Annotated in this window: 38 protein-coding genes and 1 tRNA gene; 22 read left to right on the forward strand and 17 right to left on the reverse strand. The window is 38.8% G+C overall.

The genetic code is table 11. The features are described from left to right. Positions 1-1,035: hypothetical protein (locus B2X72_RS25605; RefSeq protein ID WP_286852030.1), on the forward strand; the 1,035-nt coding region annotated here is incomplete at its 5' end. An 11-nt stretch (positions 1,036-1,046) separates the two neighbouring features. Here the strand turns inward: B2X72_RS25605 and B2X72_RS25610 are convergent. Both B2X72_RS25610 and B2X72_RS25615 read right to left on the reverse strand, forming a co-directional pair. After that, positions 1,047-2,972: an LTA synthase family protein gene (locus B2X72_RS25610; RefSeq protein ID WP_145328333.1), complete on the reverse strand. Its 1,926-nt coding sequence runs from the start codon at positions 2,970-2,972 to the stop codon at positions 1,047-1,049. Between the two features lie 4 nt (positions 2,973-2,976). Beyond that, positions 2,977-4,641: an LTA synthase family protein gene (locus B2X72_RS25615; RefSeq protein WP_286736839.1), complete on the reverse strand. Its 1,665-nt coding sequence runs from the start codon at positions 4,639-4,641 to the stop codon at positions 2,977-2,979. Between the two features lie 503 nt (positions 4,642-5,144). On the opposite strand from B2X72_RS25615, the gene B2X72_RS25620 reads away from it, so the two are divergent. The 7 genes from B2X72_RS25620 to B2X72_RS25650 all read left to right on the forward strand — a co-directional run bounded on the left by B2X72_RS25620 (position 5,145) and on the right by B2X72_RS25650 (position 18,818). Beyond that, complete coding sequence (locus B2X72_RS25620; protein ID WP_145328334.1) at positions 5,145-7,781, forward strand: valine--tRNA ligase; 2,637 nt, start codon at positions 5,145-5,147, stop codon at positions 7,779-7,781. 441 nt (positions 7,782-8,222) lie between these two features. Beyond that, on the forward strand, positions 8,223-8,564 hold the full coding sequence (locus B2X72_RS25625; protein WP_232475613.1) for a DUF4342 domain-containing protein: 342 nt from the start codon (positions 8,223-8,225) through the stop codon (positions 8,562-8,564). A gap of 20 nt (positions 8,565-8,584) precedes the next feature. Further along, positions 8,585-8,959: a DoxX family protein gene (locus B2X72_RS25630; RefSeq protein ID WP_075994106.1), complete on the forward strand. Its 375-nt coding sequence runs from the start codon at positions 8,585-8,587 to the stop codon at positions 8,957-8,959. Between the two features lie 379 nt (positions 8,960-9,338). Then, positions 9,339-14,624, forward strand: coding sequence for a translocation/assembly module TamB domain-containing protein (locus B2X72_RS25635; RefSeq protein WP_286852033.1), 5,286 nt, complete (start codon positions 9,339-9,341; stop codon positions 14,622-14,624). Continuing rightward, on the forward strand, positions 14,596-16,920 hold the full coding sequence (locus B2X72_RS25640; RefSeq protein WP_244294493.1) for a BamA/TamA family outer membrane protein: 2,325 nt from the start codon (positions 14,596-14,598) through the stop codon (positions 16,918-16,920). The genes B2X72_RS25635 and B2X72_RS25640 overlap by 29 nt, the downstream gene beginning before the upstream one ends. A gap of 360 nt (positions 16,921-17,280) precedes the next feature. Further along, the gene (locus B2X72_RS25645; RefSeq protein WP_088162889.1) at positions 17,281-18,219 is read left to right on the forward strand and encodes a malate dehydrogenase; all 939 of its coding nucleotides are present in this window, start codon (positions 17,281-17,283) and stop codon (positions 18,217-18,219) included. A gap of 155 nt (positions 18,220-18,374) precedes the next feature. After that, positions 18,375-18,818 (forward strand): retropepsin-like aspartic protease, encoded by a 444-nt coding sequence (locus tag B2X72_RS25650; protein ID WP_088163761.1) that lies wholly within the window; start codon positions 18,375-18,377, stop codon positions 18,816-18,818. Here B2X72_RS25650 and B2X72_RS25655 read toward each other — a convergent pair. Beyond that, complete coding sequence (locus B2X72_RS25655; RefSeq protein WP_088162890.1) at positions 18,804-20,024, reverse strand: MFS transporter; 1,221 nt, start codon at positions 20,022-20,024, stop codon at positions 18,804-18,806. The genes B2X72_RS25650 and B2X72_RS25655 overlap by 15 nt on opposite strands. A gap of 181 nt (positions 20,025-20,205) precedes the next feature. On the opposite strand from B2X72_RS25655, the gene fsa reads away from it, so the two are divergent. The 3 genes from fsa (at position 20,206) to rnr (ending at position 23,957) form a co-directional block, all read left to right on the forward strand. Then, positions 20,206-20,865: a fructose-6-phosphate aldolase gene (fsa, locus tag B2X72_RS25660; protein WP_075994110.1), complete on the forward strand. Its 660-nt coding sequence runs from the start codon at positions 20,206-20,208 to the stop codon at positions 20,863-20,865. Between the two features lie 271 nt (positions 20,866-21,136). Then, the gene (locus B2X72_RS25665) at positions 21,137-21,565 is read left to right on the forward strand and encodes a Fur family transcriptional regulator (RefSeq protein WP_075994111.1); all 429 of its coding nucleotides are present in this window, start codon (positions 21,137-21,139) and stop codon (positions 21,563-21,565) included. 259 nt (positions 21,566-21,824) lie between these two features. Further along, complete coding sequence (gene rnr / locus B2X72_RS25670; RefSeq protein ID WP_088162891.1) at positions 21,825-23,957, forward strand: ribonuclease R; 2,133 nt, start codon at positions 21,825-21,827, stop codon at positions 23,955-23,957. 133 nt (positions 23,958-24,090) lie between these two features. Here the strand turns inward: rnr and B2X72_RS25675 are convergent, their stop codons facing one another. Beyond that, complete coding sequence (locus B2X72_RS25675; protein WP_088162892.1) at positions 24,091-24,561, reverse strand: hypothetical protein; 471 nt, start codon at positions 24,559-24,561, stop codon at positions 24,091-24,093. A 593-nt stretch (positions 24,562-25,154) separates the two neighbouring features. On the opposite strand from B2X72_RS25675, the gene rpsL reads away from it, so the two are divergent. The 4 genes from rpsL to rpsJ all read left to right on the forward strand — a co-directional run bounded on the left by rpsL (position 25,155) and on the right by rpsJ (position 28,694). Continuing rightward, a complete protein-coding gene (rpsL, locus tag B2X72_RS25680) occupies positions 25,155-25,568 on the forward strand; it encodes a 30S ribosomal protein S12 (RefSeq protein ID WP_002993550.1) in 414 nt (137 codons plus the stop codon). A 19-nt stretch (positions 25,569-25,587) separates the two neighbouring features. Beyond that, positions 25,588-26,055: a 30S ribosomal protein S7 gene (rpsG, locus tag B2X72_RS25685; protein WP_046671863.1), complete on the forward strand. Its 468-nt coding sequence runs from the start codon at positions 25,588-25,590 to the stop codon at positions 26,053-26,055. A gap of 131 nt (positions 26,056-26,186) precedes the next feature. Further along, the gene (fusA, locus tag B2X72_RS25690) at positions 26,187-28,310 is read left to right on the forward strand and encodes an elongation factor G (RefSeq protein ID WP_286852034.1); all 2,124 of its coding nucleotides are present in this window, start codon (positions 26,187-26,189) and stop codon (positions 28,308-28,310) included. A gap of 78 nt (positions 28,311-28,388) precedes the next feature. Continuing rightward, a complete protein-coding gene (rpsJ, locus tag B2X72_RS25695) occupies positions 28,389-28,694 on the forward strand; it encodes a 30S ribosomal protein S10 (RefSeq protein WP_028070501.1) in 306 nt (101 codons plus the stop codon). A 213-nt stretch (positions 28,695-28,907) separates the two neighbouring features. Here rpsJ and B2X72_RS25700 read toward each other — a convergent pair whose 3' ends face one another. From B2X72_RS25700 to B2X72_RS25710, 3 genes are all read right to left on the reverse strand, one after another. Further along, entirely contained in the window at positions 28,908-29,534 is a 627-nt protein-coding gene (locus tag B2X72_RS25700; protein ID WP_070562975.1) for an outer membrane beta-barrel protein, read from the reverse strand. 53 nt (positions 29,535-29,587) lie between these two features. After that, entirely contained in the window at positions 29,588-30,724 is a 1,137-nt protein-coding gene (locus B2X72_RS25705; RefSeq protein ID WP_083295825.1) for an AI-2E family transporter, read from the reverse strand. 116 nt (positions 30,725-30,840) lie between these two features. Continuing rightward, complete coding sequence (locus tag B2X72_RS25710; protein WP_070562978.1) at positions 30,841-31,473, reverse strand: porin family protein; 633 nt, start codon at positions 31,471-31,473, stop codon at positions 30,841-30,843. A 449-nt stretch (positions 31,474-31,922) separates the two neighbouring features. Here B2X72_RS25710 and B2X72_RS25715 point away from each other — a divergent pair. Together B2X72_RS25715 and B2X72_RS25720 are read left to right on the forward strand one after the other, a co-directional pair. Beyond that, positions 31,923-31,993, forward strand: a tRNA-Cys gene (locus B2X72_RS25715). Positions 31,994-32,026: 33 nt separating this feature from the next. Next, on the forward strand, positions 32,027-32,206 hold the full coding sequence (locus tag B2X72_RS25720; protein WP_046671880.1) for a hypothetical protein: 180 nt from the start codon (positions 32,027-32,029) through the stop codon (positions 32,204-32,206). A 33-nt stretch (positions 32,207-32,239) separates the two neighbouring features. Here the strand turns inward: B2X72_RS25720 and B2X72_RS25725 are convergent, their stop codons facing one another. Together B2X72_RS25725 and B2X72_RS25730 are read right to left on the reverse strand one after the other, a co-directional pair. Further along, on the reverse strand, positions 32,240-32,986 hold the full coding sequence (locus B2X72_RS25725) for a copper homeostasis protein CutC (RefSeq protein WP_286852036.1): 747 nt from the start codon (positions 32,984-32,986) through the stop codon (positions 32,240-32,242). Positions 32,987-33,146: 160 nt separating this feature from the next. After that, entirely contained in the window at positions 33,147-34,130 is a 984-nt protein-coding gene (locus B2X72_RS25730) for a hypothetical protein (RefSeq protein WP_286852038.1), read from the reverse strand. A 285-nt stretch (positions 34,131-34,415) separates the two neighbouring features. Between B2X72_RS25730 and B2X72_RS25735 the strand changes: the two genes are divergently transcribed. Beyond that, positions 34,416-34,835 (forward strand): hypothetical protein, encoded by a 420-nt coding sequence (locus tag B2X72_RS25735; RefSeq protein WP_070562989.1) that lies wholly within the window; start codon positions 34,416-34,418, stop codon positions 34,833-34,835. A gap of 45 nt (positions 34,836-34,880) precedes the next feature. Continuing rightward, on the forward strand, positions 34,881-35,174 hold the full coding sequence (locus B2X72_RS25740; protein WP_070562992.1) for a Smr/MutS family protein: 294 nt from the start codon (positions 34,881-34,883) through the stop codon (positions 35,172-35,174). Positions 35,175-35,213: 39 nt separating this feature from the next. Here the strand turns inward: B2X72_RS25740 and B2X72_RS25745 are convergent, their stop codons facing one another. The 5 genes from B2X72_RS25745 to B2X72_RS25765 form a co-directional block, all read right to left on the reverse strand. Further along, positions 35,214-36,194 carry a 3-keto-disaccharide hydrolase gene (locus tag B2X72_RS25745; protein WP_070562993.1) on the reverse strand — a complete coding sequence of 327 codons (981 nt, stop codon included), beginning with the start codon at positions 36,192-36,194 and terminating at the stop codon, positions 35,214-35,216. Positions 36,195-36,258: 64 nt separating this feature from the next. Then, entirely contained in the window at positions 36,259-38,028 is a 1,770-nt protein-coding gene (locus B2X72_RS25750) for a hypothetical protein (protein WP_070562996.1), read from the reverse strand. A 45-nt stretch (positions 38,029-38,073) separates the two neighbouring features. Continuing rightward, complete coding sequence (locus tag B2X72_RS25755; RefSeq protein WP_201638562.1) at positions 38,074-39,102, reverse strand: hypothetical protein; 1,029 nt, start codon at positions 39,100-39,102, stop codon at positions 38,074-38,076. A gap of 425 nt (positions 39,103-39,527) precedes the next feature. Continuing rightward, complete coding sequence (locus B2X72_RS25760) at positions 39,528-39,962, reverse strand: GIN domain-containing protein (protein WP_286852039.1); 435 nt, start codon at positions 39,960-39,962, stop codon at positions 39,528-39,530. Between the two features lie 10 nt (positions 39,963-39,972). Beyond that, positions 39,973-40,443, reverse strand: a complete 471-nt coding sequence (locus B2X72_RS25765; protein WP_286852040.1) for a hypothetical protein — start codon at positions 40,441-40,443, stop codon at positions 39,973-39,975. Positions 40,444-40,609: 166 nt separating this feature from the next. Between B2X72_RS25765 and B2X72_RS25770 the strand changes: the two genes are divergently transcribed. Then, positions 40,610-41,023, forward strand: a complete 414-nt coding sequence (locus B2X72_RS25770; protein WP_070563006.1) for a helix-turn-helix domain-containing protein — start codon at positions 40,610-40,612, stop codon at positions 41,021-41,023. A gap of 6 nt (positions 41,024-41,029) precedes the next feature. Continuing rightward, entirely contained in the window at positions 41,030-41,866 is an 837-nt protein-coding gene (locus B2X72_RS25775) for a DUF1835 domain-containing protein (RefSeq protein ID WP_070563009.1), read from the forward strand. A gap of 271 nt (positions 41,867-42,137) precedes the next feature. On the opposite strand, the gene B2X72_RS25780 is transcribed toward B2X72_RS25775, so the two are convergent. The 3 genes from B2X72_RS25780 to B2X72_RS25790 all read right to left on the reverse strand — a co-directional run bounded on the left by B2X72_RS25780 (position 42,138) and on the right by B2X72_RS25790 (position 44,379). Then, positions 42,138-42,770, reverse strand: coding sequence for an ATP-binding protein (locus B2X72_RS25780; protein ID WP_312352361.1), 633 nt, complete (start codon positions 42,768-42,770; stop codon positions 42,138-42,140). Positions 42,771-42,812: 42 nt separating this feature from the next. Continuing rightward, entirely contained in the window at positions 42,813-43,457 is a 645-nt protein-coding gene (locus B2X72_RS25785) for a helix-turn-helix domain-containing protein (RefSeq protein ID WP_286852041.1), read from the reverse strand. A 121-nt stretch (positions 43,458-43,578) separates the two neighbouring features. Continuing rightward, a complete protein-coding gene (locus B2X72_RS25790) occupies positions 43,579-44,379 on the reverse strand; it encodes a type IV toxin-antitoxin system AbiEi family antitoxin domain-containing protein (RefSeq protein ID WP_070563017.1) in 801 nt (266 codons plus the stop codon). Between the two features lie 201 nt (positions 44,380-44,580). On the opposite strand from B2X72_RS25790, the gene B2X72_RS25795 reads away from it, so the two are divergent. Then, positions 44,581-47,550, forward strand: a complete 2,970-nt coding sequence (locus tag B2X72_RS25795) for a DEAD/DEAH box helicase (RefSeq protein WP_070563020.1) — start codon at positions 44,581-44,583, stop codon at positions 47,548-47,550. Positions 47,551-47,854: the final 304 nt, after the last annotated feature.

Raw genomic sequence — 47,854 nt, forward strand, 5'->3', positions numbered from 1 at the left:
TTACTCGCTGTAATGACATTGTTTGCCAACATGGCAAATCCAATGAGCCCCCATAGTATAACAGGACAGCTTGTTCCTGCCGCAAAGCTGAAAGTCACCAATGAGCGTATTGACATTCATCTTTTGGCAGACACTGCTGATTATAATTCGGACTATCGCAGTCACTTCAGCATTGTCTATAACATCCATGCAGAAGAGGCTATCGAATTGCCACTGGTATTTCTCGCTTTAAATATGGACGGATTAGATCGCATCCTTGTCAATCAGAAAGAAATTGAAGGAAAAAAAATGGATCAGCCCGGTTCAAAATTTCCCTTTTTACGTTTAAAGGATGGCTATTATGAAATCAGCTACGACAGCGATGAATGGAAAAGTATTTCGCTGAATGATGCATTTCATTTTACCGCTAAGCTTCACAAAGGTGATAACAGCATTCAGGTTCAATACAGCGCTTATATGGGCTATGACCGACGGGATATTCGGACCAGATACCAAATTGACTACCTCCTATTCCCTTCCAGGTACTGGTCGTCTTTTGGCCCGATTGAACTGTATCTGCACCTCGACGGGAAGATGGATGTACTTACACAGGATCTGGGAACAGCCAAATTACAAACAGATTCCATTGTTCACTGGAGAATTGATCAGGTAGAAAAGAAAGAGAGTTTTCATATTGAAGTTGGCTTAAAAACCTCCATGTTAGCACAAGCAATTCTTTGGGTACATCCCGAGCTGCTCGCCCTGATCGGGTCAATATGCCTGCTATGCCTGCATATCCGCTGTATTTATCTAAAATACAAAACTGGCCGATACCGCTATGCACTCCTACTTGGAAATCTAATCATTCCAAGCTCTTTCTACTTCTTCATCTGGTTTTGGTCCAGTCTGGCCAACTATCTTGTCAATGGAGTCTTTGACGAAAAGTCCCGCGGTTTTATCCTGTTGGTCATCTTTACCTTACCCCTGATCTACCTCGTCTATGATTTGGTTTTGTTTATTATCGATAGAAGCATTCGCGCTAAATTGAACAGGTAGAAAACCGGCTGCTATTTTTTATAGGTCAGCTTGTTTTCAATCATACGGTTGTTATATTGCTGGATAAAAGCTTTCATCTTGGTCTCCATCGTATCCAATACCGCTGGATGTTGTTTTAACAGATCCTGTTTCATCAAGCGGTCCTTCTTAAGATCATAAAATGAAGTCACTTTCAGTCCATCATAAGACATCATATAATCTTTATAGTAGAGATTATAGCTCCCTGAGTTATTATTAAGCACAAAATTATCCTTACCCGGTTTGAAGGCATCTGAACCAAATGCGAAATAAGGCTCATCATAGTGCAGATAATTCAAAATAGTAGGCATAATATCTATTTGCTGTACCAGTTTATCCGCTTTGCCAACTAGATTATCACCGGGTGCATAAAATATTATAGGGATTTGGAAGCCCCCTGCTGCCGTTTGATATTCCGGCAGGTAGCTTACAGTAGCGTGGTCTGCACAGATAACAAATACGGTATTCTTGTACCAGGGCATTTTCGATGCTGTTGCAAAAAATTCACGCAGCGCATTATCGGTATATCCAATGGGTTCCTGTACCGGCAAAGGTCCTTTAGGAAATTTCCCCTGATACTTTTCAGGTACCTTAAATGGGTGATGCGAAGATAAAGAGAAGAAACTAGCGAAAAATGGCTGATGAAATGTGTTGACCTTATTCGCTACAAATTGCAAAAACGGTTCATCCCAGATTCCCCATATACCATCAAAGTCAGCGTCATTGTTATATTCGTTTTTACCAAAATAATGCTGGATACCCGCCAGTTTCATATAAGCGGAGAAGCCCATGCTGCCATTGGGTGCTCCGTGGAAAAAAGCCGTCTCATATCCCTTTTCCCCTAAAAGCTTCGCTAAGCTTGTGGTTTCATTTCCAGAATATATCGAAAGCACAAAAGGCTCACCAATGGAAGGAATGCCGGTAATGACTGATGGTAAAGCATCAATTGATTTACGGCCATTGGCATAAGTATCTGTAAATGTGTAAGCATTGCGGATTAATGAATCCAAAAAAGGCGTATAACCTTTGTATTTTCCACCTTGGATATCTTTATTCAACTCACCAAAATGTTCTTTTGCAAAACTCTCTAAAATCAGAACGACGACATTTTTCTTCGCAAAGGGCTGGTCTGATTGCGGTACATGAATAGGATTGTATAACTGTTCAAGCTCTTGTTCGGAATAATAATGGACAGGTTTAAGATTAACAGCCTTCAATGTTTTCAATATACTAAATGGCGTATTCAGCACAATATTCATTTCTTCCGGTGTCTCCACATAATCACCCGCATTGCTCAATGTAATGGGACGGGTACTATGGGCCCAACCGCCACGCACACCACCTATGAAAAGAAAAGCAGTCAGTAAAAATAAAGGCAATTGGATCAAAAATGACTTCCAGCTATATTTCGTAGTCCTTTCAATCTGAATAAGCTTATACGATTTAATCAAACCATACACAACCAGTACCAACACTATAATGAGATACCAATAATCCAAACAGAAATCAAAAGCCAGCTTCATCAGGTTGGATTCATTGGAAAATTGGTCAATTACCGTTCCTGTCGTCCTTTTTAGGGTAAATGGATAGTAGGCAAAATCAATCAGATTTAACGCTATACCAATTGAATTGGTCACGACAAAGATCCATTTTGCAACTTTTTGATAGATTTTATTCGATTTAAACGGACCTGGAACAGTCAGCATCACAATATAAAGAATATTAAAATACAGTAGGGCTACAATGTCGAATCGTATACCACCCGCAAACATCACCAAGAGCTTACCTGCATCGACATGAGGAAATAAGGAAGCATTGACGCCATAAAACCCCAATCGCAATAACGCATAGATGACTAAAAGAAAGATAAAACGAATTGCGACAGCAAAATAAGGTGCAAATACTCCTCTTAATTTCATAGCTCTAATATTTTAAAAATTCACGATATACGTCTTGATAATACGCTTTGCCAATATTCAATAAGCTGTCTGTTTTGCCAGCAGGATATTCCTTGTTGGATCTGTAATTGATAATTCTGCCTACATTATCGAAAGAAACCGCCTGTTGTGGGGTAATCACACCAAAGGCATCCTTCGAATTGTAAAATGCAATTTGAGGCGTCGTCGGATTAAAAAGATCCCGGCTCCAATGATAACGATCTGTAGGGAGTTTCAGTTGTGTCAATAAGGTAGTCGCCAAATCCGTTTGATTGCCGATTCTATTGAATATTTTCCCACGATATTCAGGTTTGATCACATCACCGAAAAAGATCAGCGGAATATGAAAGCGATTGGGGTGAAATAGCTCCCATTTTTCTGAAGGAAGGCGATGTCCATGATCAGCCACAATTACGAAAAGGGTATTTTTATACCAAGCTTCCTTTTTAGCTTTATTGATAAAATCAAAAACAGCTGAATCCGTATAGTTTGCCGTACTTCGGAATTTATCCGCATTGGTAGCATTGCCAAATTTATAGCCGTGTTTTAACTCAAATGGTTCGTGATTAATTAAGGTAAAGATCGTCGAAAAGAAAGGTTGTTTTTCTTTTTTAAAATCCTTGATCATCTGATTAAAGACCACATGGTCATATACACCCCATGAGGCACGTTCTGCATCCAATCCAAAATTGGCGTTATCCACCACCCTAGACATCCCATGCGTCAGCATATACGATTTAAAATTGTAAAACTCGCTCTGACCACCATGATAAAATGATGTTTCATAGCCGGCATGATCGAACTCCTGTCCAATGGCAGGCATATTTTCATGTTTGTCGATATACTTGATAATACTCTCGGGTCCTTGTGCCGGAAAACCGCTCAAAACCGCTACCATGCCCTTATCGGATCGATCAGCAGCAGAATAAATATGGTCAAACAAAATACCGCCTTTAATCAATTCTTCCATGTGTGGCGTAATTCCCTTTTCCCCGCCAAGAGACTGAATGAGATCGCCGACAAAACTTTCCAACATAATAATAACGACATTCGGACGAGTCGTTGACAATACCTCAACGGCAGAATCAGGTTGGCTTTGAAAGGCAGGTCGTAGCTTGTCCTGAATATCCTTCTGATCCGCGTAATAATTATAGGGGTTTTTTAGCTTGGTACTTTCGGCAAAGAAATCCCGTAAAAAAGACCATTGGGTATTAACCGCTGCATGATTATAAAACGTTTCCTCGGAATAATAGGCTTTACTAGGGTTTAGTGTCGCTCTCCCATAACCACCGCGAATAAACGTGAAAAGTACAAAGACTCCGATTGCCAGTTTGAAAAAATTACCTACAGGAGATTTGATATTGAAAAAAGAGACTTTTTTAAACATCCAGCGGTACAGAAAATAACCACAGAATATACCGATCAACATCCCAACGATGGGGAGAAACACCGGCGTGGACTCAGCCGAAGCTACGGCTCCCGAAGGTGAGGCAAAAAATGCATCGATGGCACGTTTAGAAATTTTGTCACCCCATTCCCGGTAGATGTTAACATTGATAAAGCTTGTCACAAAGAACAATACCAGGACAATAATGGTATAGATATCCAGGATCAGCCGTTTGGGTTTCAGTTTTGGGAAAAAACTTAACATGCAATACACAAGAAACGGCAGCGCACATATATAGGAAACAGCAGAAAAATCCAGGTTCAAACCGTGGTAATAAATTCTGAAAATCTCCGTAAAATTCGAAAAACCTATTTTCTCAAAAAAAGCAGTAACAAAAATCAATCTATCTATAAAACAGATAATTAACCAGAACAGAAAATACTGTGTTAAAGCTCTAAGCTCATTAGCAAATCGTTGCATCCCTTCGTGTAAAAATAAAACAGGCAAATTTACATTAATTTACATGAAATACGGGCTAATTACTTAGTAATATGAAGAAAAGATTAAAAAAGTATAAATCCTGCGTTATGCTTTACACCACTTCAATAACCACCTCTTCTGCTTAGGAGGATCTTCAATAAACTTATTGCTTAGCCTTTATTCATAACTTCTTTTTGTTTGAGAACAAGATCAATGGATTACTAAGGAAAATAACATAGAATTCCTTACTTTTGTGTTCCTTAAAAGTTTGAATACAAAAATTTAAAATGAGCATAGCGAAAACTTACAATCCAAAAGAAGCTGAAGAAAAATGGTACAGCTATTGGAAAGCGAATGGATTTTTCCGTTCCACCCCGGACGAACGTGAACCTTACACGATTGTGATGCCTCCTCCGAATGTCACGGGAGTATTGCACATGGGGCATATGCTGAATAATACCATTCAAGACGTTTTGATTCGCCGCGCACGTATGCAGGGAAAAAACGCTTGTTGGGTACCGGGGACCGATCACGCCTCCATTGCCACTGAAGCTAAGGTCGTCGCTATGTTGAAAGAACAGGGAATTGACAAACGATCTTTATCGCGTGAAGATTTCTTAAAACATGCTTGGGAATGGAAGGAAAAATACGGTGGTATTATTCTAAAACAACTCGAAAAACTTGGCGCTTCCTGTGACTGGGATCGTACACGTTTTACCATGGATCCGGAGCTATATCAATCTGTTATCCGCGTATTCGTCGATCTTTATCATAAAGGATTGATTTATCGTGGTTACCGCATGGTCAACTGGGATCCTGAAGCAAAAACAAATATCTCAGACGAAGAGGTTATTTATAAAGAGAAAAACGGCAAATTATACCACCTGAAATATCAGGTTGAGGGAACAGATCAATATATTGTTGTGGCGACTACCCGTCCTGAAACCATCTTTGGTGACACAGCCGTGTGTATCAATCCCAATGATGAGCGCTACACCTGGTTAAAAGGAAAGCAAGTCATTGTGCCGATCGTTGGTAGAAAAGTGAACATCATTGAAGATGAATATGTCGATTTGGAGTTTGGTACAGGATGCCTTAAAGTTACTCCAGCGCATGATGTGAATGACTACGCACTAGGTAAAAAGCACAACCTGGAATTTGTCGACATCTTTACCGACGAAGCAAAACTAAACGACAATGGCCTGCATTACGCCGGTATGGATCGTTTTAAAGTCCGCAAGGAAATCGAGAAAGAGCTGGAGGAAAAAGGATTATTGGAGCAAGTTGAAAACTATACCAATAATGTTGGAACTTCAGAGCGAACAGGTGCTGTTATTGAGCCTAAAATCTCTAATCAGTGGTTCCTTAAAATGGAAGACTTGGCAAAACCTGCATTAGATAACGTCATGGACGATACCATTAAATTTCATCCGACGAAATTCAAAAATATTTACCGCAATTGGATGGAGAATGTTACCGACTGGAATATCTCAAGACAATTGTGGTGGGGGCACCAAATACCGGCTTATTTCTATGGCGATGGAAACGAAGACTTTGTGGTTGCACAAACGGTTGAAGAAGCCCTTGTTTTAGCGCAGGAAAAATCAGGTAATACAACGCTTCAATTGACCGATCTACGTCAAGATGAGGATGTGCTTGATACCTGGTTTTCAGCTTGGCTATGGCCAATTTCGGTTTTCAATGGCATCAACGAACCGGAAAATGCAGAAATCAACTACTATTACCCTACGCAAGATTTAGTCACTGCCCCAGACATCATTTTCTTTTGGGTAGCACGTATGATCGTTTCAGGATATGAATTCCGCGGACAATTGCCTTTTGAAAATGTTTATTTCACGGGTATTGTACGCGACAAACTGGGCCGTAAAATGTCTAAATCACTGGGCAACTCTCCTGATCCGATTGATTTAATGAATGAATATGGTGCAGATGCTACGCGGATGGGAATGTTATTGACTGCTCCAGCAGGTAATGACCTTCCTTTTGATGTAGAACTTTGTGTACAGGGCCGTAATTTTGCCAATAAGATCTGGAATGCATTCCGCTTGGTTAAAGGCTGGGAAATTACAGCTACTCCAGCTTCGGATTCAGATAAGATTTCGGCATCTTGGTTTGAAGCAAGGTTAAATCAAGCCTTGGTCGATATCGAAGAAAACTTCAAACACTATCGTTTATCAGATGCATTGATGACAACCTACAAATTGGTATGGGATGACTTCTGTGCCTGGTACCTTGAATTAGTGAAACCGGCTTATGGCTCCCCTATTTCTAGCGAAACCTTAGCAACAGTAAAATCTTTTTTCCAACGTATACTCACTTTAGTACATCCTTTCATGCCTTTCCTAACAGAAGAATTGTGGCATGACGAACTGTTCGGTGTGAAAGACGAGAAAGATTGCATTATCGTAGCCCCTTATCCTACAGCGAATGATTTTGATGAGCAGCTTATAAAAGATTTCGCTATCGCTCAACAGATTATTTCGGAAGTTCGGAATATTCGCAATTCTAAAGGTATCTCCCCTAAAGTTGCTTTACCATTAGCGATCAATCAACAATCGGACGTCAACCTGGAGCAATATATTGATATCATCACCAAGATTGCAAACTTGGAAGGCGTAACTTTTGTTTCTGAGAAAGTAGCTGGTGCCGCAAGTTTCCTTGCTGGCAAAGACGAATGTTATGTTACGTTGGAAAATAATATTGATGCGGATGCTGAACGTGAGCGTATCGAGAAAGAATTGGAATACCTAAAAGGCTTCCTTGTATCTGTAGACAAAAAGCTTTCCAATGAACGGTTTGTGCAAAATGCTAAACCTGAAATTGTTGAAAACGAAAAAAGTAAAAAGGCTGATGCCGAAGCGAAGATTAAAATTCTTCAAGAAAGCTTAACAGCATTAGGTTAACAGTTACGCTATAAATCTCGAAAAGTCCCGTGCAATGCACGGGACTTTTTTATGTTTAACGAGCGATCAAATTCGGTGATCATTCGGTGCTTGTTCGGTACTTCTTCGGAGCTCGTTCGGTGCTTCTTCGGTGCTTCTTCGGTTGCCAGCGAATAAGCTCCGTTAAATATCCGAAGTATATCCGATAAAAAAACGTATTAAGAGCGAATTTGATTGACAATTGTACCCCACGAAGAGCACGAGCTTTCACGAAAGAGCCCAACAGACGACTCAAGTAAATTTTGATCCGTCATGCACAGGCAATATATAGGACAAGGATATACGATAAAAACTTTTGAAACAAGAAGCAAAGCGCTTTGCCCTATTCCAAAATAACCCTACAGTTTATAATTAACCAAAGATCAACCATGCTGATAACTTTATATAAATTCCTGTAAAAAAATGAATAACTTTATAGGAGCGAACTTAAATTATATCATTATGGGATTCAAAGAGACATTTCAGATTAACGGTGAAAACCTTTTACAAAAGATCAAAGAAATCATTGCTGAGGGCAATGTGAGCAAAATCAGCATTTCGGACAAACATGGCAAAGAAATCATGAGCTTTCCAGTAACTGTTGGTGCCATAGGCTTGATCTTAGCACCTGTTTTTGCTGCAATCGGTGCTGTAGCCGCATTGCTTACAGAATGTACGATCACCGTAGAACGAAATACAAACAAGGAAGAAAAAGACAAAGAAGATAACAGCACTGATCCCCCTACAACGATAACCGTAAAATAATCAATTTAAAATTGACCGTTATGAAGATCTTTAAAAATATACTTTGTATTTTATTTGCCTTGCTATTCATCAATGCAGGGCTGGATAAACTTTTTCATTATATGCCTACGCCACCAATGGATATGGACATGAAAAAAGTATTTGAGGCTTTTGCCACGATCAAATGGCTAATGCCACTGGTTGGAATCATCGAACTCTTGGGCGGTTTATTGTTTATTTTCCCAAAAACGAGAACACTGGGTGCACTGGTCATCTTCCCCATACTCATTGGTATTTTTACCCACAACATGATTTTTTACAGCCAAATGGGACTAATTATTTGGGCTGTACTTTTCATTATTTGGCTATGGGTGGTATTCGAAAACTGGGGCAAGTATAAAAAACTGATGGAATAATTGCTTATATTCTTCTCCAAACGAATATCGAGCAGGATAATGCATCTATTAAATACCTATTACTTTGACAAATTGATAGGTATTTAATGTTTTTATTAACATAAAATTAAAAAACAAAAAACTTTGTACGACTAGAATGGTTTGGTCAATTATTTGATGTGTTTTTAGAACATTCCCACGATAAAATGATTTTATACAAGGGAAATGAAGAGCTGTCTAATATTTGCTAGCAAGTATAGTACATAAATTAAACTTGCATTTACACGCAAATTTACCTTAGTTTGCTGAAATCGTGGCGATATACGTTATATATCTGAAAACTTAGCAAACTTTTTTCCGTTTTAATTTTTATTAATAGATACTTAAATCAAATTATACGTTGAACAGATTTACCCGAATTGCTTTCAAAACAATATTGTGGATTATTGGAGTAATAATTGCGCTGGCTATTTTAATCGTATTTTTAATCAGAATACCCTCCGTTCAGAATTATATTGCTGGAAAAGTAACACACTATGTGGAAGGTAAGATCGGTACCCCCGTTAAAATTGGCTACATTAATATTGATTTCCCTAAAAAACTGGTTTTAGAGGACATCTATTTAGCTGACCAAAGCAAGGATACCTTAGTAGCAGGAAAAAGCATAGCTGTCGATATCAACATGCTAAAACTTCTGAAAAATACCGTTGAAATTCAAAGCATTGAAGCAGAAGGAATCACCGCAAAAATCCGCCGTACATTGCCGGACAGTTCATTCAACTTTGATTATATTGTTAAAGCTTTCGCTTCTCAAAAGGAAAGCAAACCGACTGCAGACAGCAGTTCAGCCCTTCTATTTAACCTTGATAAGGTCAAATTTGATAAATTTCATATTGTCTATGCCGATGATGTTATTGGAACGAGTGCTGATGTTTACCTGAACAGCCTAAATACCAACGTCAAGAAGTTCGACCTCACAAAAAACATGGCTTTCAATCTGCCCAAAGTGAAGATAGATGGTCTGAGTGCCACAGTGAAACAATGGCGACCAGTTGTTGATGGCACGGCACCCACGGTCAAAGATTTTGGCATTACAGATAAAACGGCACAAGTAACCACCTTGCTTCCCGATGTCGGTATACAGATTGCTGACCTGACCAATATCTTAGTGCGCTATGAGGATCAATCCAGTCTGCTGAATACAAAATTTTATATCAAAAATCTTCATGCAGACATTAACAAGATCGACCTTAACAAAGAACTTGTCGATATTCAAACGATCAATCTTGACGGTTCAGACAATAATGTGCTCTTTGGAAAGATCCAGAAAAAAGTAAACACAGAAGCGAAAAACACCGCGGATACCACCAAAATAAACTGGGTTGTCTCAGCCAAAGAAATCCAAATCAACAATACAAGCTTAGCGTATAGAGACAACAATCAGGCCCGTATGAAAGGCTTTGATTACTTCAATATTAAGATCCCTGGAATGAAAACCAGTTTAAATGATCTTTACTATAGCGCCGATTCGATCAGCGGATCATTAAAAGAGCTTGTAGCCTCTGATCATTCCGGGTTTGTGATCAAGCAATTGAAAGGGGATTTTAAGTATACAAATACCGGCGCGGAGATCAAAAACCTGTACGCAGAAACACCACGTACCCTACTGCGTGATTACTTAAAAGTAACCTATCCATCTTTGGATATTATTGCCCAAAAGCCAGAGCTGATCTATGTCAATGCAACGATCAAAAAGAGCCACGTAGATATGCGCGACATCTACTATTTTGCTCCTTTTTTGGATACCATGCAGGTGATGAAACCATTGATGGACAAAAAGTTTAATATTGATGGTCGCGTTGTGGGTAAGGTAAATGATTTAAATATTCCGGCAATTGATTTCCAAACCCTGTCCAATACACGTGTCATTGCAAGTCTGCATTTAAAGGGTCTACCCAACGTCGATAAAATGTCAATGGATCTTAATTTAAAGAAATTGACCACAGGACGTTCGGATATCGAAAAGCTGGTTTCAAAAAAAATGCTTCCTAGCGGAATAGAGTTGCCCAATACGATCGGCCTTACCGGAACTTTTAATGGTGGGATGAATGCCTTTAACACCAATCTTTCGCTGGTAACAGAGAAAGGAACAGCCAAGTTCAATGGTAAAGTAGGCATGATAGGTCGCGATACAACCTATGATGCATTTGTGAGTATTCGTGATTTTGACATTGGTAAGATCATGAAAATGGACAGTACATTAGGCATACTTTCATTTGAGGGAAAAATCAAAGGTCATGGAACAGATCCGAAGAAACTTGTCGCCAATTTTGATGGCAAAGTAAATCGAATGGATGCGATGGGTTATCGTTATCAGAATATCGATATGAATCTCACTGCCGATAAAGGTGATATCAAAGCCTCTGTGGTTAGTCCCGACCCTAATATTCAATTGAAGTTAAATGCAACGGCCAACATGAAGTCCAAATATCCGCAGGTGGATTTTGAGCTTATGGTAGATACCATTAATCTTAAAAACTTAAAATTAATGGACGACGATCTCAAATACCACGGTAAACTTGTGGGCAATTTCAGTTCAGCCGATCCGAATTTTTTAAATGGGGAGGCACATATCACCAATTCATCCATTCTTTACAACGACGCATATTATACTTTAGACAGCATTTCACTTGTTGCAAAAGCCGATACCAGCCGCAATTTGCTGCTACTCAAATCAGACTTTTTGAATGCCCATTTGGTCGGAAAATACAAAATTTTAGAGTTGCAGAATGCCATTCAAGACATTTTACAGGTATACTACCAGCCGGGAAAAGGTGTTAAAGTTCCCAAATATGAGCCTCAGAATATTGAGTTTTCCGCCCAATTGACCAGGACTAAATTTGTAAAGGATTTTCTTCCAGAACTAACGGAAATGTCTGATATTACGTTGGATGGTATGTTCAATAGTCAGTCAAAAACTATTCTTGCGAAATTGGATGCCCCTAAAATCACCTATAGTGGCACCGAAATCAATAACATCACCTTGGATATTAATACCTTGGACAGTACACTTTACTACTCGGCCTTGATCAATAAAATCAAGGTGAGCAATATCGAACTGGTGAATACAGTCTTCAGTGGTAAAGTCATTCAAAACAATTTGGATTTTGGCCTTTGGATTAAAGACAAGAAAGAGAAAGAGCAGTATCATTTGGGCGCCAATATGCGCGTTGATAATGGAGCGTTTGTTTTTAGCCTACTTCAGGATGGCCTTATGCTGAACTACGACAAGTGGACGATAAATCCAAACAACGTGCTCAAATTTGGAAGCACGGGTATTCAGGCCAATGACTTTATCTTAAGTAATAAAGGACAAGAGCTGAGTATATCATCGCAGGATAGTGTGCTCAATTCGCCACTCAACATTGCCTTTAAAAATTTCCGCATTGAGACATTAAGTAAAATGCTTGAAAGTGAAACAGTCGATCTTGGCGGCGGGATTAATGGTCAGGCAACCATATCACGTTTGGAAAGTAGCCCTGTCTTTGTATCCGATCTGGTGATCGACAAATTCTATATTGGACAAGATACTGTCGGGAATGTCAACATAAAAGTTAACAATGAAAAGGAAAACACCTATAATGCGAATATCAGTATCAGTGAAAATGGCAACAATGTCGTATTAAGTGGTGATTTTATCAATCCTCCAAAGGGAGAAGCAACCCTGGATTTCACCTTGGATATTGCGCCACTCTCCATGCAGACAGTTCAGGCATTCAGTTTGGGTTATCTAAAAGACTCGAAAGGAAATCTTGAAGGCCAGTTAAAAATAACGGGATCACCATCCAAACCACTCATTAACGGCGATGTGAAGTTTAAAGATGCACAATTCAATATTGCTATGTTGAATGCACTTTTCAAAGCTAAAGATGAAACCATTCATCTGGATGAAAGGGGTATTACTTTCCCTAAATTTGCATTAGAAGACAAGAAAGGAAATATTGCCAAGGTAACAGGATCCATAGAAACCAAAACGTATACTGATTTTGATTTTAATCTCAATATCAATACGGACAATTTTGAGGTGCTCAATTCAACACAAAGCGACAACGATATGTTCTATGGTAAAATGTATCTTACCTCGAACCTTCGCATTCGGGGAAATCTTGATAAGCCTATCGTTGATGGTACAATCAAGGTATTAGATGATACCGATTTCACCTTTGTTATGCCAAACGAAGATCCCGGGATGGCCGATCGTAAAGGTGTTGTCGAATTTGTTGATAAGAGTGATACCACAAGAGCCAACGTATTTGCAAAATTAGATTCGATGACCGTAACCCGTCTGACGGGAATCGACGTAGATCTGAATCTTCAAACGGATAAAGATGCCAAATTTAAGATCCTCTTGGATGCCGGTTCACAGGATGCACTGAATATCCAAGGAGAAGCGGAACTGAACGCAGGCATTGATGCGAGCAGCAAAATTACCTTGTCAGGTACATTTACCGTAGACAAAGGGAGCTATTCATTCAGTTTTGGTCCCGTAAAAAAAGATTTTACATTCCGAAAAGGAAGTACGATCACCTGGAACGGAGATCCCTTGGATGCGCAGCTTAATATCACAGCGGCATACACAACCAAAGCTCCAACGCTGGAGCTTGTAGCGACGCAACTGGGATCAGAAAACGCTAATTTATACAAGCAACGTATTCCTTTCAATGTCTTGTTGAAGATTACAGACAAATTGTTCCAACCGCAACTGAATTTTGATATCGACTTGGACGAAAACAACTCCGTTGTTTCCCAAGATGTGATCAGCAAAGTAAATAACGCATTGACCACCTTGCGTGAAAATCCATCTGAACTTAACAAACAGGTCTTTTCACTCATCGTTTTAGGACGCTTTATGTCGACCAATCCATTTGAAAGTTTATCCGGTGGGGGCGGCACAGAAGCCATTGTCAGAAATAGCATCAGTTCATTCCTGAGCGGTCAATTGAACCGCCTTGCCTCCGAGCTTATCACCGGAGTAGAACTGGATTTCAACTTAACTTCGGAGGAAGATTATGCTACTGGAGCGGGCCAAACCCGAACAGATCTGAATATCGGTGTATCTAAAATGCTTTTAAATGATCGTCTAAAAATTACCGTTGGTTCTAATTTTGAGGTTGAAGGAAATACACGTCCGGGAGAAACCGCCAACAATATTGCTGGGGATATCCAATTGGATTATCAACTTTCGCAAGATGGCCGTTATTTTGCACGGGTATATCGTAAAAATCAATATCAGGTTACGCTCCAAGGCCAATATGTAGAAACAGGTATCGGATTTATCATCAATATGGATTACAACAGGTTCCGGGAAATCTGGATGAGTTCGAAAAAACTCAAAGCGTACTATGACACGAATAGCAAAGGTTTCAGAAAACGTTTTGATGTGGAACGTATGGAAACCGATTCAGTGTATCGTGATAGCGTACGCACAGTCATCAGAGATAGTTTGATGACCCATAGCCCTGAGTACAGAAAACGTATGGAGGAAAGAGAACAAGAGAAACGTAAACAACAGTTGGACTCCAGTAAAAACACGCCGAAAAGCGATAGTCCAAAATCAACTATAGATACCATCAGAACGACAGCTATAAAAAATGAAGATGAGGAAAGGAGTTATCATGCAAGCTAAACTAAAGTATATTGTTGGAATAGTTTCATGCGCTGCATTTCTAGCATCCTGTTCTTCAACCAAGAATCTGAAAGAAGGAGAAAGCTTATATGTTAAAGGCAACGTGATAATCGATTCGGACACCATCTCCAAGGAAAACAAGGAAAAGATTGCGACGCATTTAGAAGCGGCATTGATGCCCAAACCCAATAAACGTCTAGCTGGCGTACCATTCAAGTTGTACTTCAACAATATGGCCGGCGATTCTGTAGGGAATAATATCATTAAAAAATTTTTCAAGAAAATTGGTGAGAAACCGGTATTGTTGAGCGATGTCAATCGCGAGTACAATGAAAATCTACTGCGTAATCGTCTGGAGAATTTTGGTTTCTTTAATGCTGAAGTAAAATCCGACACTTTAGTTGAAAACAAAAAAGCAACGGTTAATTATACGGCCAAGCCAAATTTTATCTACCGAATAAGATCTGTTCAATTTGATATTGACAGCACCACACAGCTGGGTAAAGATATTCGTTCGAGCTCCGATCAAAGTCTCTTACAGGTGGGCAAAAATTATAGCCTTGATGTTATCCTAAATGAGCGTGACCGCATCGACAATGACCTCAAAAATAAAGGGTATTATTATTTCAGCCCTGATTACATCCTGGTTCAGGTAGACAGTTCACACCGGAACAACAAGGTCGACATGTATGTTACTGTAAAGAAGGAAACACCGGCACAGGCGAGGGTACCGTCAAAGATCAATAAAATCTACGTTTACCCGAACTACACGGAAACAAGCACCGGTTATCAGCGATCCACCCGTAACGCGGAACTATATGATAGCAGCTACTATTTTATAGACCGCCAGCATCTTTATAGAAAGCCTGTTATCGCGAATCATATCTTCTTCCACCCCGGCGACGTCTACAACCGTAATGCCCACAACCAAACCATCAGCCATCTGGTGAATCTCAATAGCTGGAAATTTGTCAAAAATAACTTTGTTGACAGCAAAGAAGTTCCCAATGCACTAGACGTCTACTACTACTTAACCCCATTGCCAAAAAAATCACTCCGTGTGGAACTTTTGGGAAAAATGGCTTCGGTATACAATGGTACAGAAGTTAATGTCAACTGGACTTTACGCAACGCATTTAAAGGCGCAGAGCAGTTAAGTTTTAATGTATTCGGTGGTTATGAAACCCAGACCGGTGGATCAGCTGACCTCAATTCGAGTTATTACCGTTACGGGATGGAGGCTACACTGACTTTCCCGCGGATATTGTCCCCTTTTGGAAGGATTTCTCCTACGCGACGTTTTATTCCGAAGACTTATGTCAAAGGCCGCTATGAATTTTTAAATCGCCGCAAAGCATATACCTTAAATTCCATCGCATTGGATTACGGTTATATCTGGCAGGAGTCTGAAGAGAAGCAGCACGATCTTGCGTTAATGGAGATTACCTATGTTCAGCCTAAAGGTATTTCTGAAAACTACCAAAAACAAATGGATACTATTCCGGCGTTAAGGCACGCAATAGATCCACAATTTACGATTGGCCCAAATTATAACTTCACGTTTCAAAATACGATGAAGCAGCATTTGAAAAATACATTTTATTTCAAAGGCAACCTGGACCTCTCGGGGAATATACTCGGTTTGATAAAAGGAGCTGATTTCAATAAAGGGAAAACGTTCAAATTGTTCGATGCTTATTTCTCCCAATATATCAAGATCAGTGGCGATGGCAGACACTATCTCAAATTGTCGGAGAATTCGCAGCTTGCTTCTCGGGTCAGTTTAGGATTAAGCTATTCCTATGGTAACTCTCGGTCACTTCCCTATTTAAAACAATATTATGTGGGTGGACCTAACAGTATCCGTGCATTTGGTGCTCGTGCAATTGGACCAGGAACAGTTGCCCCTGAAAAATTAAGCAACGGCCTCTTCTATGCCGACCAGACCGGTGATATCAAATTGGAACTTAACACAGAATACAGAGCTAAATTAGCAGGCTTTGTTCATTGGGCAGCATTCATTGATGCCGGGAACGTGTGGTTGCAACGGGATGATGTCAACAAGCCGGGTGGTAAGTTCAGCAAGAACTTTTTAAATGAATTAGCCGTCGGCGGTGGAGCTGGATTACGCTTCGACTTTACGTTTTTGATCATTCGTACAGATATGTCCATACCTTTCCGCATTCCCTATCTTCCAAAAGGAGAACGTTGGGTATTTAAGGATATCGACTTTGGAAGTTCAAAATGGAGAAAGGATAATTTGATGTTCAACCTAGCCATCGGCTATCCGTTCTAGGATTTCAAATTTGATTTTACACGATAGAAATAACAGGCTTGAACGAATTTCAGGCCTGTTATTTTTTTTTGCTATTTTATAAAAGTCATCGATTTTGGAGGGGTCTATTTCTTATGTCAAAAAACAAGTTATTCCCGCTAAATACATTGATTTACTGACAATAATTGATTAAATTCAAGAATTATTTAATAATCCACATAAATGCTCATGAAATATCCATATAAAAAAGTACAAGCATTCGTGAAGATGGACCGGGTATGCGATGTGGCATAAAAACCGCCGAAGGCAGCTATATAATTAAAAGGCAGATGTATATACTTAAGCGGACAATTAGCTCATGAATAAACAAATAATTTACATATGAAAGTAACTATTGTTGGTGCTGGAGCTGTAGGCGCAACTACAGCGGACAATTTAATCCGTCGAAATGTCGCAGAGGAGATTGTATTATTGGATATTAAAGAAGGTTTTGCAGAAGGCAAAGCGCAAGATATGGCACAAACTGCCGCATTATTGGGTTTTGAATCAAAAATCAAGGGGGTAACCAATGATTATCTGTCAACTGCAGGTTCAACTGTTGCCGTTATTACGTCGGGGATTCCACGTAAACCTGGAATGACACGCGAAGAATTGATTGGGACAAATGCCAATATTGTCAAGTCGGTTGTCGAAAACTTAGTAAAACATTCTCCGGATATTATCATTGTTATCGTATCTAATCCCATGGATACCATGACCTATCTAGCACTTAAATCAAGTGGATTGCCTAAGAATAGAATTATTGGAATGGGCGGTACATTGGATTCAGCACGATTCAAATATCAACTGAGTGAAAAACTGAATGCTTCTGCGGCCGATCTCAATGCCATTGTCATTGGCGGTCATGGAGATACAACAATGATACCACTCATCAAGCACTCCACGTGGAACAGTATTCCAGTCACTGATTTCCTTACCCCGGAAGAGCAAGGCGAAATTGTACACAAAACTATGGTTGGTGGAGCAACATTAACCAGCCTAATCGGCACCTCAGCCTGGTATGCTCCGGGAGCCGCAACAGCTGCAGTCGTCGAAAGTATCGTACGTGATCAAGGAAAATTATTTACAGCATCCGTTTATTTGGAAGGTGAATTTGGTCAAGAAGATATCAATCTGGGCGTACCGGTTATCATCAATAAAAAAGGATGGGATCGCATCGTCCCCATTCAACTCGATGACGAGGACAAAGAAAAATTCAATAAAAGTGCAGAAGCAGTACGTACAATGAATAATGTACTGAAAGAAATAAAAGCGCTGTAGCTCATAAACAATAAAAAGATAAGCTGTAGCTTATAAACTATCAAGAGATAAAAAGCTGTTATTCTATCAATAACAGCTTTTTTTATGAACGTTCAACACGCACTGCGGGTTTTAAAATTTCTTTTTTAAGGGAATTTTTGGGTATGTTTGGCTATATGACAACAGTACCATTTCAATTATTGGATTTACAAGGCCAGGGCACACACATTTTAGTCGATGTAGAAATATATAATCGTTCGTTCAAGATGGTAGTTGATACTGGCGCATCTAAAACTGTATTTGATAAAACGCAATTGGGGCATCTTTTGGATGACCAATTGCAGCTTGAACCTTCAGAAACATTATCAACAGGACTTGGCACCAATTCAATGGAGAGTTTCAATATAAAAATTCCGAGTCTGACATTAGGTGAATGGCAGATAAAAAACTTAAATACTGCGGTATTGGATTTAAGCTCGATCAATTATGCCTATCAGCAGATGGATCTCGAACCAGTGATCGGCGTATTGGGTGGAGATATTTTTGCAGACTATGGCGCTGTCATTGATTATGCAAAGCGCACCTTAAAATTAAGAACCCGGAAATTAAAACTTAAATAGACGTTTGTGGATATGGAGCCGGAGATAGCTATAGTACACAATTGCAATCAATATCCCCAGTCCCCCCATGACGTATAATGTCGTTCGAAGCCCACAGTAACTGGCTAAGGAACCTATCATCAATGTACCAATGGGAAATATCCCCTGAAAAGCCATGACGTAATACGAGATTGCCCGAGCACGATAGATCGGTATGGCATGCGTCTGAATATATGTATTGATACTTGAGTTTTGCATCATCATGGCAAAGGATACCAACATCACATAGACGAGTGCCATCTGCAGCATACTCGAATGCGCCAAAAACAATAATGCAACTCCCATAAGCGCAGCAGCCCCCATCACCTGATAGCGCAAATTGGTACCCGATTTTAAACGGGCCATATTAAAAGCACCAATCATGGCACCCAGGCCGGCCGCACTTTCAAACCAGGAGAACGTACGTTCATCACCATGAAACATTTCTTTTGCTATGGCAGGCAGCAACGAGGTATACGGAATAACGATCAAGCTGGAGAATGTCATGATAATAATCAGCGAGGAGATGTGCGGTGAACGTTTGAGGTAACGAAAGCCTTCGACCAAGCCTTCCCAATTGCTTCCCTTGCTCAGTTGAACATGTGTTTCATCGACCTTCATCATCAATAATGTAATAATAACCGGAACAAAACTGATAAAATTCAGGGCAAAACAAACGAGTTCACCGTATGTACTCAGTAAAATACCGCCTATAGCAGGGCCCAACATTCGTGCGCCATTGAAAATTGTTGAATTCAGCGCTATGGCATTCGGCAGATCTTTACGGTCCCCAACCAAATACATCATGAGCGACTGACGCCCCAAAACATCGAAGGAATTAATAACTCCTTGTATAAGACCTAAGATGGAAAGCCATAAGACACTCTCCCATTTCAGATAAACGACCAAGGTCAAGATCCCAGCCTGTATCATCAAACCAATTTGGGTTATCAGAACCAATTTATACTTTTTATGCTTATCGACAAAACTGCCGATAAATGGAGACAGGACCAAAGAAGGCAATAGGGAGATAAACTGCACAAAACCAAGCCAAAACACAGATCCGGTCAATTCATAGACTAACCAACTGATGGCTATCCGCTGCATCCAAGTTCCCATAAGGGAAATTGCTTGACCTATAACATGTAACCGGAAATTTCTATAATGGAGCGAACGAAAAACCTGCATATGTAAAGATAATACTATATTAAAAGTATAACAAAAAATTAGGAGAAGAGATTCCTTTTTGCTAAAATAAAGATACAATAGGTGAAAATCAATGCTTCAATACTGGAATATAATCAATAACTTTGCATCATTATTTCGAACTTTAGAATAATCAAATAATTATCATTCAATAACATATACAATGAAATTTTTTATTGACACAGCGAACCTAGAGCAAATCAAAGAAGCCCAAGACTTAGGCGTATTAGACGGGGTAACAACCAATCCAAGTTTAATGGCTAAAGAAGGTATTAGCGGTGATGAAAACGTAATCAACCATTATAAAGCGATCTGTGCAATCGTTGATGGCGATGTCAGTGCTGAAGTTATTTCTACAAATTATGAAGAAATGATCAAAGAAGGAGAAGCGTTAGCAGCTCTTGACAGCAAGATAGTTGTTAAAGTCCCTATGATCAAAGATGGCGTAAAAGCAATTAAATATTTCAGCAAAAAAGGTATTAAAACAAATTGTACATTGGTATTTACAGCTGGTCAGGCACTATTGGCTGCTAAAGCTGGGGCAACCTATGTATCTCCTTTTATCGGTCGTTTGGATGATATCTCTACAGATGGATTAGCGTTGATCGAAGATATTCGTTTAATCTATGATAACTACAACTATCCTACACAAATTTTAGCTGCTTCTGTACGTCACAGTGCACACATTTTAGGATGTGCTAAAATCGGTGCTGATGTTATGACAGGTCCTTTATCAGCGATCCTAGCGTTATTGAAACACCCATTGACAGACAGCGGTCTAGCGACATTCTTAGCTGATCACGCTAAAGCTGCAGGCAAATAAGATTCCTATATTTCGATATAGTAACGAAAACCGATAAGTAAGATGACACGAATCTTAAACTTATCGGTTTTCTTATTTTTTTTTATTAGATTCCGTATTTTTGTACTGTCAAAAGCATCTTTGAGAAAGGAAATGGCCCATTTCTGTTCGTTAATGGTCTATGCAAAGGGAAAAAATACGATGAATAAATTCGTCGGATAGTTTTTAAACTTGCAAATAAAAGTAAATTTCTCTTAGTTTGTATTTGATCTAAGGCTTAACGAAGAAATCCATGGAAGATTCCAACACTGTATATCCAGAAATTCTCAAACGAAATAGTTTAAAAGTTACCCAACCCCGGTTGAAGGTACTTGAAATTATTTCGAGGAAAGAGTCTGCAATTTCGCAGCCGGAACTGGAAAAATTACTGGGCAAGGATATTGACCGTGTCACATTATACCGGGTATTGGCCAGCTTTGAAGAGAAAGGGATTATCCATAAAATCTTTGATCTACACGGTACAGCTACTTACGCCATGTGTTCGACAAACTGTTCAGAACATGATCATCATGACCAACACGTACATTTTATTTGCCGGGTATGCAATTCTGTGTACTGTCTGGAAGATATGATCTTACCAAAAGTATCGATCCCAGAAGGCTTCAGTCTCGAAGCGATAGCCGTAAATGCACTTGGTGTGTGCAATCATTGCAAAAAGTAAATCAGGCTGTACGAATCCAAAACTATTTTTCGGCTGAACTGTCTATACATTGGCTATCGGAAGATGCTCCGTTTAGCTCGTTATTGTCGTTTCAAATGCTGTTTTTTTCGTACATTGTAGTGGCATCGATCTTGATGTACGGCTCGCTCATGATCTATTGTATCGGCTGAATTTACAAATTCGCTATCACAGCCATTTCGCTGCAATAGGAAGACTGCCGCAAATCGATGCAAATGAATAATTAACAAATAATAATTGGATGAAAACAAGAAAAGAAAATCCATATAAAGAGGTCTTAACACAACTGATTATCGATATCTTCGAAAAATCGGGTAATAAGCCGCTCAACTATAAACAAGTTTCGTCAAAATTGAATCTTACCGATAATGACTCAAAAGTTGCTATAGCCGATATTTTACATGATAATGTAAGAAATGGGCTTTTTATTGAGGTCGAGCGCGGCAAATTTAATCTGAAACAACTTAAAGTTTATGTCACAGGAAAAGTAGATATGACTGCAGACGGTTCTGCCTATGTAATTCCTGATGACGAATTTGAAAATGACATCTATATCGCTCCACGGAAACTTAGACAGGCACTCCATGGCGATATTGTGAAGGTCCATACCTTCGAAAAAAGAAAAGGTGGCCGCAAAAAAGAAGGTGAAGTCGTTGAAATCCTGCAAAGGGCCAAGACTGATTTCACGGGAACGATCAGTATCTCCAACAATTTTGCTTTTTTTATTGCGGATGACCGCAAGATGTTACACGACATTTTTATCCCTTTGGACAATCTGAATGGAGCCAAGGACAAGGAAAAAGTGGTTGTTTCGATTATCGACTGGCCAAGCGGGAGCAAAAATCCTGTCGGAACGGTAAAACATGTTTTGGGTACCAAGGGGGAAAATAACACCGAGATGAACGCTATTTTGGCCGACTATGGTTTCCCATTGGAGTTCCCTAAAAAAGTTGAAGCTGAAGCCAATCAGATTTCGGAAAAAATAAGCGCGGAAGAAATTGCAAAGCGGCGTGATTTTAGAAACGTTACGACCTTTACCATTGACCCAGCGGATGCAAAAGATTTCGATGACGCCATCTCCTTTCAAAAATTAGAGAATGGCAATTATGAAATCGGTGTTCATATTGCGGATGTTTCGCATTTTGTCATACCCGACACAGAATTGGACAAAGAAGCATTCAACCGCGGCACATCCGTCTATCTGGTTGACCGCGTTATTCCGATGCTTCCGGAGCGTCTTTCCAATGGTGTCTGTTCGCTACGTCCGCATGAAGATAAACTTTGTTTTTCGGCTGTTTTTGAATTGGACGAAAAAGCCAATGTGCATGATCAATGGTTCGGCCGTACGATTATCCATTCGGACCGACGTTTCAGTTATGAAGAAGCACAGGAGGTGATCGAAACGAAATCGGGTGATTTCAGTGAAGAGATCCTGAAATTAAATGAACTGGCTTATATTCTGCGGGAGCGTAAGTTCAAAAATGGTGCAATAGCCTTTGAAAGTGAAGAGGTAAAATTCACCTTGGATGAAAATGGCAAACCTACAGGGGTATATACCAAAGTCCGTAAAGATGCGCACAAGCTGATTGAAGATTTTATGTTATTGGCGAATCGTAAGGTTGCCGAGTTTATTGGCAAACAAGGCCGTGGAAAAAACAAGCTTACTTTTGTATACCGGTTCCACGATGTACCTAATCCGGAGACGCTGACAACTTTCTCTCAATTTGCAGCGCGGTTTGGTCATAAATTGACCATCAAAACGGATAAGGAAACAGCGAAATCTTTAAATGCGCTGATGACGAAGATAGAAGGTAGCAAAGAGCAAAATATGCTGACTTCACTTGCGGTACGTTCGATGGCCAAAGCGATCTATACGACAAAGAAGACAAGTCACTATGGACTCGCATTTGATTATTACACCCATTTCACCTCTCCTATCCGTCGTTATCCCGATGTGATGGTACACCGTCTTTTACAATTCTATCTGGAGGGCGGTACCAAGATCAATGCGGAGCATTACGAGAAAATGGCCGAACATTCTTCACAAATGGAGAAAAAAGCGGCTGAAGCCGAACGTGCATCGATTAAGTACAAACAGGCAGAATACTTGCAGGATCAAATTGGTACCGAATATACGGGTATTGTCTCGGGTGTTACTGAATGGGGTATGTATGTGGAGATTGAAGAGAACAAATGCGAGGGTATGGTCAGGCTGCGGGATATCACCGATGACTTTTACGTACTTGACGAGAAGAACTATGCGATTATTGGCCAAAGGAAGAAAAAGAAATTCCAGTTGGGTGATGAGGTTCAAATCCGCGTGAAGAAAGTGGATCTTGATAAAAGGCAGATTGATTTTACGTTGTTGAGTTAAGAATAAAAAAAGAGCGTTATTATTCAAAATTAACGCTCTTTTTCTTAAAAAATTGATTGTAAAAAACCTGAGTTTGTATTAAAAAAATAAAACAACTTAGTTTCTACAGACACATCTCGAAAATACTAACATACTAATATGTTAATGAGACTGATATAGGAGTTACTCCAGATTTAATTTCCTGAGATTTCTCAACAATTACTTTCCCTCCCTGCTCAACCTTGTATGTAAGTGTAAATGGTTGCTTAATTGTAAATGCAGAAATATTTACACTAGCAGTCAAATAATTAGCCGGTGATTCCAAAACAGCAGTTTTACCTCCTTGAAAATACTCTTTTTCAACTGAATATAACACTTGACCTGTTGTCCCTGCAGCTCCATTAACAGTCCACGTTTGTGGCTTAGCATCGCCTCCCGCAGACCCACAAGATACAGACACATCTCCACCGTCAACAGTGAAAGATGAAGAAGTTGTAACTGTAACCTTAAGAGCCCCTTTGTTCTCTGATGGTACAGTATTATCGTCGTCCTTTGAGCATCCAACAAAAGCGAAGGTTACCAAGGCCAGTACCACTGCATACATTAATTTCATTTTGATTTTCATAACTTGAATACATTAATTTGTTTCTACTAAATATTTACACGTGTTTATCAAACACTTTGCCAAACAGAACGCAAAAACATGCAGGAGGTGCAATATACCTGAAAACCAGTAGAAGAATATTTTCGAAAGAATACCATTATTTAAAGGGTACTGCACAGCGAAAGAACAACTTAGAGTGCTTACAAGAAGAAACCTATATTACATAGCTTTTTGCCGTTTTGCTACCCTATAATCGTCCATATTCGTGTACAACAAACCATCAGGAGTTGAATAGTTATTGTCGAAAAGGATATAGAATCTACCCATCGTTGCCTAAACGAGGATATTCAGCTTGCTTGCAGATAGTTTCCTGAATCAAAGCTACAAATGACTAAAAATACTAAACGGTTCGCTTAACACACTGCAATAGGAAAAAAGGGATAGTCAGGATCAGAGAATACGAAAGAAGCCAATTGATAATAAAGAAAAGAGCAGCGCCAATTCAAAAAATAATCTAAATTTTATACACTAACTATTTCATATTCAAAAGAGAATCAGTATCTTTGCGAACTTAAAATATTTAAGGTACAAAATTTATAAACAAAAACAGGTAAATGCCTACTATTCAACAATTAGTTAGAAAAGGTAGAGTAGCTCTGGTTGATAAGAGTAAGTCACCAGCGTTGGACTCATGTCCACAGCGAAGAGGTGTATGTACACGTGTATATACTACTACCCCTAAAAAACCAAACTCAGCAATGCGTAAAGTAGCTCGTGTACGTTTAACAAACGGTAAAGAGGTCAACGCTTACATCCCTGGAGAAGGTCACAACTTACAAGAGCACTCGATCGTATTGATCCGTGGTGGTCGTGTTAAGGATTTACCAGGTGTACGTTACCACATCATCCGCGGTGCATTAGATACTTCAGGTGTAGCAGGTCGTAACCAACGTCGTTCTAAATATGGAACTAAGCGTCCTAAACCAGGACAAGCAGCTGCAGCTCCAGCAAAAGGTAAAAAGAAATAATTAAACGGAGGAAAGAAAAATGAGAAAATCAAAACCGAAAAAGAGAATCATTTTACCTGATCCAAAGTTTAATGACGTTCAGGTAACACGTTTCGTAAACAATATGATGGTAGATGGTAAAAAATCTATCGCTTATTCTATTTTTTACGACGCAGTAGAATTAGTAGAACAAAAAACACAAGAAAGCGGTTTAGAAGCTTGGAAAAAAGCTTTGAACAACGTTATGCCTGCTGTTGAAGTTAAATCACGCCGTGTTGGTGGTGCTAACTTCCAAGTTCCTATGGAAGTTCGTCCAGATCGTAAAATCGCTTTGGGTATGAAATGGTTAATTTCATACGCTCGTAAACGTGGTGAAAAAACAATGTTCGAAAAATTAGCAGGAGAAATCATTTCAGCTTCTAAAGGTGAAGGTGCTGCTGTTAAGAAGAAAGAAGATACGCACAAAATGGCGGAAGCTAACAAAGCGTTCTCACACTTCAGATTCTAATTTTGAAGACATTCAAAAAAATATGATTACACCGACCTCCGATAAAAACAATCTTTTATCAAGGTCGGTGTACTTATTTAACATTACATTTAAACACATAAGACCATTAAGGTCCGCTGCTTAAAAATATTATGGCAAGAGATTTAAAATTCACTAGAAATATCGGTATCGCTGCCCACATTGATGCTGGTAAAACTACAACAACTGAGCGTATCCTTTACTACTCAGGTGTAAACCACAAAATTGGTGAAGTTCACGAAGGTGCTTCTACAATGGACTGGATGGAGCAAGAAGCTGAGCGTGGTATCACGATTACTTCTGCTGCTACAACAGTATTCTGGAACTACCGTAACAACAAATACCAAGTAAACGTAATCGATACTCCTGGACACGTGGATTTCACGGTTGAGGTAAACCGTTCATTACGTGTACTAGACGGATTAGTATTCTTGTTTTCAGCTGTTGATGGTGTTGAGCCTCAATCTGAAACAAACTGGCGTTTAGCTGATGGGTATAAAGTACCTCGTATCGGTTTCGTTAACAAAATGGACCGTTCAGGAGCTGACTTCTTGAAAGTTGTAAAACAAGTTAAAGATATGTTAGGTTCTGATGCAGTTGCTTTGCAATTGCCTATCGGTGCTGAAGATAGTTTTAAAGGTGTAGTTGACTTGATCAACAACCGTGGTATCGTTTGGAACGAACACGACAAAGGAATGACTTTCACTGAAGTTCCTATTCCTGATGATATGTTGGACGAAGTTGCTGAATACCGTGAGAAATTATTGGAAGCAGTAGCTGGTTATGATGAGACTTTGATGGAGAAATTCTTCGAAGATCCAGATTCATTGACTGAGCGCGAGATCTTAAATGCATTACGCGCAGCTGTATTGGATAACTCTATCGTTCCTATGGTTTGTGGTTCATCTTTCAAAAACAAAGGTGTTCAAACTATGTTGGATTTGGTCATGGAATTATTGCCTTCACCGCTTGATGTAGAAGCTGTAAAAGGTACTAACCCGGATACAGGTGAAGAGATTTTCCGTAAACCATCTGTAAACGAACCTTTCGCAGCTTTAGGTTTCAAAATTGCGACTGACCCATTCGTAGGTCGTCTATGTTTTATCCGTGCTTACTCTGGTAAGTTAGATGCAGGTTCTTATGTATTGAACACACGTTCAGGAAACAAAGAGCGTATCTCTCGTATCTTCCAAATGCACGCAAACAAACAAAACCCTATCCCTTTCATCGAGGCTGGTGATATCGGTGCTGTTGTAGGTTTCAAAGACATCAAAACTGGAGACACTCTTTGTGACGAAAAAGCACCTATCGTTCTTGAATCTATGACTTTCCCTGAACCAGTAATTGGTTTGGCGATCGAGCCTAAAACTCAAGCTGACGTTGATAGATTAGGTATTGGTCTTGGTAAATTGGCTGAAGAGGATCCTACATTCGTTGTAAAAACTGACGAAGAAACTGGTCAAACAGTTATCTCTGGTATGGGTGAGCTTCACTTAGAGATCTTGATCGACCGTTTGAAACGTGAATTTAAAGTAGAGGTTAACCAAGGTGCTCCTCAAGTATCATACAAAGAGTCTATCAACGGTACTACTGAGCACCGTGAGGTATTCAAAAAACAATCCGGTGGTCGTGGTAAATTCGCGGATATCAAAGTTGTTATTTCTCCAGCGGATGAAGATTTCGATTTATCAAAATCACCACTTCAATTCGTTAATGAAATTGTTGGTGGTAAAATTCCTAAAGAGTTTATCCCTTCAGTTCAAAAAGGATTTGAAACTTCAATGAAAAATGGTGTATTAGCAGGATTCCCATTATCAGGAATGAAAGTTCGTTTGATTGATGGTTCATTCCACGCTGTCGATTCAGATTCATTGTCTTTCGAATTAGCTGCTCGTCAAGCATACCGTGAAGGCTTGCCTAAATGTTCTCCAGTGTTAATGGAACCAATTATGAAAATAGAGGTTTTAACACCAGAAGAAAACATGGGTGATGTAATGGGTGACTTAAACCGTCGTCGTGGTCAAATGCAAGGTTTGGATTCACGTAACGGTGTACAGGTAATCAGAGCATTGGTTCCACTTTCTGAGATGTTCGGTTACGTAACGCAATTACGTACAATCACTTCAGGTCGTGCAACATCTACGATGGAATTTGATCACTTCGAAGAAGCTCCTCGTAACGTTGCTGATGAGGTGATTGCAAAATCAAAAGGTAAAATCAAAGGTTCTGTAGAATAATATAGAACTCAAAAATAAACCGACCGCTGGTTGTTAATAGCTCTAATCAGCGGTCATTTTTAAATAATATCATATACTATGAGCCAAAGAATCAGAATTAAATTGAAATCTTACGATTACAATTTGGTTGACAAATCAGCTGAAAAAATCGTAAAAACAGTAAAACCTACAGGTGCAGTTGTTAGTGGTCCTATTCCATTGCCTACTGAGAAAAAAATCTACACGGTATTACGTTCACCACACGTTAACAAAAAAGCACGTGAGCAATTCCAATTATGTGCTTACAAAAGATTGTTGGATATCTATTCATCAAACGCTAAAACTGTTGACGCATTGATGAAACTTGAATTACCTTCAGGTGTTGAAGTAGAAATCAAAGTGTGATAGATTTCAATCACTGAAAAAGAAAGGGCCTTTCGGAAGAAAAGCCCTTTTTTTGTGAATGTGTCTGATATTATTAGCCAGAAAGAAACCTTCAGTCGGCTTCCATTGCTGTTGCTGTCCGCGGAATCATGAAGGTTTTGTTTGCGCAAATATTCCTCATGAAACTAATAAATCCAAAACATGAGGTGAAAGACATTTTTCGACCAATTAAAATTATAGCTGATAACCAAGTCCGATTGAAAATACACGATTATAGGTACTAATCTTATCATCTAGCTTGATATCTAAAAGACCTAACCCATATCCGCCATGCACCGAAAAGCCATTTGTTAATTTAAATCCCGCTAAAAAATTTAATCCAGCATCATATTTCTTCATCTCATTGCTATTTTTTCTAGTCCCAAACTGAATTTCTTCTACAGTCCTAGAAAATTTCTCTTTCCCAGAGATTGCAACACTTGTATATGGTCCCCCAGCTAGAAAAAATTGTCCAAAATTATTTTGAGGAAAGTAATACATTAAGTTTAAAGGGACTTCAAGATATTGTACCTTACGCCAGCCATCCATCAAAATTTCACCATTTTGCGAACCTGTACTCATTTTGGATCCTGTCTGTTGAAGAGCCACACCAGGTTGCAAAGCAAAATTATTACGCAATGCAAGCTCTACATATGCTTCTACATGTAATCTTGTAATGGCAGGATAGGCCGAGCTTCCATAGCTTGAATATCTCACTTCCTTTGCAAAATTGGCTGCCGTACGAAGGCCGAAAGACATTTGAGCCTGAAGCCCGGTTGTCATTCCCACAATGGCAAATGTGGTTAATAATATTCTCTTCATATAATTACTTTTATTCGCTATGCTTGAGATAGCGGGCAAAAGTAATAAAAAAACTATTCGGCTTCTTTATCAATTTCAGTCGAAGGGGGAAGTTCATGGTGCAAGGTCGCGTACATATCATTGTAAACGTCATCCTTACTATCTTCTTCCCCTAAAAGAAATCCCCAAGGTTTTAACTCCTTAATGCGGTCCATTATAATTTTGACAATCGCCAAAATAGGAATCGCCAAAAACATACCGGAAATACCCCATACCATTTCGCCAATAATAATGGAGAGCATAGCAAACAGCGAATTAACTTTCACCTTAGAACCCACAATCTTAGGGACAATAAAGTTGCTGTCGATCATATGTATAATAATGAGGGCGATGATGACCAGGACGACATGGGTAAAAGAAGATGTTGCAAACGTCAGAATGGCAATGATGAGCATTGAGGAGAAAATACCAACATAAGGCAACACATTGAATACGCCAGTAATCAATGCCAAAAGCAGACTGTATTTTACCCCAATTAAAGAAAGGACAATAAAGACCAAAAGGGAAACCAAGCTCATTTGGATCAGTAGGCCAATAAGATATTTTTTGACGACATACTGAACCTGTTGAACGACGTCCAGGACAATAGGTCGGTCCTCTATACGGTTGACAAATAAAAGAAACTTGACAATATGTCCCCTATATATCAGTAAGAAGAATGTGTAAAGAAAGGTAAAGACAAACAGAATAAACATCGACGACAGGGAAACCAATGCAGTACCTAAAAATAAAGTTCCCGAATCAACGGATTTTGATGCTGTTTTATTAATAAAATCAATCTGATCTTTATGCTGTATTCCAAACTGCTGGCTCACCCAAGTCTGTAAATTGCCCACACCATCCATAATCTGTTGCTTAAAAGCAGGGAAATCTTCTTTAAGGAGTGTAAGCTGAGAAGCTAATAGAAAAAGTCCGTAACCTAACACACCGAAAAATAAAATAACGCTCAATATGCCAGCCAATGTCCTTGGGAACCGCAGCTTTCGCTCCAAAAAATTACTTAACGGAATCAGCAGCAGCGAAAACAACAAGCCCAAAATCATGGGAATAAGTATGGTATCTCCGATCTTTGCCAAATATCCCAATAAAAGTATACTGATCAATACACTGACAAGTTTAACATAAAAGGGTAAAGGAAGAAATCTTTTCATGCAGCAATCTTTTGAATAAAAATAACAATTTCGGTTGACTTAAGTTTAATCCAATAAAAAAGTCCCCACAAATGCAGGGACTCTTTCCTCATAATAAGTTTAAGTACTTATATTTCTTATAGTCCGAAACCGATACCCACAGACCAAACACGGTTTTTCGTTGAAAGGTTAGATACTGGAGATAAATTAGTTAAACCAAGTCCGTAACCAGCATTAATCTGAAAACCGTTTGATAATTGATAGCCTGCCAAGAAGTTTATACCGAAATCGGTACGTTTTAATTCATCACCATCTCCACTACCAAATTTTACATCCCATTCTCTTTTTACACTAGCATTATTTGAACTTGCCTCAAATTTATTTTTACCACTAAGTGCAAATCCCACGTAAGGGCCAGCTCCAATAAAGAAATTACCAGATCCTCCCGTAGGAAATTTAGCAACCGCATTTACAGGGATATCCAAAGACATTATACTTTGTTTTAACTCACCTGTAGCGTTATCAGAAGTTGCTGTATATTTACCACCTTTATTTTGCAAAGACAACCCCGGTTGGATGGAAAAGTTTGGAGAAATAGGTGCATCTAAATAACCCGTTACAAAAAAACCCGTGTTAGATTCAGAACTTCCATTTTCAAATGAATATTTAGGAATATTTACCCCCGCACGTAGTCCATATCCCAATCCACCTTGTGCAAAGGCTCCTAATGAACCAAATAAAATTGCTGCAGATAATAATAGTTTTTTCATGTTTCCTAATTTAATTTACTTTCTTCTTTTATCACTTAATCTCATAATTTCCTGTATGAGATTTATTACATTCCCATTTGCAATATCTATTCCAAAATCCATAAGCCTTTAATTTACAAAGTAAAACATCACAAAAAAGTATCTTTTCACGATTTAGCATTGTCCTTTAAAAGATACAGTGATTGGCGTATTATTTCAATCTGATGGCGAGCTGCAAGGGATTCGGTGTTTGATTTTACCGAGGAAAGTGCTTTATCAAAAACGTCTTGGTTATCCCAAGCTGAAAACCCTCCGGTATGTTGCTGCTGACTATCGCTCAAAGGATCACACAGCAAAATACCAGCTTGGTTTTCAGACCAATGCTTAAAAACATAAAAGTTTTATCATAAAGATTTTTTAATTCCAATTATAAGTTTTATTTTTGCAGACCTTCAAAAGGAAAAAAATAGGGTCGGATGGCCGAGTGGCTAGGCTGAGGTCTGCAAAACCTCCTACAGCGGTTCGAATCCGCTTCCGACCTCGTTTTATTTTAAACAATAAAAATATTATCAAAATGGGAGTTACACGTTTAAAAAGAAAAGATAGAAGAAATAAAACTGTTTCACGTGTTGAAGTTCAGTTTTTGAAATTAGGAACTAACGTAGAGTTAGGTTCTAGATCAAAAATGAAAGCTAGCAACCAAATCGTTAAAAACGATGCTATCTTAAATCAATTAGCTTCAGAAGCTAAGTAGTAAGAAGAATTTAATAGCCTTTAAAGTATAACTTTAAAGGCTTTTTAATAGGTCCACCATTTGGTGGACTTTTTCTTTTGAGCTAATCCACTGTGCCTCATCCATTCCATTGACCTGACTCTGGTTAAACCTCATCTTCGACACATGCAATTCTTTCGCTGAGCTATGTATTGCAACTGCCCCAGTTTGCTCTAAAATATGAACTATATTAGCTGCATCGACACCTGCACCAGGCATAATTACAATACGGCCATTTGCTTGTTGAACCAACTGTTTGAGTAATGGAGCTCCAGCTAAAGCAGAATTTTGCAGACCAGATGTCAAAATACGGTCTATCCCCAGTTCAATGACATCTTCCAATGCCTGAAAAGGATCTTCCACGCGATCAAAAGCACGATGAAAGGTAACATGCATGGGACGCGCAGCTTCCACCAATCGCAAAGTATTCACTTTATCCACCGTACCATCTGCGTTAAGAATACCTATTACAACACCATCTATCCCCAATTCCTTGCACAACTGAATATCTGAAATCATTTCTAAGATCTCGGTCTCTGTATAAAGGAAATCACCTCCACGCGGCCTGATAAGCACATGAATACCAATATTCACCAGTTCCCGCACTAACTGCAACTGACCAAACGAAGGTGTAGTCCCTCCGTTTTCCAAATTTTGACAAAACTCTACCCTGCTCGCACCTCCTTGTTCGGCTTCAATTGCAGATGCTACGGAATTTGAACAGATTTCTAGTTGGTAATTTCCAATTGCCTTTTCCTTCATTATATTATATCTTAAGCTATTTTTCGTTTACGCGAATAACGTAAAAAAAAAGGAAATAACCTACTCCCCTACTTATGGTCAAACTAGTATAAGCTTTAGAAAAGACTACAGTTAAAAAGATACTTTACCTTCATGGTAAATTTTGCTTCTAGACAAAGATCTACAACTTTAGCTTATAATGATGTAACTCTACTTTTTTCCACTTCCAATCTGGTCCTTTTGAGGTACTCATGCCACCTGACAGCTCCCTTGAAGAAGGAGGGTCTAAGAAACGCTCCCGTTTAATATAAGTTGGCAATTGGAAGCCAGGCGATGTATTTAGCGTTTCAAAACATTCCCGCGCGAGTTTCATGATGTCATTCCGATTTTCTGCATTGCTTTCAATTCGACTTCCTATATAAGATGTCGGACCATACAATTGCTCATAAATAGCAGAATCTTCAAAAGGTTTGAATTTCAGACGCATCATTATTTGTACCAATAGAGCATACAGATCATTGTCCGTTGGCGCCAGAACCAACTTATCCAACACCTTTGGTATCAACTCCCACATCATCAATTCAACCGCTAAATCTTTGGTATTCTCACCAATGAAATCGAGTGTAGGCCACATCTGGTCCATATATCGTACAACAGAATCTCTACTTCCATGCAAAGCAACCAACTGTCTATTGCTCCAATATTCCAGCGGTATGTCCCCTCGATAATAGACTCCAAATATGTATTGACCTTTCAAGCGCCCCAAGGAACCACAATTTTGCATCTCAAACTCAGGTGCAAGCATACAGTAACTAAACATATCACGCGTATTTAGCGTTTTAAATGTTTGTATCGAAAGAGAATGCCATAAAGCAGGATAACGTTCCCTATCCATACTATCCTCTCCTGACACCAATCTATACACGTAATAGTCTTTCAGTAATATTCGCAAGATTGCTTCACGACCACCTAGGGGATAATTTCTAGACTTAATCTTCCCCATTCTTCCGAGATACCTGGGCAACTGATCGTTTATAAATTTTGTAGAATCTTTCAGCTTATATTGGCCATGACACATGGGCAAGCTGCATACCAATAGCAATGCTAAAAAAAGGACATAGGACATCCTCTTCTTAAAGAAATCAACAAAACTAGATGCTAACATAGTTAATACATTTACACTGCATTGGCTGCAATACAGCATATTAAATATACTTAAAATTAAATAGTATTAAATAAATTAGGTTTCAAAAAAAATCTACGATTTGAAAACGGGACCAAAAACCAAAAAAACTCAGTTCCGTTTTAAGCTCAGTCTCTTCTTTTATATACAAAAATCATAACCGAATTTTAGAAATGTAAAACATTCGGCTGAACTATTTGTATATACCTTACATGCTTTTATTTAAATAACTAAAAACCAAGCGCATACATTTTTAAGTAAAATATCATGGCAATTATATCAAAAAACATGGAGACCCAAGAAAAGATCATCAGTACTTTTGAAGAGCTCCAAAAAGCTATATATGACCTGAAACATCAAATTGTTGAATTTGAATTGCTTTTTAATCAGGCTTGCAACAGACATATTGACTCCAATTTCCAAAAGGAATGGTTGCTGGACCGAATATCTTCACGTCATGATATGATTACACTTCGACATGATTCCATGCTGCTAATTCGGGATACTGTGTCTGCGTTCCGGGATTTCGACGGTTATTTTCTAGATCTCAAACAGCTACTCCAATCGATCGAGTTACTCATGCTCAACCATGCCGATGAGGAAGAGTATGAAATTGCAGCTATTATCAAAAAATGGTATGAAAAATTTGCCCAAGCGATTGATTTTGTTGGTGACTTAACCTATTAAGTCGCCGTTTTATTATACTTTTGCAGCATTGTAAAATATTGAGAAATGCGCAAACCACCAGCTATCGTAGACTTACACACCGATACTTTCCTTGAAGATTGGGAAGATTATTCGCCAGAGGAGCTCTTACAAGAATCCATGGATTTTATGCGATCTAATCTAGACGCAGCTATTTATTGGGAAATGAACGAAATAAAATTTATTCATGGCAAGGGAAAAGGAATGTTAAAAAAAATGGTTTTTGAAGAGTTGCAAGAGTACAAGGCTCATGGCTCCATTGAGCGCTATTACACCTCCTACCAGAATGAAGATATTGTAGTCGTTGTCATAGGGATTTAAAAAGGCTACCTTTTCAGATAGCCTTTGTATCATGTTATGCTATTTAATAGCTGGAGTAATAATCACTTTTCGGAATTCCACGGGACCATGATCCCCTTGGAAATAAATTGGTCCCGGCTCTGCCTCTTTACTATCCAAAGCACCGCCCGTTATACCAGGGATTTCTTGGTTACTGATAACAGTCTTTCCGTTTGCCACAACCGTCACTAGACGCCCTACCAATGTAATATCATAGGTCTGCCATTCTCCGGCCCCTTTGTTCACCATCTCATTTGCTGCAAGGAAACCATAGACGCCCGCAAAAAGTACGGCATTAGGATGTGCGTCTTTTGGACTATCTTCTATCTGAACCTCATAACGGCCTCTTAAATAGACACCACTATTACTTCCTGCTGGAATTTTAAATTCAACATGTAATTTAAAATCTTCAAATTTTTGCTCAGAGACCAAATTAGAACCAGATTGCGGGCTAGTCAAAATTCCGTTTTTCACCACCCACTGATTCGTTTTACCGGTAGCTTTCCATCCTGACAGATCCTTGCCGTTGAACAGCTGATTGGGCTTCCCCCATTTTACTGCAGCTGTTCGCTTCAGCTCCGGAGCACGAACACCTTTAAAGCGATATGTTTTCCCATCAGGCTCTGTTATTGTCCCTTGCAATACACCGTTTACAACCTCGCCTTCAACACTTAGATTCATCTTTCCGCCTTCCCATTGAGGTGGGATAGCAAATCTAAACTTTCCTTTCTCATAAAACACCTGCGAAACTGGCCGAGCACTTCCGGAAGTACTCACATAATGACCGACTAAAGTTCTATAGCCCGACAATTTTACCTCCAACCAAGATGGTGCAGGGGTACCATTAATATCAACTTCGATGTCCCATCGACCAATCAGCTCTTTGCCTTCTACGTCTTGTTGATAATGGATGGATTCTCCGATTGAATGTTTAGCAAAGGTTACTTGCGGTAATGCACAAGAGGCCAAAATTCCTAAAAGAAATGCCGCTTTTCTGTTCATATTATTTATGTTTATATTCTAATTGACAATAAATTTCAAGCAATTTAACTGTTTAACAGCGGGTTTACAAGGATATAATGTTAAAAAACAGAAAGAAAGCGAGAAACAAAAGACTTCGAACAAGCTTTATACATTCTTTAAGAAACCGCTCACATCGTTCGTCGTAACGATAAGCTTCATCCCTACCGACCATGGACCAACCCTGATATCGCGTATCTTTTACAGTTTGCGCAAATTCATCGAATAGCGATTTTTCTTCTTCGGTATTACGAGGAAAGATATCGTTTGGAAATTGCCATAAACTAGCACACAAACTGAACAAATGTTTTAGATTGTATTGGTATGGCGTATAGTCATAAAAATATTCTAGTAGCCCCAGACATGCTTGTTCAATAGCTTGATTATAAAGAAGCACTTTAATTTCAACCTCTTCGGATTGATCTATCGCTTTACCTCCATTGTAGAAACCACTTGCGTTATTTTCTCTTTGGTACCATTTTGTCTTCGCCTCTTTCATTTCGTCTTGAGTACGCTTTCCATTGTGTTCATGAAATTCCCACTTCAATAAATTGATCTCCATACCATAAAGCGGATCCACATATTGCAAAGACCGATGAAAGAATGGACTATTTTTGTCCAACTGTTTCTGTATTTGATCTCGAGTGAAAGAAAGGAATAAAACGGAAACTTCCAATTCTTTATTTATCGATGCTTGAATATTACCTATTGTTTCACGAATATCGTTTTCGCTAACAATTAACAAATCGAAGTAGTAATCATAAATGTCAGTATTTGAAGGTTTATTAATGCCATTGATGACAAATGATCTAGTTCGCTGACCAACTAGATAAATGCCTTGTATGTCAATTGTATTCTTCAAACAAGTAATAATCAATTCCAACTTCTTATCAGCAGCGCTTTTGTAGACATCATATTCTGGCATCATAGTATCGTTATTAGAAATGCTTCGTAGCGACTTTTCTTGACTTTCAACACGATCTTCTAATTTCTCTTTCGGATTATCGACCTCAAAAGAGTAGTTTTTAAAATTCGTCACGGAATCCTCAAACATCGTGTCTGTGATCTGCATGAAGTTTTCCATCCGTTCTTCCAGCTTCAGTAGAATATCAAGATCCACGTCAAAATCATCTTCATAGCGTGCCGCCCGATATACCCCCTCTAAAAATTGAAGCATAATTTCATCTTCTGGCTTGCCTTCTTTAAATATAGTGGCTAGTGACGGTGCTATTCTAACAAGATAACGATGGTGAGACCTGATGGAGTGCGTTGCGCGCTCCTTTCCCATGACCATAATCTCCATGCATCTATACCGCAACTCAAATACCTGATGCAGCATAAATCCTGCATGCGACAGCGAATCTCGTTCCTTGAAATAATAGTATCCTTCTTTAAACTCATTAATTTTATGATTTTCACGCGCAAATAATTCGTTTACCGACTCCAGAGTATTTTCGATGGAATGCCCTTCAGGGTATAGCTCGAATCTTGACGATGGATTTTGATAAATAAGTTTGTCTGGGTGACAGGTCATATGTAAATATAAGTTCCCATCAATAAGCTTACTTTTTACCTGAAACGCTATCAAAGTGACATGATGAAACTTCGGGAAATCCTTTAAGGACATTCTAATCTGTGGATCTAGTTCGCCGACAGATTTATGCTCCTTGTTAGATAATAGAATAACCAACTCGTAGAAAGGAACATCAACCGCATAGTAAGTGTTCAGGAATATCCGATCGATATTGTATTTGCTCGCTAGAATCAGAATGATGCTATTTAAATCAGTCTGATCATTTTTATTTGTAATTCCCATAACTTATAAAGGTTCGGTTTCATTTTCAACTTTTAGTAATTCTGTCTACTTGTCATGATCGAATATTGGCGGATTGCATATACCTTCCTTCTTGGTTCTACGTTTTCGCAGATCCAAAACGATGAGGGTTAGCACATCCAAAACTTTCAGTAGCCGTTCTCTTGTGATAATTTGCTCTTTGTTCAAATCTGTATATTTTTCGGAATATTTATCCTCTAGATAAGTCATCATCCTACATTCAACCCTGTATATTTCGTCACGTACATCAACGCCATAAAATAATTTCGACAAAGTCTTTGGAATGTTTCTTTTTCCTTTCTTGCTTAAGCTCTTCGGCTTCCAAGTTGCTATATCGGCTTCTGGAATAGGACAGCGCAAAAAGTCTATTTTGTCAGGGTCAAGCCAGTTTTCAGGAAAATAATCTGTTTGTAAAAACATCCATCCGGCTTGGAGCAACCACCTTAAAACATATCGCAGGTCACGAGAAGTCAATACTATGGCACCTCTTTCACAAGAACATGTGGGATATAAATACAAAATACTTTGTCTAATGTTACTGTAACTTTGTTCATAGAAAACCTCACCAGTCATTTCGAAAGGGTTTGCACTTTGATAGCCATTTATATAATCCGATCCTAAATAATCAACTATTAAGTGTTTGTTTGGTGGTGGATAACTAATCGCTGCCCAGTGGTAAGCGACATAACAAGCTTCACGTAGTTTTAAGAGTTGTTCGTAAGTTTTTAAAGATGCGTATTCGCCACAACTTTCGAAGATGGATTCCTTCTCATTTATACATCTTTTCCAATCATCTAATAAGTTCAGCCAAGAAGACAGATCCATTTCGGAGAAAAAATTCTCAAATGCGATCACAAAATTTTGAATCTCTTCTCGTGTTAGCTGAGTGAAATTATAATCGAAATGCGCTACATGATGATTGAGCTTTTCGTCTTCGCGAGGTCGATATTTTTCTAAACAGCGATAAGGATTTGGTAGCCATTGGATATCTATCCAATCCTCTTCATACTTTAATCGCTTTTTATGATGCAAAAAATAATGACATCCCTTAACCATTAAGACGATGTTATCTAAACGATCAATTATATATTCTTTTTTTGTTTCTTCTGTATTGTTTTGAGATGTGAGAATAACAAGGATGTCCCATAGCTTTTTCTTGAAAGATTCATAAGTGCCATATTGAATGGATTCAAGTATTCCTCCTTCAATTAGATACCATCGAATGTCCCACTCATCTTCCGGATTTTTATATAAGCATTATTCATAACCGACAATTTTTAATTTTTATTTTATCACCGACATTGATTTGTCTTAATGCACAGCCTTCATCTAACTGCAATATTTTCATTCTCGGATTACCCCTGTACTCCATACTGCTTTGTCCGTACAGTCCAAATTCAAGCTCATCTTCAAACCATATCGATACGTTGGCCGCGTCGTGGGCATGCACATTTCCTCCCGAAGCTTCCAGTTCTGATCCATCATAGACACTTACTTATTTGATGCACCAAAACATACGAGATGATTGTTTCGCCGGAGATTTTTGCATACCCATTTTTTATCACGGTACAGTCGATTAAAAAAGCATCTACAGATATATTTATGCACCCTTCTCTGACGATCATGCCTAACTTCTGTAATTTGAGCGTTCCATCAGACTCTACAAAACACCTATCCAGCATCTGCAATCCTGTCAATGTTTTATAGGTAATTGTTATCTGCGGATAATAATCATGTAGCAGCAGGTAACCGTAATATTCAGGCTTTGTGTATACGACTAATTGATCGTTGAGGATAGCTGTATTTACCCAATTCGCCTTTTCTCCGCTTTCGTTGATAGAGAAAGATGGTTGTTCGCCATGTGCAAGTATAACCTTACAACGGGTTTGTATAATTAAGGCGTTAAAATCATTCATGATTTTTTAGTTAGTATTCTTGAAGTACAGAAATATCACCCGTGTGTCTATTCTTTTCAAACCAGCGTTTAAACCAGTGCTGCTTATACATATGATTATTTTTCCAAAATAGCTTCTTATCCTCGTGATCCATCCCGTCTATGGTTTCATAAATTTCTCGTTCAGCCTTTAATTCATCAAACATCTGCTTGACCTGATTTTTAGCATACAGAGGCTGGCCATACTTGCAGTTGATAAAGAACTTATTTGCTGCTTTTCGTTGTTTAGGTGTAGCTGAATTATGATGGGAATAACTTAACATCCACATAAAATCGGTTAACAGTTTCTCGAGCTTGACATCCAGTATGGCACACAACATTCTGAGATTTGATGGAATATCCAATTTTATCTCTCTGACTTTACTGGAATACATTTCATCGATTTCAGCATACTTGTGATACATGTCCACGGTTACAACCTTGGGATTCTTTTTCTTCTTCATCAATTTATTTGGGTTTACACAAATGAACACAGCATCATCCACGTACCGAACCAAAACAGCTTGTATAAAACCAATAGCCCTTGTATCGTACAACGCTATCCTTGTTTTGTACCATATGAAGATATTTCGTATCTTGAACGATGAATAATTTGTTAACTTTGGATTTATGAGTACAACCAACACGACAAACCATATAGGAAGAAAAATCAGCCGCATTCGTGAACTGCGTGGTATGAAGCAGGAAGCTTTAGCATTCGAATTGGGTATAAGCCAACAAGCTGTATCAAATATGGAGCGCAATGCCGAGATTGAAGCAAATCTATTGATTCAAGTTGCTGAAGCATTAGGGGTTACTCCACAAGCTATTGAGAATTTTAGTGAAGAGGCTGTGTTCAACTATTTCAATAATTTCCATGATAATAGTGGTGCTGGCGCATATAGCACCAGTCCAACATTTACCTTTAACCCTGCTGACAAACTGATCGAAGCTTACGAGGAAAACAAAAAGCTTTACGAGCGCCTTTTGGAAGCCGAAAAATCTAAGGTGGAGTATTTGGAGAGGTTGTTGAAGGATAAGTAGGTATTCATGTCTAAAAAGGATCTGCACATCACTTTTGGTTTCTCCGGAAATGCTACACTCATTCAGAGCAAATTAATCGATGTAGAGAAAGGTGAAATTTTAGGTTTTACCGAAGCACTTAGTCTCGGACCTCTATGTGATTTGGGCGATGCGGAAGCTATTGAGAGCAGGAAGGCATGGTGGACTAACGTTTTTGGTTCTATCCAGTCTGAGGGGAGCAATAATTTTGTAGATGACAATCTAGCGCTTTTGAAAAAGGTAATCTCTTCTTCCGATCGGTATCGCCATATTTACTTATGGCTTGGTGACGATGCCAACGAAAAGATCATTATAGCACGTTTACTCTCCCACTTGAAAGAATCTTCGACACCTATTCATAAACTCAATTTCCATCATATGAATTTTAGGAACGAGAAAGGAGAAAAGCTAAATCTCCGTTCCTTACAGGTGATGCGAGAAGACAATATTGTGGAGGCTGCTAAACACTTTGAAAAGTTAAGTGAAGATGATATTCAATCCTATTCATCACTTTGGTCGCATATTCGTTCGAATGATGCAGTAGTTAATCTATTTGATGATTCAGGGAAACATTTAGCTGGCGATGAGACATTTTTTGATGCATATCTTTTGAAAAGGTGCAACGAGACACCTCAAAGGTCGGCATTGATTGTTGGCTATACACTTTGTGATATATGGGATGAATTCTATGATAGTTCCGTAGGCGATCTTTTTCTCTTTTATCGATTGAAAGAATTGGCAGATATGGGCAAGATCGAGATTTCCAATCCACATGAAGATCCTGAACGAGCGAAGATAGTATTTGATGTTAGGAAGAAAGATTAACTCTTTGATAGTAAGCTTTTAGTCTTTTTCTCCAATCTTTTAGATCCGGATTTGATTCCGCGTTCTTGTTTAAACTGCGAAGCGTAGCCGTAGCGGACATCTAACATTTTCTGAGGTTTTAGGTGCAATCATTACACTATTGTTTTATCGGCAAACCATGGGTTCAACAGTAATGCTGGTACAAACTAGTGAAAATTTTCTCTATATTGCTTTTACTTTACTATTCTCAAAAGCCCCAGTTTGACGCAATTGACGCAATTCATGACGCAATTCAATTTAAGGTATAATAAGCTCCTGCACCTTTAATTCCACTAGATTTAAATAATTTTTTATCAATCAACTCCTTGATATCTCGAGTAGATGTTTCTCTAGAAACACCTGCCAATTTCTGATAATCACTATTCGTAATCTTTCCTTTGTTCTTTGTAAATAAAACAGCCTTCACCTGTCGGCTATTCAAACCAAGCGATTCAAGATACTCCGTATTATAAATATCCTTCTTAAATACAACCCAGAAATCTGATCCCTCAACCAAGTAACTTGGCTCAGGCAATCCTTCAGCCAAACACTGCTCTGTCATCTTACTAATGCCACGGCCCCAGGATTCCACATAGCCACTACGAAAAAATGCATTTGCTATATCAGGATTATAGGGCCTCGAAGAATGACTCTTTAATAAGTTACTCACGGTCCAATTTTCCGGAAGATGTCCCTCATTCCAGATCATAAGCTTATCAGGGTATACACGAATCTGAATAGGAGTTAATCCCGAATAATCTTTATGAGCGATGGCGTTTAATAAAGCCTCACGTACAGCTTCTTTAGGATATTCATAAGTTTCATTACGATGGATCCCATCATAGCTAATTAGCGCTTTGATATACTTCGTAAATAAAAGATCGATGGTCCTTTCAACCTGTTCAAATAAGTTCCCATGAACCTCATCCTAAAATATCAAATCCGTTTCCCCTTCAAAATAACCAATCTTCACATAAGCTCCCGTCATATACTTTTCCGGATCAGGATGAAACAACAAAATAGCAGCTCGTTTCAAATAACCATTCTCAATCAACTTCAAGTTTTCAAGTAAATGCTCGTCACGGTCAATCAAACTGTCTTCAGACAAACGCTTATTCTTAAAACCACGTTGACGAAAAAAAACAAACGTTTCTTTCTTTAGATCATCAACGGATACTCGAGGAACAGCAGCTCCATCCCAACGAACACCTTTCTTTTGTAATAAAAACTTATCCAACGTAGCACCTTTCATTTCCTGTTTTGTGCTACCGCTTCGATAGTGATATTGACCTTTATAATTTACAGCATTAGGATAAGGCTCCACAATAATCTCTAAGAAATCCCCTTCAACAGTCTCATGCAGATTTACATCAACCAAAATACCCAATACATCACGCACCTTGTTCGGAATATCCTCCAACAATTTCTTAGCATCAGCTACACCAACAGTCTTGCCGCCATCATCCTTACCAATGAAAATAGTACCACCATTTGCATTTGCGAAGCCACATATCCATTTGAGATATTCATCCCTCCAGCTCTGCTTGTATTCAATATTTTGAGATTCTGCCATAATGCCTTTATGAAATTGACTCCTTAGTCAATAGCTCTTTCTGATTCAGTAACTTTTCGATGGTACTTCTGGACACTTCATTTTCCAAAGCTTTTTCTGCTATTTCCTTTTTCAGTATCATCTAGTATTGTTTATTGGATATGTCTAACAATTCCTCCCGGCTGATATTCAATCGCAATCGCCATTCTGCGACAAATTCACCTTCTTCCAATCCCTGGGGATCAAACAAATTATATTTATTTTTTACCTGCATCTTGGCAAAATCTATAAAAGGATCCATGCCTGTAATTTGTAGAAGTTCAACCAAATAGCCAATTCGTTTGGTAACCGCTATATTATTCACAGCCTTGCAATACTCGACTAATTTAGTGGGTTGCATTTGCGCTTGACTAACTGCTCGAATCAGTTCCGCATAGCCACCAGAATGTTGAGGTAGGTCAAAGCAATCGACTATTGTTTTCTCTACATCGGTTATCGGATAATGAAGGTTACCGTAACCATTGTCTATTATTCCTGTTTTTTTATTAGGTGCTATCCTAACGAATTTATAAGAAGTACCTAAGATTGACTTGTCGTTTTTCTGATTAGTCGTCTGAATAAAAACGGTATTAGAAAATTGTTCGGTCAATCCGTGCAAATTTAATGCAGACCAATACGCGACAGCACTATTTTCAGCGACGAAAGTACCGATGACATATTCGTCCCGAAAACCTTGTTTGCAAAATTTACCTTTTTCCATTCGCACAAGTAGTTCCTTGTCGACTAGATTCTCTAAGATTTCACTTAAGTTGTCAAACTTTTGTTCTAGCAACTGTTCAATTTCGGAGAATTTGAACAACTGTACTTCATAGTCATCCAGCAACTTTAAGAACCCAAGTTGGGGCTTCGTAAGATGTTCTGATATATAAACGCTGTCTGCCATATTACCTTTTGTGTTACGATAAGACCTAAAAAATGGGTCTTATCGTAACACGATTGGTAAAGATAAGTAACAATTATTCAAAAAACAACGCTTGATATCAAATCTCAATAGTCACTTTGAATAAACGAAAGTGTTCCAGATTATTAATATTTTTAAGATGTATATTCTAATTCACTTATCTTAATACCAAAATAAAAACAAGTGGAATTCACTAACGAGGACATAATCTATCTTCTCAACCTTTTTAGAGGTCGCGAAGACGTATTTGCTTTACGCTGGGAGAAGGGAAGTAAAGGCGGGTACATGCCGGCCTATAGCTATGACCCATACCATTATCGACTACATAAAGCTAATGGCGGTACTTTTCAAAGCTATGCCCACAAAAGCTACCTGCCATTGTCAGAAATAGAAATTACGAAACATCTTAACGGCCTTCAGCAGATCGGAATTTACCCACTGTTGCAAGATAACACTTCTTGGTTTTTAGTAGCTGATTTCGATAAATCCGATTGGCAACAACAGGCTTTGAAATTTCTCGAATCATGTACCGCTAAAAATATCCCTGCTTATCTTGAACGGTCCCGTTCCGGCAATGGCGCACATGTCTGGATTTTCTTTGAAAGCCCTTATCCAGCAGCCAAAAGTCGTAAGTTATTTATACATATCTTAGAAGGATGCGGTGCATTCTCGCCATTTGATAAAAGCTCCAGCTTTGACCGTTTGTTTCCAAATCAAGATTACCTGTCTGGCAAAGGTTTAGGAAATCTAATTGCAATGCCCTTATTTTCACCTGCTGTACAGAATGGCAACAGTTCCTTTATCGATCCCAAAACGATAGATCCATTTCCTGATCAAATTGCATATTTAAAAGAAATTAAAAGAGTGAGTTTGGATTACCTAGAGGAGCTGTTCAATCAAACAAGAGGAAGTAAAGAAAGCTATGTACCCGTTGTTGATGGAAAACTTAAAATCGCCCTGAGCAATTCGATCCGTATAAATAGTCACGCTATACCATTTGTACTCATCAATTTTTTGAAGGAGCAACTTAATTTTGCTAATTCAGCCTTTATCATCAAGAAAAAGTCAGGGAGAAGCACTTTCGACACGCCAAGATTTTTTAAATTAATTGAAGAAACGGAAAATGAAATCCTCATCCCAAGAGGGTTTATTGGGAAAATACTGCGATTCTGCAGAGAAACACAGGTAGCACATGACTTTGTTGATAATAGACACGAACTCCCGGCAATCCAATTCTCTTTTAATGCCGCATTGCGAAAGCATCAGACCAATGCTGTCGCCGCAGTAGAAAAAAAGGATTTCGGTGTGATCGTTGCTCCACCAGGAACAGGAAAAACTGTTATTGGCTTGAAGATTATTGCAGACAAACAACAACCTGCACTTATTGTCGTGCATCGTAAACAGCTGTTAGATCAATGGATAGAACGTATCGAATCATTCCTAGGGATACCGAAGAAAGAAATTGGGATTATAGGCCAGGGAAAAGCAAAATTGGGTGCTGATAAAATAACCGTTGCAACGATACAAAGTCTTCCAAAACATATTGAAACAATTCAGGACAAATTTGGCGCGATCTTAATCGACGAGTGTCATCATATTCCGGCGGAATCTTATCGTACCACCGTCGGAAAACTAAACAGTGTTTATTGCTACGGTCTCACAGCGACTCCTTTTCGGAAATATAATGATGATAAATTGATCTTCACCTATCTCGGTGATATCATTACAGAAATCCGACCAGAGGAAATTGAAGATTACAAAAGGGCAAATATCATCGTACGGAATACCACACTCCATGTTCCCTATAATTCTAAAACCGACAGTTTCGAAACACTTTCCCAAATTCTAATTCATGATACAGCAAGAAACCGATTAATAGTAAACGATGTATCCGCCGAGCTAAACCAAGGAAAAAAGGCAGTTATAATTACCGAAAGAAAAGAACATATCGAGACGCTGAATCTATTGCTAAAATCAAATTATGAAACCATAACGCTCAGCGGAGATGATTCAGACAGCAGTAAGAAAGCGAAATGGAAAACATTATCAGAAGGGAATTTTCAAGTACTAATTACGACAGGTCAGTATTTTGGCGAAGGTTCGGATATTCAGCATATCAGCACACTACTTTTGGCCTATCCCTTTGCTTTCCATGGAAAATTGATTCAATACATCGGTCGGGTGCAGCGATCCGAGATCAATCCAACTATATACGACTATCGGGATGTACAGATCGATTATCTAGACAAGATGTTTCTAAAACGGAATATCTATTATCGTAAAATCACCAAACAAGCTACACTTTTTGATGAACCAACGATGGATTACCAGTCTCAAATAGGTCATTTATTTACCTTAGAAAAAAGTACCAAGATACCCATTGAGGATCTATCGTTTCATTATGGCCATGTGGTCTTCACTTATAAAGTAGAAGAGATGCATACGGTTTTGGAATTTCAAATCGAAAATTTGGAGATTAGGCCTGAGTTTGAGGTATTAAAACCTTACTTTATCAAGATACTGAAATCTAAAAACATCAACGTTCAGTTAAACGCTGAATTTGAATACGGAAAACTGGTCGCGCAAATCGCTACTTCCGATGATATAGAACGAATAAATAAAGAAATTGTAGAAGGTGTGAAATTCCAGTTTCTGAACAAGGGACTATTAGGCAAGCTACCTTTGCAAAAACAAAATATTTTGACTTCAGATCAGTTACAGAATGGCGATACTGTATATCAAAACGCCGAAGAGTTACTTTCTGAAATCCTTAATTTACGAAAATACAAACACTCTCGTCAAGTTCAATTCTTAGCCGATCACCACCAGAGCAGTATTATGAAGATTAGATTCGTGCTTAGTCCCTTTGCATTTGTATTTCTTCTATCCGGAGAGAGCCAGTACCACATCATCCTTGAAACCTTAGATACGGAGGAGGCGACTTATATCTGGCACACAGATAAAAATAAAACCGTCTTGAAAGACGCTGTTGCGATGATAGATAAAGATCTGCAGATTATTCGTGAAAAAGGTAGACAGGCTTTCTTAGAAAACCATACTCCCGAAAGATTTAATCGCATCCTTCATGACTACAGCGATCCAGAAAGAGGTTTTATCCTCTGGAAAGCATTTTTGGAAGAAACCCTTCGCTGAGAAAAATAAGTTTAAGGTTTAGGTCAGCACCGTGTGCTATTGGTGGATATTTAAGTACGTGTATCATGAATCCCACTTTTCTTAACTTTACAAGCTTTAAAAAACAAGGGAAATTTGTCCGAAATATATCCAAAAATAGAAAAAGCCACTGATTACCAGTGGATTTTATCGGGGTGGCAGGATTGACTCAGCCGCACTTTCCCCAAACACCCCCCCTGAGCCTCCTACGGATCGAACCTACTAATATCTTAAAAGGTCGTACGTTCGCACCCTGCCCTGAAACAAAAAAAGCCCTAACTTTCGT

This window comes from Sphingobacterium sp. UBA7253, assembly GCF_002472745.1.
GTDB classification, from domain to species: Bacteria; Bacteroidota; Bacteroidia; order Sphingobacteriales; family Sphingobacteriaceae; genus Sphingobacterium; species Sphingobacterium siyangense.

Coding starts and splice junctions, on each gene's coding strand:
- rpsL (WP_002993550.1), top strand. CDS start 25,155: ATGCCTACTATTCAACAATTAGTTAGAAAAGGTAGAGTAGCTCTGGTT.
- B2X72_RS25620 (WP_145328334.1), top strand. CDS start 5,145: ATGAGCATAGCGAAAACTTACAATCCAAAAGAAGCTGAAGAAAAATGG.
- B2X72_RS25700 (WP_070562975.1), bottom strand. CDS start 29,534: ATGAAGAGAATATTATTAACCACATTTGCCATTGTGGGAATGACAACC.
- B2X72_RS25785 (WP_286852041.1), bottom strand. CDS start 43,457: ATGGCAGAATCTCAAAATATTGAATACAAGCAGAGCTGGAGGGATGAA.
- B2X72_RS25615 (WP_286736839.1), bottom strand. CDS start 4,641: ATGTTAAGTTTTTTCCCAAAACTGAAACCCAAACGGCTGATCCTGGAT.
- B2X72_RS25630 (WP_075994106.1), top strand. CDS start 8,585: ATGAAGATCTTTAAAAATATACTTTGTATTTTATTTGCCTTGCTATTC.
- rpsG (WP_046671863.1), top strand. CDS start 25,588: ATGAGAAAATCAAAACCGAAAAAGAGAATCATTTTACCTGATCCAAAG.
- B2X72_RS25775 (WP_070563009.1), top strand. CDS start 41,030: ATGTCTAAAAAGGATCTGCACATCACTTTTGGTTTCTCCGGAAATGCT.
- rnr (WP_088162891.1), top strand. CDS start 21,825: ATGAAAACAAGAAAAGAAAATCCATATAAAGAGGTCTTAACACAACTG.
- B2X72_RS25770 (WP_070563006.1), top strand. CDS start 40,610: ATGAGTACAACCAACACGACAAACCATATAGGAAGAAAAATCAGCCGC.
- B2X72_RS25650 (WP_088163761.1), top strand. CDS start 18,375: ATGACAACAGTACCATTTCAATTATTGGATTTACAAGGCCAGGGCACA.
- B2X72_RS25735 (WP_070562989.1), top strand. CDS start 34,416: ATGGCAATTATATCAAAAAACATGGAGACCCAAGAAAAGATCATCAGT.
- fusA (WP_286852034.1), top strand. CDS start 26,187: ATGGCAAGAGATTTAAAATTCACTAGAAATATCGGTATCGCTGCCCAC.
- rpsJ (WP_028070501.1), top strand. CDS start 28,389: ATGAGCCAAAGAATCAGAATTAAATTGAAATCTTACGATTACAATTTG.
- B2X72_RS25760 (WP_286852039.1), bottom strand. CDS start 39,962: ATGAATGATTTTAACGCCTTAATTATACAAACCCGTTGTAAGGTTATA.
- B2X72_RS25745 (WP_070562993.1), bottom strand. CDS start 36,194: ATGAACAGAAAAGCGGCATTTCTTTTAGGAATTTTGGCCTCTTGTGCA.
- B2X72_RS25705 (WP_083295825.1), bottom strand. CDS start 30,724: ATGAAAAGATTTCTTCCTTTACCCTTTTATGTTAAACTTGTCAGTGTA.
- B2X72_RS25675 (WP_088162892.1), bottom strand. CDS start 24,561: ATGAAAATCAAAATGAAATTAATGTATGCAGTGGTACTGGCCTTGGTA.
- B2X72_RS25730 (WP_286852038.1), bottom strand. CDS start 34,130: ATGTTAGCATCTAGTTTTGTTGATTTCTTTAAGAAGAGGATGTCCTAT.
- fsa (WP_075994110.1), top strand. CDS start 20,206: ATGAAATTTTTTATTGACACAGCGAACCTAGAGCAAATCAAAGAAGCC.
- B2X72_RS25740 (WP_070562992.1), top strand. CDS start 34,881: ATGCGCAAACCACCAGCTATCGTAGACTTACACACCGATACTTTCCTT.
- B2X72_RS25665 (WP_075994111.1), top strand. CDS start 21,137: ATGGAAGATTCCAACACTGTATATCCAGAAATTCTCAAACGAAATAGT.
- B2X72_RS25755 (WP_201638562.1), bottom strand. CDS start 39,102: ATGGTTAAGGGATGTCATTATTTTTTGCATCATAAAAAGCGATTAAAG.
- B2X72_RS25610 (WP_145328333.1), bottom strand. CDS start 2,972: ATGAAATTAAGAGGAGTATTTGCACCTTATTTTGCTGTCGCAATTCGT.
- B2X72_RS25725 (WP_286852036.1), bottom strand. CDS start 32,986: ATGAAGGAAAAGGCAATTGGAAATTACCAACTAGAAATCTGTTCAAAT.
- B2X72_RS25710 (WP_070562978.1), bottom strand. CDS start 31,473: ATGAAAAAACTATTATTATCTGCAGCAATTTTATTTGGTTCATTAGGA.
- B2X72_RS25720 (WP_046671880.1), top strand. CDS start 32,027: ATGGGAGTTACACGTTTAAAAAGAAAAGATAGAAGAAATAAAACTGTT.
- B2X72_RS25765 (WP_286852040.1), bottom strand. CDS start 40,443: ATGAAGAAGAAAAAGAATCCCAAGGTTGTAACCGTGGACATGTATCAC.
- B2X72_RS25750 (WP_070562996.1), bottom strand. CDS start 38,028: ATGGGAATTACAAATAAAAATGATCAGACTGATTTAAATAGCATCATT.
- B2X72_RS25790 (WP_070563017.1), bottom strand. CDS start 44,379: ATGGCAGACAGCGTTTATATATCAGAACATCTTACGAAGCCCCAACTT.
- B2X72_RS25645 (WP_088162889.1), top strand. CDS start 17,281: ATGAAAGTAACTATTGTTGGTGCTGGAGCTGTAGGCGCAACTACAGCG.
- B2X72_RS25655 (WP_088162890.1), bottom strand. CDS start 20,024: ATGCAGGTTTTTCGTTCGCTCCATTATAGAAATTTCCGGTTACATGTT.
- B2X72_RS25640 (WP_244294493.1), top strand. CDS start 14,596: ATGAGGAAAGGAGTTATCATGCAAGCTAAACTAAAGTATATTGTTGGA.
- B2X72_RS25625 (WP_232475613.1), top strand. CDS start 8,223: ATGAATAACTTTATAGGAGCGAACTTAAATTATATCATTATGGGATTC.